Annotated in this window: 54 protein-coding genes (2 of these 54 only partly in view); 12 read left to right on the top strand and 42 right to left on the bottom strand. The window is 46.2% G+C overall.

Translation table 11 applies throughout. The features are described from left to right. From N7U64_RS08230 to N7U64_RS08160, 15 genes are all read right to left on the bottom strand, one after another. Positions 1–276: the 5' end (the start) of a DNA internalization-related competence protein ComEC/Rec2 gene (locus N7U64_RS08230; protein WP_413230431.1), read on the bottom strand. It extends 1,860 nt beyond the left edge of the window; the window shows 276 of its 2,136 coding nt (coding positions 1–276); the start codon lies at positions 274–276; the stop codon falls past the left edge of the window. Between the two features lie 23 nt (positions 277–299). After that, on the bottom strand, positions 300–917 hold the full coding sequence (locus N7U64_RS08225; RefSeq protein WP_214848170.1) for a helix-hairpin-helix domain-containing protein: 618 nt from the start codon (positions 915–917) through the stop codon (positions 300–302). Positions 918–1,107: 190 nt separating this feature from the next. Beyond that, the gene (locus N7U64_RS08220) at positions 1,108–1,836 is read right to left on the bottom strand and encodes a class I SAM-dependent methyltransferase (protein ID WP_318929292.1); all 729 of its coding nucleotides are present in this window, start codon (positions 1,834–1,836) and stop codon (positions 1,108–1,110) included. Next, entirely contained in the window at positions 1,836–2,183 is a 348-nt protein-coding gene (rsfS, locus tag N7U64_RS08215; RefSeq protein WP_012369674.1) for a ribosome silencing factor, read from the bottom strand. The genes N7U64_RS08220 and rsfS overlap by 1 nt, the downstream gene beginning before the upstream one ends. Then, positions 2,180–2,755 carry a bis(5'-nucleosyl)-tetraphosphatase (symmetrical) YqeK gene (yqeK, locus tag N7U64_RS08210; protein ID WP_318929289.1) on the bottom strand — a complete coding sequence of 192 codons (576 nt, stop codon included), beginning with the start codon at positions 2,753–2,755 and terminating at the stop codon, positions 2,180–2,182. The genes rsfS and yqeK overlap by 4 nt, the downstream gene beginning before the upstream one ends. Next, a complete protein-coding gene (gene nadD, locus N7U64_RS08205) occupies positions 2,745–3,314 on the bottom strand; it encodes a nicotinate-nucleotide adenylyltransferase (RefSeq protein ID WP_114596449.1) in 570 nt (189 codons plus the stop codon). Before nadD ends, yqeK begins: the two co-directional genes overlap by 11 nt. Continuing rightward, positions 3,311–3,604, bottom strand: coding sequence for a ribosome assembly RNA-binding protein YhbY (yhbY, locus tag N7U64_RS08200; RefSeq protein WP_012369671.1), 294 nt, complete (start codon positions 3,602–3,604; stop codon positions 3,311–3,313). Before yhbY ends, nadD begins: the two co-directional genes overlap by 4 nt. A gap of 1 nt (position 3,605) precedes the next feature. Further along, positions 3,606–4,391: a shikimate dehydrogenase gene (gene aroE, locus N7U64_RS08195; protein ID WP_318929287.1), complete on the bottom strand. Its 786-nt coding sequence runs from the start codon at positions 4,389–4,391 to the stop codon at positions 3,606–3,608. Continuing rightward, positions 4,391–5,497: a ribosome biogenesis GTPase YqeH gene (gene yqeH, locus N7U64_RS08190; protein ID WP_026829033.1), complete on the bottom strand. Its 1,107-nt coding sequence runs from the start codon at positions 5,495–5,497 to the stop codon at positions 4,391–4,393. The genes aroE and yqeH overlap by 1 nt, the downstream gene beginning before the upstream one ends. 140 nt (positions 5,498–5,637) lie before the next feature. After that, positions 5,638–6,222 (bottom strand): YqeG family HAD IIIA-type phosphatase, encoded by a 585-nt coding sequence (locus N7U64_RS08185; protein WP_026829034.1) that lies wholly within the window; start codon positions 6,220–6,222, stop codon positions 5,638–5,640. 151 nt (positions 6,223–6,373) lie between these two features. Beyond that, positions 6,374–7,723, bottom strand: a complete 1,350-nt coding sequence (locus N7U64_RS08180) for an ArsB/NhaD family transporter (RefSeq protein ID WP_214765564.1) — start codon at positions 7,721–7,723, stop codon at positions 6,374–6,376. Between the two features lie 56 nt (positions 7,724–7,779). After that, positions 7,780–8,559, bottom strand: coding sequence for a phosphatidylserine decarboxylase (locus tag N7U64_RS08175; protein WP_318929286.1), 780 nt, complete (start codon positions 8,557–8,559; stop codon positions 7,780–7,782). Then, a complete protein-coding gene (locus N7U64_RS08170) occupies positions 8,552–9,043 on the bottom strand; it encodes a thioredoxin family protein (RefSeq protein ID WP_318929285.1) in 492 nt (163 codons plus the stop codon). The genes N7U64_RS08175 and N7U64_RS08170 overlap by 8 nt, the downstream gene beginning before the upstream one ends. A 12-nt stretch (positions 9,044–9,055) precedes the next feature. Then, positions 9,056–10,189, bottom strand: a complete 1,134-nt coding sequence (gene iadA / locus N7U64_RS08165; RefSeq protein WP_318929283.1) for a beta-aspartyl-peptidase — start codon at positions 10,187–10,189, stop codon at positions 9,056–9,058. Positions 10,190–10,252: 63 nt separating this feature from the next. Continuing rightward, entirely contained in the window at positions 10,253–10,447 is a 195-nt protein-coding gene (locus N7U64_RS08160) for a YjzD family protein (RefSeq protein ID WP_318929282.1), read from the bottom strand. A gap of 193 nt (positions 10,448–10,640) precedes the next feature. Between N7U64_RS08160 and N7U64_RS08155 the strand changes: the two genes are divergently transcribed. Continuing rightward, positions 10,641–11,450, top strand: a complete 810-nt coding sequence (locus N7U64_RS08155; protein WP_012369662.1) for a Cof-type HAD-IIB family hydrolase — start codon at positions 10,641–10,643, stop codon at positions 11,448–11,450. 62 nt (positions 11,451–11,512) lie between these two features. Here the strand turns inward: N7U64_RS08155 and N7U64_RS08150 are convergent, their stop codons facing one another. The 7 genes from N7U64_RS08150 to N7U64_RS08120 all read right to left on the bottom strand — a co-directional run bounded on the left by N7U64_RS08150 (position 11,513) and on the right by N7U64_RS08120 (position 21,311). Beyond that, a complete protein-coding gene (locus N7U64_RS08150) occupies positions 11,513–12,364 on the bottom strand; it encodes a YitT family protein (RefSeq protein ID WP_012369661.1) in 852 nt (283 codons plus the stop codon). A gap of 223 nt (positions 12,365–12,587) precedes the next feature. After that, a complete protein-coding gene (locus N7U64_RS08145; RefSeq protein WP_318929278.1) occupies positions 12,588–14,888 on the bottom strand; it encodes a glycoside hydrolase family 65 protein in 2,301 nt (766 codons plus the stop codon). A 246-nt stretch (positions 14,889–15,134) separates the two neighbouring features. Beyond that, entirely contained in the window at positions 15,135–16,163 is a 1,029-nt protein-coding gene (locus N7U64_RS08140; protein ID WP_012369659.1) for a LacI family DNA-binding transcriptional regulator, read from the bottom strand. A gap of 34 nt (positions 16,164–16,197) precedes the next feature. Further along, positions 16,198–17,727, bottom strand: coding sequence for an alpha-amylase family glycosyl hydrolase (locus tag N7U64_RS08135; RefSeq protein ID WP_318929276.1), 1,530 nt, complete (start codon positions 17,725–17,727; stop codon positions 16,198–16,200). A gap of 23 nt (positions 17,728–17,750) precedes the next feature. Next, positions 17,751–18,584, bottom strand: a complete 834-nt coding sequence (locus N7U64_RS08130; RefSeq protein ID WP_012369657.1) for a sugar ABC transporter permease — start codon at positions 18,582–18,584, stop codon at positions 17,751–17,753. Continuing rightward, a complete protein-coding gene (locus N7U64_RS08125) occupies positions 18,584–19,936 on the bottom strand; it encodes a carbohydrate ABC transporter permease (RefSeq protein WP_290830004.1) in 1,353 nt (450 codons plus the stop codon). The genes N7U64_RS08130 and N7U64_RS08125 overlap by 1 nt, the downstream gene beginning before the upstream one ends. 115 nt (positions 19,937–20,051) lie before the next feature. Next, positions 20,052–21,311: an extracellular solute-binding protein gene (locus tag N7U64_RS08120; RefSeq protein ID WP_234944605.1), complete on the bottom strand. Its 1,260-nt coding sequence runs from the start codon at positions 21,309–21,311 to the stop codon at positions 20,052–20,054. A 458-nt stretch (positions 21,312–21,769) separates the two neighbouring features. Between N7U64_RS08120 and N7U64_RS08115 the strand changes: the two genes are divergently transcribed. Together N7U64_RS08115 and N7U64_RS08110 are read left to right on the top strand one after the other, a co-directional pair. Continuing rightward, positions 21,770–23,557, top strand: coding sequence for a glycoside hydrolase family 13 protein (locus N7U64_RS08115; protein ID WP_318929272.1), 1,788 nt, complete (start codon positions 21,770–21,772; stop codon positions 23,555–23,557). A gap of 116 nt (positions 23,558–23,673) precedes the next feature. Continuing rightward, complete coding sequence (locus N7U64_RS08110; protein ID WP_290830001.1) at positions 23,674–24,825, top strand: cation:proton antiporter; 1,152 nt, start codon at positions 23,674–23,676, stop codon at positions 24,823–24,825. Positions 24,826–24,884: 59 nt separating this feature from the next. Here N7U64_RS08110 and N7U64_RS08105 read toward each other — a convergent pair whose 3' ends face one another. Next, entirely contained in the window at positions 24,885–25,658 is a 774-nt protein-coding gene (locus N7U64_RS08105; protein ID WP_318929270.1) for an enoyl-CoA hydratase, read from the bottom strand. A gap of 197 nt (positions 25,659–25,855) precedes the next feature. Between N7U64_RS08105 and N7U64_RS08100 the strand changes: the two genes are divergently transcribed. The 7 genes from N7U64_RS08100 (at position 25,856) to N7U64_RS08070 (ending at position 32,539) form a co-directional block, all read left to right on the top strand. After that, positions 25,856–27,238, top strand: coding sequence for an MATE family efflux transporter (locus N7U64_RS08100; RefSeq protein WP_318929269.1), 1,383 nt, complete (start codon positions 25,856–25,858; stop codon positions 27,236–27,238). Continuing rightward, positions 27,198–27,665, top strand: coding sequence for a Cys-tRNA(Pro) deacylase (gene ybaK, locus N7U64_RS08095; protein ID WP_318929267.1), 468 nt, complete (start codon positions 27,198–27,200; stop codon positions 27,663–27,665). The genes N7U64_RS08100 and ybaK overlap by 41 nt, the downstream gene beginning before the upstream one ends. A gap of 21 nt (positions 27,666–27,686) precedes the next feature. Beyond that, entirely contained in the window at positions 27,687–28,433 is a 747-nt protein-coding gene (gene pssA, locus N7U64_RS08090) for a CDP-diacylglycerol--serine O-phosphatidyltransferase (protein WP_012369649.1), read from the top strand. Between the two features lie 119 nt (positions 28,434–28,552). Beyond that, the gene (locus N7U64_RS08085; RefSeq protein ID WP_318929265.1) at positions 28,553–29,311 is read left to right on the top strand and encodes a carotenoid biosynthesis protein; all 759 of its coding nucleotides are present in this window, start codon (positions 28,553–28,555) and stop codon (positions 29,309–29,311) included. Next, on the top strand, positions 29,280–29,978 hold the full coding sequence (locus N7U64_RS08080) for a lysophospholipid acyltransferase family protein (protein ID WP_318929263.1): 699 nt from the start codon (positions 29,280–29,282) through the stop codon (positions 29,976–29,978). The genes N7U64_RS08085 and N7U64_RS08080 overlap by 32 nt, the downstream gene beginning before the upstream one ends. Continuing rightward, on the top strand, positions 29,975–31,051 hold the full coding sequence (locus N7U64_RS08075; RefSeq protein ID WP_318929261.1) for a glycosyltransferase: 1,077 nt from the start codon (positions 29,975–29,977) through the stop codon (positions 31,049–31,051). Before N7U64_RS08080 ends, N7U64_RS08075 begins: the two co-directional genes overlap by 4 nt. Positions 31,052–31,066: 15 nt before the next feature. Then, positions 31,067–32,539 carry a phytoene desaturase family protein gene (locus tag N7U64_RS08070; RefSeq protein ID WP_012369643.1) on the top strand — a complete coding sequence of 491 codons (1,473 nt, stop codon included), beginning with the start codon at positions 31,067–31,069 and terminating at the stop codon, positions 32,537–32,539. A gap of 433 nt (positions 32,540–32,972) precedes the next feature. Here the strand turns inward: N7U64_RS08070 and N7U64_RS08065 are convergent, their stop codons facing one another. The 9 genes from N7U64_RS08065 to addB all read right to left on the bottom strand — a co-directional run bounded on the left by N7U64_RS08065 (position 32,973) and on the right by addB (position 48,473). Then, on the bottom strand, positions 32,973–33,800 hold the full coding sequence (locus N7U64_RS08065) for a phytoene/squalene synthase family protein (protein ID WP_290829988.1): 828 nt from the start codon (positions 33,798–33,800) through the stop codon (positions 32,973–32,975). Next, positions 33,766–35,238 carry a phytoene desaturase family protein gene (locus N7U64_RS08060; RefSeq protein WP_290829986.1) on the bottom strand — a complete coding sequence of 491 codons (1,473 nt, stop codon included), beginning with the start codon at positions 35,236–35,238 and terminating at the stop codon, positions 33,766–33,768. Before N7U64_RS08060 ends, N7U64_RS08065 begins: the two co-directional genes overlap by 35 nt. After that, positions 35,235–36,725 carry a phytoene desaturase family protein gene (locus N7U64_RS08055; protein WP_318929257.1) on the bottom strand — a complete coding sequence of 497 codons (1,491 nt, stop codon included), beginning with the start codon at positions 36,723–36,725 and terminating at the stop codon, positions 35,235–35,237. Before N7U64_RS08055 ends, N7U64_RS08060 begins: the two co-directional genes overlap by 4 nt. 105 nt (positions 36,726–36,830) lie before the next feature. Then, entirely contained in the window at positions 36,831–37,829 is a 999-nt protein-coding gene (locus N7U64_RS08050; RefSeq protein WP_012369639.1) for a class I SAM-dependent methyltransferase, read from the bottom strand. A gap of 151 nt (positions 37,830–37,980) precedes the next feature. Then, positions 37,981–38,361: a DUF1516 family protein gene (locus N7U64_RS08045; RefSeq protein WP_290829981.1), complete on the bottom strand. Its 381-nt coding sequence runs from the start codon at positions 38,359–38,361 to the stop codon at positions 37,981–37,983. Positions 38,362–38,423: 62 nt separating this feature from the next. Further along, positions 38,424–40,988: an ATP-binding protein gene (locus N7U64_RS08040; RefSeq protein ID WP_318929255.1), complete on the bottom strand. Its 2,565-nt coding sequence runs from the start codon at positions 40,986–40,988 to the stop codon at positions 38,424–38,426. Then, the gene (locus N7U64_RS08035; RefSeq protein WP_012369636.1) at positions 40,969–41,346 is read right to left on the bottom strand and encodes a response regulator; all 378 of its coding nucleotides are present in this window, start codon (positions 41,344–41,346) and stop codon (positions 40,969–40,971) included. The genes N7U64_RS08040 and N7U64_RS08035 overlap by 20 nt, the downstream gene beginning before the upstream one ends. 147 nt (positions 41,347–41,493) lie before the next feature. Next, positions 41,494–45,045, bottom strand: a complete 3,552-nt coding sequence (gene addA, locus N7U64_RS08030; protein WP_318929252.1) for a helicase-exonuclease AddAB subunit AddA — start codon at positions 45,043–45,045, stop codon at positions 41,494–41,496. Further along, the gene (gene addB, locus N7U64_RS08025) at positions 45,042–48,473 is read right to left on the bottom strand and encodes a helicase-exonuclease AddAB subunit AddB (RefSeq protein WP_318929250.1); all 3,432 of its coding nucleotides are present in this window, start codon (positions 48,471–48,473) and stop codon (positions 45,042–45,044) included. The genes addA and addB overlap by 4 nt, the downstream gene beginning before the upstream one ends. 329 nt (positions 48,474–48,802) lie before the next feature. Here addB and N7U64_RS08020 point away from each other — a divergent pair, with 329 nt between their 5' ends. Together N7U64_RS08020 and N7U64_RS08015 are read left to right on the top strand one after the other, a co-directional pair. Continuing rightward, the gene (locus N7U64_RS08020; protein ID WP_012369633.1) at positions 48,803–49,183 is read left to right on the top strand and encodes a truncated hemoglobin; all 381 of its coding nucleotides are present in this window, start codon (positions 48,803–48,805) and stop codon (positions 49,181–49,183) included. A 59-nt stretch (positions 49,184–49,242) separates the two neighbouring features. Beyond that, positions 49,243–49,584, top strand: a complete 342-nt coding sequence (locus N7U64_RS08015) for a hypothetical protein (RefSeq protein ID WP_012369632.1) — start codon at positions 49,243–49,245, stop codon at positions 49,582–49,584. A 100-nt stretch (positions 49,585–49,684) separates the two neighbouring features. Here N7U64_RS08015 and N7U64_RS08010 read toward each other — a convergent pair whose 3' ends face one another. The 10 genes from N7U64_RS08010 to N7U64_RS07965 all read right to left on the bottom strand — a co-directional run. Continuing rightward, a complete protein-coding gene (locus N7U64_RS08010) occupies positions 49,685–50,095 on the bottom strand; it encodes a hypothetical protein (RefSeq protein ID WP_318929247.1) in 411 nt (136 codons plus the stop codon). 103 nt (positions 50,096–50,198) lie between these two features. Next, positions 50,199–50,684: a competence protein ComK gene (locus tag N7U64_RS08005; protein WP_012369630.1), complete on the bottom strand. Its 486-nt coding sequence runs from the start codon at positions 50,682–50,684 to the stop codon at positions 50,199–50,201. 119 nt (positions 50,685–50,803) lie between these two features. Continuing rightward, positions 50,804–52,177 (bottom strand): sensor histidine kinase, encoded by a 1,374-nt coding sequence (locus N7U64_RS08000; protein WP_012369629.1) that lies wholly within the window; start codon positions 52,175–52,177, stop codon positions 50,804–50,806. After that, complete coding sequence (locus N7U64_RS07995; protein ID WP_012369628.1) at positions 52,174–52,839, bottom strand: response regulator transcription factor; 666 nt, start codon at positions 52,837–52,839, stop codon at positions 52,174–52,176. The genes N7U64_RS08000 and N7U64_RS07995 overlap by 4 nt, the downstream gene beginning before the upstream one ends. Before the next feature lie 125 nt (positions 52,840–52,964). Continuing rightward, the gene (locus tag N7U64_RS07990; protein ID WP_167315838.1) at positions 52,965–53,120 is read right to left on the bottom strand and encodes a hypothetical protein; all 156 of its coding nucleotides are present in this window, start codon (positions 53,118–53,120) and stop codon (positions 52,965–52,967) included. Between the two features lie 97 nt (positions 53,121–53,217). Then, a complete protein-coding gene (locus tag N7U64_RS07985) occupies positions 53,218–53,652 on the bottom strand; it encodes a methylglyoxal synthase (RefSeq protein WP_318929241.1) in 435 nt (144 codons plus the stop codon). Positions 53,653–53,727: 75 nt separating this feature from the next. After that, positions 53,728–55,272 carry a fatty acid--CoA ligase family protein gene (locus N7U64_RS07980; protein WP_318929667.1) on the bottom strand — a complete coding sequence of 515 codons (1,545 nt, stop codon included), beginning with the start codon at positions 55,270–55,272 and terminating at the stop codon, positions 53,728–53,730. 125 nt (positions 55,273–55,397) lie between these two features. Beyond that, positions 55,398–56,285 carry an SDR family oxidoreductase gene (locus tag N7U64_RS07975; RefSeq protein ID WP_012369624.1) on the bottom strand — a complete coding sequence of 296 codons (888 nt, stop codon included), beginning with the start codon at positions 56,283–56,285 and terminating at the stop codon, positions 55,398–55,400. Between the two features lie 51 nt (positions 56,286–56,336). Continuing rightward, positions 56,337–57,326, bottom strand: coding sequence for a lipoate--protein ligase (locus N7U64_RS07970; protein WP_318929239.1), 990 nt, complete (start codon positions 57,324–57,326; stop codon positions 56,337–56,339). A gap of 30 nt (positions 57,327–57,356) precedes the next feature. Beyond that, positions 57,357–57,671 carry the 3' portion of a DsbA family oxidoreductase gene (locus tag N7U64_RS07965; protein WP_318929237.1) on the bottom strand. 369 nt of this gene lie beyond the right edge of the window, so the window shows 315 of its 684 coding nt (coding positions 370–684); the start codon falls outside the window, past its right edge; its stop codon occupies positions 57,357–57,359.

The raw sequence follows: 57,671 nt of genomic DNA, 5'->3' as shown, positions 1-57,671 counted from the left end.
TGTTTTTTCATCCAATGTGGCGGCGACAACGATTTGTTGATTATGGGATTTTGCGAGATACCGGATTCGGTCCCCGTTCTGTTTCGCGTCCAGAATATCGATGACTGTGATTGGTGCAAGCGGCTGTTCTGTCGGCATACTCAGTAAAAACACGACCGTCAGTCCTAAAAGTGACAAAACAGAATACCTCGACATCGACCAGGACTTTAGTATAAGAATCATTGAACAGATTGCAACCAGCCACAGAGATTCCTTTAAGGCAATAAGTCCGATCATAAAAAACAACGGAAACAGCGGCATCAGTAGACAATGAGATATGCTTTCAGATTTTCAAGTGTCTTTGGTCCGAAACCTTTTACATCTCCAAGATTTTCATACGTTGCAAAACCGCCTTTTTCTTCCCGGTATTGTAGAATCGCACCGGCTTTAGCAGGACCGATTCCCGGCACTTCCAGCAGCTGTTCTTCTGTCGCTGCGTTTAAATCGAGCAGTCCTTTCGGAATTTCTGCCTGTTCAGAAGTTTCCGGTGCCGCCTTCTTGGATGACTTGGCCTTTTTTCTAGTCGGAACAATCACTTCCTGACCGTCAATTAAACGTGCTGCTAGATTAAGTTGTTTGATGTCCGCTTCCGCCGTCACTTCCGCTCGTTTAATGGCATCTTGAACGCGATCACCGAGTCGAAAACTGTATGGACCGGGCCGTTTGACCGCCCCTTTGATATCAACCATGATTTTTTTCTGGACGAGCGTCTGATCCGCCGAACGGTCTTCTGCCTGTGCTTCCTGTTCTCGTTCAACGACTGCCGGTTTTTCAACCAATGCTTCGTTCGAACATGAAGGCAGCGGAACAAATAAGACAACGAGCAGTAAGAGAACAACCGTGATCGTTGCTACTTGCTGTAAACGTGGAATCGTCATCCATATCCCTCCTGTCCCTTCGACTGTATCAATCTTTCCGTCGCTTCTGAACAGGACTAATCTTCATTATCCGGTGACGTGCCTCTCCTGACCGCCTTTATTCTTCCCTTTGATTCAATCATCCATCGGTTCACCCGAAAACAACGTCAAAAAAACCATCAACATGAGATTCGTTGATGGTTAGAGACCTTTATATTTTTTCAGCAACGAAAAAAATACGTTCGGCTGTTTCAGTTGGTGCATCGGATTTAAAATCACCGGTTACGGCACATACACGAAAACCTGCTTCGCGCAACCAAGTGATATATTGTTCCGGCGGATACGTCCGTTGATGATGTGTCTCGTCGACACGATCGTACCGGCCGTCCTCGCCTTCAATAAAGAAGGTCAGTTCATGGACAACCGATAACGGTTCTTCACCGGGATCTGCGAACCAGATATACGAACTTTGCTCGGCATGGGTGGCGTATGTTTTCCCGTTAAATAACGTCTCCATTTTATACGGGGAATGAACATCAAACAACAACTTTCCACCGTCCGTCAACAAACGTGCTGCACTATCGAACGTCTGTTTGACATCTGCTTCCGTCTGCAAGTAATTCAAGGAATCACATAAAATCGTTATCGAATCCACCGGTTCCGGCAATTCCAGTTCCCGCATGTCCTGTACCCAAAAATCAACGTGCCGATTGGTCTCCATTGCTTTTTCTTGGGCAATTTCAAGCATCTCTTCCGATAAGTCGACACCGGTGACTTCATAATGGTCAGCCAGTAACAAGGTTGCCGTTCCGGTTCCGCAACCGATATCCGCAATTCGCTTGCCGGGCTCGACCTGTTCAAGTACCCACGCGACCCATTCGGGATACGGGACGTCTTGCATCAGTTCGTCATAGACATACGCAAACTGTTCGTACGCCATTAGTCAATCTCGACTTCGACTTTAGGAGCATCTGCCCATAGCTTCTCAAGGTTGTAGTAATCACGGTCATCACGGTGGAAGACATGAACGACAACGTTCTCAAGATCTGCGAGGACCCAGCGTGCCGCGTCCATTCCTTCTAGTCGTTTGATCGGTAATTCATTTTTGTGCGCGACTTCTTTCACTTCACGCGCGATGGCTTGCACTTGTTTTTCCGAGTTCCCTTCACAAATTACGAAGTAATCCGCGATCGGTGAAATGCTCGACATGTCGAGTACGACGATGTCCTCGGCACGCTTATCATCAATTGCATTTACGATTAATTTTAATTCTTGTTCGACTGTCATAGGACGGTCCCCTTTCGTTTTTCCGGCACGAACGCATTATACGTCTCAATCGTCAACGGAAAAATCACTGTTTGTTTTTTGCATAAAAATGAAATCGTCTGAACAAGTGTCGCGATGACAGCTTGCGTCAAATCTTCCTGCGCGATTTGCCGAAGCTGTTCGACACCCGGATAATGACGATTCGGTTCAATCGCATCTGCTACAAAAATGACTTGATCGAGCAGCGGCATGTTCGGAGCACCCGTCGTATGGTTGGCGATGGCTTGATAAATATCAGCGTCTTCCACCCCGAGTTCCCGCTTGACGAGTTCTGCCCCGACCGGTGCATGCAATAATTCTTCATCATAATTGAGTAATTCATCCAGTCCAAGTTCCACTGCTACACGTTGCATCTCGGACACATTCCGATATTTCGCATAATCGTGCAGCATGGCTGCCAAAGCAGCCTTGTCTTCTTGAACTCCGTATTGTCGTGCCATTTGAATGGCGGTCTCGACGACACCGAGTGTATGGATGTAACGTTTTCCAGGCAATGTTTCCTTAATGATTCGTTTCGCTTCTTCAAGTCGCATAGAGGTTCCACTCCTCGATTAATTGTCGGACCGGTTCCGGAACGAGATAACGAATACTGCGTCCTCTCGCCACCCGTTGCCGGATATCGGTCGAAGAGACTTCAAGCAACGGCATATCGACTGCTGTGACACGCGCACCTTCCGGAATCAGATAACGACTGCCCGGACGTGCGACTGCCCCGAACTCGATTTCCTTGTACAACTCTTCCGACCGGTGCCATGTCCCTAAACTGACTAATGAATCCGCACCAATCAGGAAAAAGAATGCATGCTCGGGATAACGTCTCTTCAGTTCCCGGATTGTATCAAACGTGTACGATTTCGTTTCCCGTTCGAACTCAATCTCCGATACTGAAAAATCCTGATTGTCCCGGACGGCTGCTCGGACAAGTTCCAGCCGTTTCGCCGCACTCGTCACGGTCGATTGTTTGTGCGGAGGCAGTTTTGCCGGCAAAAACCAGACCGCATCCAGTTGAAGTTGCTCTTTTGCTTGTTCCGCAATCAGCAGATGACCGATATGGGGTGGATCAAACGTTCCGCCCATCAAACCGATCTTCATCGCGGTAATTGAAGTGTCTTATTCTCTTTCGATTCCTTGTAGAGAACGATGACTTTTCCGATGACTTGAACGAGTTCTGCATTCGTTCCGTCAACGAGCTCAGCCGCGACATCTTTCGGAGCGTCGGCACAGTTTTGAAGCACTTGTACTTTCAAAAGTTCACGTTTTTCGAGTGCATCCATCAAGTCTGCACACATCGCTTCACCAACACCGTTTTTTCCGACTTGGAAAATCGGGCTTAAGTCGTGAGCCGTTGCGCGTAAATAACGTTTTTGTTTACCTGTTAACATATTATGATTCCTCCAATTGCTTTCTAATCACCTGCTCGCCGAGAGCGATGTCAGGTTTATGACCGGTGAAGCGTTCAAATGCTTCAGCCGCTTGTAGTACAAACATTAAAACACCATCAAGTGTATCAAGCCCGTTTGCGGTCGCTTCCCGCAAAAGACGGGTCGGGGTCGGTCGATAAATAATATCACAAATCAAGGCTGTCGTCGCTGTCAATTCAATTGGTGTCTGATCGATGGCAGGAGCCATTCCGACAGAAGTCGTATTGATGATGACATCATATGGCGTCAAATCAAGCGTCCTTGACCACGGAACAGCAGATTGTCCGAATTCAGCAGCCACCTGTTCAGCCGTCTGATTCGTCCGGTTCATGACAGTAACATGACCGGGAAGCATCGGAATAATTCCGCGGGCTGCTCCGCCTGCTCCAATCACCAAACTGTTTTTTGCATTCGTCCGTGTCGCAAGGGCACGGGCAAACCCGGTGCCGTCTGTATTTGCACCGACCAGTTCCTCCCCGTCCCAGTAGACGGTATTGATGGCACCGGCGCGGGCTGCTGCCGGCTCCAGACGATCAAGAAAAGGAATGATGGCTGACTTATGTGGAATCGTCACATTGATTCCATCAAACTGCCGTTTTCTTACCTTCTGAACGAACGCTTCCAGCCCGTCCCCTTCGACATCTAACGTAGTATAACAACCGAAAAGCCCAGCCGCTTTCAGCCATGTTTCGTGCAACATGGGTGAAAGTGAATGGGCAATCGGATGACCGATGACAGCAAATTGCATCAGACAAGCGCCTCACGTAATGAGACAGCAACACCTTTTGGTGCATAGGCAGCAACTCGTCCGCCTTTTCCGTGAACTGCCACCCAACCGAGTCCACTGAAAACGATATCCGTTTTCATGTTGTCGCGTAGACTGAACTCGTGTCGAACGAGCGGCGGAAGCATCTCAAGCGTCTTTTCATTCGGCGGAGATAACAATTCTCCGTTATGATTCGCATACAGATCGTCTGCTTTGTCGAGCTTCGTCCGGTGTACTTTTAAGTCATTTGACATATAGATGACGAATGACCGTTTGTTGCCTTCCATGTAGTCAAGACGTGCCAGACCACCGAAGAACAATGTTTGTTGCGGATGAATTTGGAAGACTTGCGGCTTGATTTCTTTTTTCGGCGTAATCAATTTCAAGTCTCTTGCATCCACATAATGTGCCATTTGGTGATGATTGATGATTCCCGGTGTGTCGTACAGATTACAGTTATCATCGAGCGGGATATCAATCAAATCAAGTGTCGTTCCCGGGAAGTGGCTGACTGTGATGACAGCTTCTTCTTCTTCACCGAAACGTTTGATGACTTGGTTGATCAATGTCGATTTACCGACGTTCGTACAGCCAACGACGTAAACGTCGCGTCCTTTACGGTAATAATCGATTTTTTCCGCCAACTCATCCACACCGTGTCCTTTTTTCGCACTGATCAGATGGACATCGACCGGACGCAGACCAAGTTCTTTTGATGTTTGGCGCATCCAGTTCATCAGACGATTCGGATTAAGTGATTTCGGGAGCAGGTCGGCTTTATTTCCGACGAGCAACACATCATTTTTTCCGACAAACCGGTGTAATCCAGGTAACCAACTTCCGTTAAAATCAAAAATATCGACAATTTTAACGACTAATGCATCTTTTTGACCGATTCCATCTAAGATTTTGACAAAATCATCGTCCGTTAATGCGACGTCTTGAATTTGGTTGTAATGTTTTAGTTTAAAACAACGTTGGCAAATGACCATTTCACGGTCAAGTGCAGATTTAGGCGCATAACCAGGTGCTTTTGGATCCTCTGTTTGGATCGCGACACCACAGCCTGCGCAATTGATTTCTTCCATGTGTGTGTTGAGCCGCATCGGGACTTTCCCTTCTCTATTCAACGTAGCGCCCTGCACGCCACTCCAAGAGCGTAACTTCCGACCTTTCGCCGTACATGTTGCGACTGCTGCCTATCCTTTCATCTACCGGTATGACAGGGTCATTGCTGCTTATCTTGACGAAGCGTTTCAATCGGGTGTTTTAACGCTGCCGGATCTTCTTTGACACGTTGCGTCAATTTGTAGATGCCTTTGCGTTTCATCCGACGGAAAATCAACCGTTCCATCAAGCGATTAAATTTTGTGACGACACCGTCTGTCTTGACGACGGGTTGCACGTGGATGACTTCGATACCTACTGAATTTGCGCCTAACACGTCTGTAAACAGTTGATCTCCAAGGAAGACAACTTCCTTCGCGTGATAACCAAATTCCGTCAACGCGCGTTTAAAACCGATCGGTAACGGTTTACGTGCCGGTGCAATATAATGTAAGCCAAGTGGATCCGCGAATTTCTTGACTCGATCGCCGTTGTTATTCGAGACGATGATGACGTCAAATCCATATTGGTTATTCACCATATCGAGCCATGACACCAATTCGTCTGGAGCATCGGCAATATTCCAAGCAACAAGTGTATTATCAAGATCCGTCAAAATTGCTTTGACACCGTTTCGTTTTAACATCTCTAAGTCGATATCATAGATCGACGCCACAAAATGTTTTGGATAAAGTCGTTTAAACAAGAATAAAACCTCCAGATAATGGTCTAGCTCTATAGTTAAGTTTAAGAAACAGTTATGTTCTTATCGTTCGATTATAGCACAATCCATTTGATAGAGCGACGACCAAAAGAAAACGAAAGAGCACGTGTCTCTTCCGTTTCGTCATTTCTGTTCAATAATAGCGGATCCATAAATAGAGTTGCGAAATAATCAGCGTCACGATGGTGATCGGTGCTCCGTAAAGCAGGAATCGTCCATACGTAAACTTCTCCCCTTGCCGCGTCGCAAGCCCCGCGACAATCACATTGGCTGATGCTCCGATCAATGTCCCGTTTCCGCCAAGACATGCTCCGAGCGACAACGACCACCAGAGGACGTCGACTTGCTGGCTGTCCGGCGACAATCCGATTCCTGCCGCAACATCGTTGATTAAAGGAATCATCGTCGCCACGAACGGAATATTATCAATCGTTGCACTGGCAACACCCGATAACCAAAGAACAGCTGTTGCCGTCGTCTGGATGTCTCCGCCTGTCAACGTAATCGTTTTCTCCGCCAGGAAACGGATGATTCCGACTTCCTGAATGCCGCCTACGAGAATAAACAGTCCGGCGAAGAAAAAGATCGTTGTCCATTCGACCCGGGCGAATACTTCTTCCAGTTGATGGTTGTTTTCAATCGTCAGCAGCATCAAGACGGTTGCGCCGAGAATCGCAATCGCTGGTGCTTCGAGATGAAGACCGATTCGACTGAGCAACGGATGGATGACGAATAAGACGATCGTACTGACTAAGACAATACTGCTGCGCATGACCAGCTTCCGGCTGATGATGTAGCTGTTTTCGTCAATTTCCATTAATTTTTGCTGATCCTCCGGTTCCACGTGCAAATGTTTTCGAAAGACCAGGTACAAAATACCAATCGTCACGACGGTGATTAATACGATCACCGGTGCAAGATTCAACAAAAAAGCATTGAACGTCAAATGCGGATTGGCTGCTCCGATCATGATGTTCGGGGGATCACCAATTAATGTTGCCGTTCCGCCGATGTTGGCAAATAAAACTTCCGCGAGTAAAAACGGGAACGGTTTGATTTTTAAGACTTTCGTAATCGAAAACGTGATGGGAACAATCAACAGAACTGTCGTGACATTGTCTAAAAAGGCAGATCCGAGTGCCGTCAATCCGGACAGTAAAATCAGGATTTTCACGGGATCTCCCTTTGTTTTCTTCGCCGCCCGAATCGCGATGTATTCAAACAGGCCCGATTGGTTGGCAATCGTCACTAAAATCATCATCCCGATCAATAAGACGATTGTTCCCCATTCGACGTATTCAAACAAGGCAGATTCCAAACGGACGATCCCGAATATCACCATTGCTAGCGCACCTAACAGGGCGACGATCGCCCGGCTGATTTTTTCACTGATGATCAAAGCATAGGTCACTAAAAAAATGAATAAGGCCCCGTAAATTTGAAGCGACGAACCCGACGCTCCCGTAAATAATAAAACCTGCATGACAGATTCCTCCTAAGCATGACGAAACGCTCCCTTCGTGACGGGAGCGTCTTCATTCATGAATTCCAATAACCGATGCGGTTCCCCATTAAGACAGGACCCTGAATGTTCGATTCTAACGTCATCGCATCTTTCGGGCAAATCAAGACGACCGTCGAACCAAATGAGAAATAGCCGAACTCGTCACCTCGTTTGACTTCCCGGTTTTGATTCGTCCGGACGATGGTGTTCACGTTCAAAGCACCGACCATCACATGCTCCAGTGCGTGTTTCCCGTGCGTGATACGGGTGACCCGGCGATAGTTTCGTGTCAGCGGCCGTTTTCCATATTCAAGTCCCAGATCATTGACCGGTGCCGAATCACGTCCGAGTGTATAGCTCGTCCGGACGGTTCCGTCGATTGGTACATGTACCCGGTGATAATTTTGCGGACTGAGATAAAAGATCAATACCCGTCCACCGATGTAGTTCTGGGCCTCGTGATGCGAACCGAGCAACTCAGATACCGAATACGTCTGCCCTTTGACGGTAAAACGACTGTCTTCCGTCAAATCCTCGACAACGGATAAGACACCGTCACATGGGCTGACGACTGCCTGTGCCGACTCGTCAATCGGACGGACGGTTTCCTTTAAGTTCCGGACAAACAAATCATGCAGCGTCTTATACGACTCAAGCGGCTGATCCGCCTCCTGCATCTGTAAGTCATACATTTTAACAAACGGTCGAATCAGCGGGCGGCTGACCGGACTCATCGCAAAGCGCCGCAATTGTCTTGCGACGGACGGATGACCGTTCAATTCAAACAGTTGCGTAAAGAACCATTTTTTAATCATTTAAATCACCTGACGACTCTTCCTCGGAATTTTTCACGGCTTTCCCTGCGAAAAATTCTTTATACGCGTCTTCTGTCTGCTCTCCGGATACGCGGCTGATTTCTTTTCCATCTTTGAAATGAACGACAGTTGGTGTTCCTTCGATCCCAAACGTGTCCCAAGCCGACTGTTCGACGGCTAAGTCAATTTGTTCAAATGGAATATCCTGTTTTTCACCGAGTGGTACTAAGTACGGTTTTACTTTTTCACAGTGTACGCATCCCGTCTGATAAAAATACGTATAAAATTCATCACCGGACTTCAGCTTATCCGACACTTGACTCGCAGTTAGGTTTCCGTTTTTAGAGGCGGTATCCTCTCGATCCGTAAACAGTAACATCGTCGCCCCGATTAAGACGATCAGCGCAATCACACCAGCCGTAATCCAATTGGCTTTCGATTGCGGTTTTTTGGTTGGTTTCACACGGTTAGATTTCTTTGACACAGTATCCCTCCGTCATTTTGGCAACAGCCATTTTTTCTGAATCATTATAGCATGCCCCTCTGCAAGAATCGTATCGATTTGCAAAGCGTCATCAATCAGTAACAGATCGGCACGTTCACCTGGTTGGATGTTCCCTCCGGAAATACCATAGGCCTCGGCGACGTTTGACGTGACCGTCTGAATCGCGTCCTTGAAATGCACGCCATGCTTCACTGCTTCACGGACCGCATCCAACATCGAGGTCGGTTTTCCGGTTTCAAGACGAAGCAGTTTCCCGCTCTCGTCAAAGGCAGGCAGGCTTGCACCGGCGTCACTGGACATCGTAATCCGGGTCAAAGGAATACCGGCAGCAAGAGCACGGTGAAGCGCCTGTCCTGCTGGAATTTCCCCTTCTTTAATGAATGCTTCCGTCGTACAGGTCGTAAAATCAATACGCCCGCCTTGTTTCGCCCAACGTAAGCCGGCTTCAAAAATCCGTTCACTACGGTTGATGTGCGTTGGCAAAAATTGGGTAATCGGAATATCCGTCATTTCGACTACTTCTTCGAGCAGAGCAAGGGCGCGTTTCCCGTCGCCGATATGGACATTCATCGTTCCCCGCACTCCTTTTAAGAGACCGGCAATCCGTGCTTGCGAAGCAAGACGTGACAACTCATGGACCGTCGGTTGGGTGGAACGATGATCATTGATCGCAATCTCACCAATTCCGATGACTTCGTTAATCAACAGAATATCTTCAGCAATCGACGGCGTAATCGAAACCGGCGGGACGGCGTAACTGCCTGACAAGAGAAAAGAACGGATTCCTTGGCTCGTATAGCCCCGCAAGTGTGCGAGCAAATCGATTCCTGTTCGTGTCCAGCCATCTGTTCCAAGCAATCCGACGACGGTCGTAACACCTGCTTCGAGAAAATCAGTGGCCGAAAGCGGAGGTGTCCGTGTTGCAAAACCACCTTCCCCGCCCCCGCCGATTGGATGGACGTGTCCATCGAGCAGACCCGGGATCAGTTGTTTCCCCGTCCCGTCAATCGTCTGAGTAATCAGCCGTTCATCCACCGTATAGGAACCGATGGCAAGAATCTTCCCCGCACCAATCAGTACATCCGTCGCTTCACCGGCTACTGTTACATTTTTAAGTATTATCATCACTTGCCTCCCAAATCATAAAAAGCGAGCCTATCGTCCAAATGACGATATCTCGCTTTTACCTTATTCTGCCTTTGTCCCTTGAACAAGACCAAGATCTTCATTGACTGCATCAAGTGCGAAGACGACAAGTGAAGTCACGACTGACATAGCTGTCGCGAATCCGAAGTTATACGTGACTGCATCGACCGCTGATACGATGAACACGGCTGTGTTCACGAGTAAGAACGACCAGAAGAATGTAACGAGAAAACGCATTCTTCCCCCTCCATTTCTTAACTTACTTTTTAATGTCCTACGTTTCGTAGTATATCATTTTTTAAGGGAACGGACAGCTTTTCTCCGATTTTTTTAAACGCTTTCCCGAATTCAAAAAGCAGACAATTTTAGATATTTTTCGATGGATTATGCTACAGTAAGCGTAATGAATCCAGAGTGGAGTGAGTATCCCATGCAACGTCATCTGATCGCCGTCGATTTGGACGGCACATTATTACGCGACGACAAAACCATCAGTCAGGCCAACTTACACGCATTGAGAACGGCACGCGAGAACGGCCACGAAGTCGTCATCGCCACCGGACGTCCTTTCCGGCACGCGAAACGCTATTACGATGAACTCGGATTGACGACACCGATCGTCAATTTTAACGGCGGACTGGTTCACCATCCGCATGATCCACATTTTGAAGTCAGCCATCATCCGATTCCGCTGAAAACCGTCCAGCACATCCTGGAGTCGGTATCGGACTCGAAAACACAAAATATCGTGTGTGAGGTGACCGATCATGTTTACTTCCAAAATGATCCGGTCGGAATTTATGAATTCTATACAGATCATGCTTTATCCGTAACGACCGGCGATTTACGAAAGGTTCTGCAACACGAACCGACATCGCTCCTGATTCATGCGAAAGGTGAACATGTCCAGGACATCCGGTCCGAACTTTCGAGCATTCATGCGGAAACGGTCTTGAACCGTCAATGGGTCAAACCGGAATATATGGTCGAGGTCATGCGAAAAGGTACGAGTAAAGCAATCGGCTTACACCAAATTTCACGTCATCTCGGAATCGAACAAAAACAGATCATTGCTTTCGGAGATGAAGAAAACGACTTGGAAATGCTCGAGTACGTCGGGCATGGTGTCGCGATGAGCAACGCCATCGGAGCACTGAAACTGGTTGCCAACGGTACGACGAAATCGAACCAGGAAGACGGAATCGCTTATTACCTGAAACATGTGCTCGGCCTGATTTAATCTCATGAACAAAGCCGGCTTCTCTGTCCATCAGACAGAAAAACCGGCTTTGTTGTTTCACTTTACCCTTTACGGAAGTAACCGACGACAGAGTCTGTCGCGACGACGTTGATGAACACCGTTTCGTCTGCATCGCGGCAAATCCGTTCAATATCGCGCAACTCATGCCGTTCGATGACCATCATCAGCGTCGACTTCTCAGCCCGTGAGTACGTCCCGATGGCCGGCATCTGAGTAATTCCGCGAATGATGTGTTGATGAAGTGCCGTCGTGATATCGTCGGCATGATTCGTAATGATGAAAATCGTCAACCGTTGATTGCTTGTATGAATTTCATCGACGACTTTCGACGTGACATAAATGAAGACAATCGTATACAGTGCCGTCGACCAACCAAACAATGCTCCTGCAAGGATTGCAATCAAAAAGTTCAATACAAACAGGTATAATCCCACGCTCCGGTCGGAGAAACGGGCAAAAATCAATGCCACGATATCAAAACCACCCGTAGATGCCCCGAATTTAATCGTAATTCCGGTTCCGATTGCCAGTAAGACCCCACCAAATACGGCATTGAGCGTTTGATCACCCGGAATAACAGCATACTGAGGAATAAGTCCGATAAAAATCGTTGTCGCCAAAACCGATATCAATGTAATGATGGTAAAACTGCGTCCGAGCATGATCCATGCTAAAACAATCAATGGCAGATTCAAGACTAAGAACCAGACGTTTTCCCCGAAAGCAAACGCCGTCCCTTGTAACACCTGCGTTAAAATCTGGGCAAGTCCCGTAAATCCTGTCGAGTAAACACCACTTGGAATCAAGAACCAGTTCATCGCTACTGCGATGACGAACCCGCCAATCGAGGCGACAATCACTTTTAGCATACTTTCCTTTACAACCGCTGTCACACCTTGTTCTCCTCTCATTCGTAAACTATCTTGGAACACTTTAGCACATAACAAATGTGTCCGGATAGTCAAGATGATGAAAGAATTACATTTCTTTTTTTTGGTAACGCTCTCATTTTCAGAAGTTGAACACATTCTTCCTCAGACGAAAAAAGGGGGCAGATTTGACATCCGTCCCCCTTTGTTTCATATCCGGTAAAAATCCGTCTTTTTTCGGGTTTTCTTAAACAGTCATCGAAGCTGGAATGGTAACCGCACCTTCTGCCGGGACTTCAACCGGTTCACCGTGAAGCTGTAACGTAAAGGCTTCACCTACGTTTTGTTCAATGCACACTTCGTTCTGCTTGACCTGAACGAGAATGTGATGTCCACGCCATTGCATCCGGAACGAATAACTCGTCCAGCCCTTTGGCAACATCGGTTTGAAGGACAATGTCCCCTGCTCGACACGCAGTCCGGCAAATCCGTGAACGATTGACATCCAGGATCCGACCATCGACGTGATGTGGAGACCATCTTCCGTATCGTTGTTATAGTTATCAAGATCGAGCCGTGCCGAACGTTGATAGAGTTCCATCGCTTTTTCTTCATAACCGACTTCAGCCGCAATGATCGAATAGATACAAGGTGAAAGTGATGATTCATGGACCGTCCGTGGCTCATAAAAATCAAAGTTTTTCTTCTTCTCTTCGATCGAGAAACGATCCGTCAGGAAATAGAGTCCTTGCAGAACATCAGCCTGTTTGATGAAGACAGAACGCAGAACACGGTCCCACGACCAATTTTGGTTTAACGGTAGGTGTTTTGGATCAAGATCCGCGACCATAATCTGTTCCTTATCCATGAAACCGTCTTGCTGCATGAATACATCCGGAACAGAATCGTCTTTCGGATAATACATTTTCTGATCAATCTCGGCCCAGTGAGCTAATTCTTCTTCCGTGAGAGCCAATTGATGCATCAATTCTTCGAGGCGTGCCGGTTCTTCCTGCTCCAGGTGACGATAGACTGTCTGCGCATACTCGAGACACCAGGCAGCCATTAAGTTCGTATACCAGTTGTTATTGACGTTATTTTCGTATTCATTTGGTCCAGTGACACCAAGAATCATATAAACATCTTTATGCGGGACATAGTTGACGCGACTCGCCCAGTAACGTGCGATTTCAACGAGCACTTCAAAGCCGTATTGTCCGAGGTAAGAGGTATCTCCTGTGTAGTTCGTATAGTTATAAATCGCATGGGCAATCGCACCGTTCCGGTGAATTTCTTCATGCGTAATTTCCCACTCATTGTGGCACTCTTCCCCGTTCATCGTCACCATCGGATATAAAGCACCCTTCATTCCGACATTTTTATCCGCATTTTCTTTCGCTTGCGGGAGTTGGTTATGACGGTACTTCAACAAATTCCAGGCAACCTCCGGCTTCGATGTCGCAAGATAGAAGTTCAGGCAATACGCTTCTGTATCCCAGTAAGTCGCCCCACCGTATTTTTCTCCCGTAAACCCTTTTGGCCCAATGTTCAGGCGGGAATCTTCGCCTGTGTACGTCTGGAACATATGGAAAATGTTAAAACGAATTCCCTGTTGGGCTTCGATATCCCCTTCAATCTTCACGTCCGCTTCTTCCCAGTGCTTCAACCAGGCCGCTTCATGTGCTGCAAGCACATTGTCAAATCCGCTCTCAAAAGCGTCATTCACGTGTTTCATCGCCTGTGCCAGCAAGTCTTCAATCTCATAATCACGATTCGTGACGAGGGCCACTAACTTTTCAGCCGTCACTGCTTCACCGGCCGGTACCTGTTTCGTGAAACGATTGGCGACATATTGTAATGTACTTTCAAGCACTTCGCATCTCGCACCTTCGACATCGGTAATCATCGCCGCCGTGACATGCCAGTCCAACTTCTTCGTTTTTGACGTGACGTAAGCAAACCGTTCTTCCACGCCGTGCTCGACCGGAAGCCAGAATTTCTCGTCATAGTTAGAATCTTCGTTTTCGACGTCGGCGTCGAGATAGGATTCGATGACGACTTCCGCATCAAAGTTGACCGGTGTGACCGTGTAACGAAGTGCAGCTAATTCCTTATCAACGATCGAGAAGAAGCGTTTCGACTCAATTTTCGTTTCCTCGATTCCGTTTCGGATCAGCATCGTCCGTGTCAGAACACCGTGTTGCATGTCGAGTTCCCGTTTAAAATCGACGACTTCCCACTCGTTTAAATCGACATTCTTGCCATTGATCGAAACACGAAGTCCCATGATGTTGACGGCATTCAAGACTTTGGCGAAATATTCCGGATAGCCGTTTTTCCACCAGCCGACCCGTGTTTTATCCGGGTAGTAGACGCCCGCGACGTACATCCCTTGATGCGTGTCTCCCGAGTAGTCTTCTTCAAAATTTCCGCGCATTCCCATATGACCGTTTCCGATCGCTGTCATCGATTCAGCAAGCCGGTTGTCTTCCGGATGAAAACCCTGCTCCGTAATTTTCCATTCATTGATATCAAACAATCGTTTCATGATTAGTCGCTCCCTTATTCTTAATCACATCGATGCTTAGGCATCTTTTTGTAAGCGTTTTAATTTTCTCTACATTCTTTATTCTACACATAATCATCGTTAATGCAATCGTTTGCACGAAAATAAAAATCTTTTTCCATCCGTCCTGTCTTTTTGGATCACGGAGAGCTTTCGTGTCCTTTTCCGCACAAGAAAACACCACCTGCCGCGAACGGACAAGTGGTGTTTTCTTGAATAACATTCATTTTATTTTGCCGTGCCGCCGCAAGATTGACGAACAACTAGATAATGAGGAACGATGACACGTTTTCCATAAGGTGTCGCCTCTTCGTTCATTTGTTCGATCAGACAGTTTGTTGCTTCAAATCCTAAACCGAAGATGTTAATTTCAACGGAGGTCAACGGCGGACTGGAAAATTCCGCGATGAACAGATTGTTGAAACTGACGACAGCCATCTGATCGGGTACGCTGATTTCCATCTCATTTAACGTACTCATGACACCAAGCGCCATCATATCATCACTGACGACGACAGCCGTCGGCGGGTGCTCAAGCGACATCAATCGTTTGACGGCGTCTGCTCCTCCGGTCGTCATGAACGGTGCACTGACGATATATGATTCGTTGATCGGAAGACCTTCCTCCATCAAAGCTGTCTTGTATCCACCGACCCGTTCCTGAGTGACGGCTAAATCCTGGGATCCCCCGACAAACGCGATGCATTCATGTCCAAGTTGATGTAAATATTTCGTGACTTCGCGCCCCGCAAGATAGTTGTCGGTATCGACATAGGTGACATGCGAGGAGTCACTGAATGGTTTCCCGACAACGACGAACGGAAACTTCGAATCCTGTAAAAATTGAACGACCTTGTCATCCGTCCGAGAATACAAGACCACGACACCGTCGACCCGACGACCCTGAACCATCGAGACGACACCTTCGTAGACTTCTTCTTCCGAAACCCCTGTCGTCATATACAACGAATAACCGTTTTGATGTGCTTTTGTGCTGATTCCGCGAATTACTTCCGAGAAAAATGGATTTTGCAGTGTTTTTGTTGCTGCACTGGGCATGACAAGACCGATGGCCTGAGTCGTTCGATTAGCAAGACTCCGGGCATGGACGTTCGGATAGTAGCCGAGTTCCTCCATCGCCTGACGGACACGTTCTTTTGTTTTTTGACTGATGCGCGGACTGTTGGCAATTACACGTGAGACCGTAGACGGTGCAACGTTCGCTTCTCTTGCGACATCCTTGATTGTTACTTGCATCCCTTTCACCTCATCATTTCCCTACAAATGTATTTTAGTGTGTTTCCTTTGTCCGATTGATCCGTCGTCGATGGACGAATAAAATGATTAAGGCAAGGATCGGAGCGATTGAGCCGATCGCAACGAGCGACATCCAGTTGACCTGCGAATGTTCCACGACATATCCATTGGCACTGCCCGCATCAAGCGTTACTTCATAGGCATCTCCGTCTTGACGTACGACGTCAGAGAACAATAGCCCCCGCAGACGTTGATCGTCACCGATTTCTGATGCTTTCACGCGCAATGTCGTTTTCTTTTCCCCTAAATTGATGGCATATAGGACAGACTGATCTTTGACTTTTCGTTCGAAGACCGCCATATGGTCCGTTTTCGCCACCAACCGCTGTTTCCCAGTCTCAAAAGCAGGATAGTTCTTGCGCATCTTGTTTAATGTCTGCACATATTCCTGCATCTTATCGTTTTTATCGAATTCCATCATCATTCGGTTTCCCGGATCTTCTCCACCGGGCATCGCGACTTCTGTTCCCTGGTAGACGATCGGCATGCCGGGTGCTGCATATAAAGCGAATAACGCTAAACGCAATTGTCGTTCCTCATCCGCGGCTCCACCGATTTTCGCTTCCGTAATAAAGCGTTTTAAATCATGATTATCAATAAAGTTCGCTAAGGACATCGCTTTCGGATTAAACGTAGTATCTCGATTATAAACCGAATCTAATTCTTCCGCCGAACCATTTTTCCGGGCAAACTGATCCTTGATTCCGTAGTAAAACGGGAAGTTCGTCACAGAATCAAATCCCAGTTTCGAATAGATCGCAATCTTACGCGGATCACCGTCAAATACTTCGCCTAATAAAAAGAGATCCGAATGCTCTTTTTTGACGGCCGGGATGAATTTTTTCCAAAAAGCCGGCGGAACATGACGGACCGTATCGAGTCGGTAGCCGTCGATTCCGGTCTCATCCACCCAGTAGTTCGCAACGTCAATCAAATACTTGACGACCTCTTTATTTTCCGTATTGAAATCCGGTAAATCAAACAGCCAATTGTTCTCGACTTCCGCCTGATTGTTCCAGTTCATGATGGTCTGTTCTTTATGGAACCAGTCCGGTTTTTCTTTTACGAGTGGATGGTTCGGTCCGAGGTGATTGACGACTAAATCGAGCACCACTTTCAGATCACGTTTGTGTGCCTCTTTGACTAACGTTTTAAATTCTTCTTTTGTTCCGAAATGCGGATCGATCTCATAATAATCATCCGTCCAATATCCGTGATAGCCGTTTGGCCGGTTCTTGAAAATCGGCGTCAGCCAGATTGATGTAAATCCTTGATCCTTGATATAATCCAGACGCTTTGTGACACCTGCTAAGTCCCCGCCTTGAAACGCTTTTGGATCATCGGGATTTGCTTCTAAGTCATTACTTTTGTCACCGTTCTCAAACCGGTCAACCATGATGAAATACATTCGTTCTTTTTCCCATCCTGCAGCTTCGCTTGTCTGTGGAAACGTTCCGATAGACAAGAGAAGCGGCAAGAGGAGAAGCATCACGCCTCGTCTCATGCCGCTGATTCCCCCTTGATTGATTAACCTTTCGTTCCGCCTGCCGTCAGTCCAGATACGAAGAAACGCTGGAATGCGAAGAACAGAAGAACGATTGGTACTGCTGATAATACGGCACCTGCCGCAAACAATGTGAAGTTATTATCGAATTGCTCTGAAACCATGTTGTACAGTCCAACAGCGAGTGTCTGTTTCTCCGGCGAGCGGAGAACAAGTGACGCCAGGATGAAATCGTTGAACGGTGCCATGAAGTTGAACAAAGCGATAACAGCTACCATTGGTTTTGCAAGTGGAAGAATGATCTGCCAGAAAATCCGAAGATGTCCTGCCCCATCCATCCGCGCCGCTTCATCCAGTTCTTTTGGTATTGTATCAAAATATCCTTTTGCAAGATACGTGTTCATTGGAATCGCTCCCCCTGCATACAGAAGAATCAATGCCAAATGCGTATCAAACAATTGCAACATGTTCAACAGAACGTAAATTGCGATAATGGCAACGAATTGCGGAACCATCTGCAAGACGAGGAACAAGATCAGTGAATTCTTACGTCCGACGAACCGGTAACGTGAGAAAATGTAACCTGTCAACGTAATCAGTGCGACGGAAACGACCATCGTAATGACAGCGATTTTGATAGTATTCAGATACCACATGCCATAATCCGTTTGTGTCGCATCAAATAAATCAAAGTAATGGATCAATGTCGGATTGCTCGGGAAGATGTCCGAAGTGATGCTTTTCCCCGGGTTGAGCGATGTGCCGACAACCCAAAGGAGCGGATACACGATAATTATCGAGGCGATCGTCAAAATGAGGTATGACAACGCCATATTGATTCGGTTTTGTTTTCTCATTAGATCATATCCTCATCTTTGAATGATTTTGAACGTTTAAACTGAATGACGGCAATCGTCATGATGAAGAACGACAGCACCAGTGTAATCGCGGCAGCAAATCCGTACTGCGGATTCGAACCAAGTGACAGTTTGTAAATCCAGGAGATCAGGATGTCTGTTCCACCGGCCGATTGACCCGGAACAGCCGGTCCCCCGTTGTTAAAGAGATAGATGATGTTGAAGTTATTGAAGTTGAACGTATATTGCGTAATCAAGATCGGTGCTGTTGCAAACAAGATCATCGGCAATGTGATCAGGCGGAATTTTTCACCTGACGTCGCACCGTCAATCGTTGCCGCTTCATACAAATCTTCTGGAATCGACTGCAGAATCCCTGTCGTCAATGTCATGATATACGGGAAACCGAGCCACCACTGAATACCAATCAGGGCTAAACGCGTGTACGTCGGATCTGTCATCCACTCGACACCGCTGTCGAGTCCGATTGCCGGTAGCAGTGTCGTATTAAAGACACCAAACGTCTCATTGAACATGGAGCGGAAGATGAGGATTGTGATGAATGCCGGTACAGCCCAAGATAAAATCAAAATCGAACGGAAGAAACGTTTTCCTTTTAGTCCTTTTTGATTCAACAAGACCGCAAGACCAATCCCGATTGCGATGACACCTGTTGTCGAAGCGACCGTCCAAACGAGTGTCCATCCGAGTACGCTGACAAACGTGTCGCGGAAGATGTCGACCGTAAAGATGTTCAGGAAGTTTTGAATCCCAATCCAGTCAACGAGTTTCGCCGGTGGTGAATTATTGAATTTATAGTTCGTAAAGGCAATTAAAAACGTGAAAATCAAAGGTAAGACGACTGTGAAGACAAGGAGAACCAACGATGGAATCAGCATCGCGTACGGGAAACCGTTATCTCGGAAGTTCCGTAGCTGCATTTTCAAAGAAGGAACTTCTAATTCCAAGTCACGGAGCTTACCGATTCGATACGCATCGATAAAGTTCCAGACGTAAATGGCGATACCAAACACAAGCAGAATCAATGCAATGATTCCCTCGACCATCAAGAAGATCGAGTGATCCCCCCTTACGCCTGCTACCTCACCGAGTGTAATCAATCCCCAGATCGCTCCGCGATCTCCGGGACCGTTCCCAGCACCTTTAAAAAACAGTTCGAAGTTAACTAAAAAATACGATAGGACGACGATAAAAAATGTCGCACCCTTTAAAAATTGTTTATTGTACAGTTGCCCCATTCCTGGAACAATCGATATCGCTGCTGCAATCGTCCGGTGATTCGTTTTTGGCTTTGGTGTTTTCGTGGGTTGTGGTGTCGCAATGGCCGCCATCGTCTGTTCTCCTTTCCAAAGGTCATGTCTGACCTCAGGCTTCTCTTCCAACCATAAAGATAAGGGGGAATCCAAGATCCCCCTTTCTTTAATTCTGTGTCAGTCATTCAGTTGATTATTGATTGTTTGCTTCGATTTGTTGCTTGATTTGTTTCACAGCGTCATCAGCTGATTTTTGTGCATCTTGTTTGTTTGTTGCAACAAGTTGAAGTGCTGCTGCCATCGGCTCCCAAACTTGACCCATTTCAGCGATGTTCGGCATTGGTACACCGTCTTTAGACTGTGCGAAGACGGCTGCTGCCACTTCGTTGTCTTTGATCGTTGCATCTTCTTGAAGCGAAGTGACCGGTGGGATCTCGTTGTATTTCTCAAACATCGCTTTCGCGTTTTCTTCACCCGTTAACGATTTGAGGAATTTTTCTGCCCATTCTTGGTTTTCCGAGTAAGCTGAAACAGCATACGTCTTCACGCCTACGAATGTTTTGATTGCTTCACCGTTTGGAAGCTTCGGAAGTGCTGAAGCACCTAAGTTAATCCCTTTTTCTTTATAGCTTGCGACTGCCCATGGTCCGTTCATGACTGCGACTGCTTTCTTGTCGCCGAACAATTGGTCCATTGCTTGACCACCGCCACCGCCGATCAAACCTTTCGGGAAGAGCCCCTCTTTATACCATTTACCGATGTAATCCATTCCTTCAACTGCACCTTTGTTGTTGAGACCGATGTCAGCAGGATCAAGTTTTCCACCGTTATCTTTAAAGACGTATCCACCGTATCCACCGATTGGACCGTGTGCGAAGTAGAAGTTATCCCAAAGTGCGAGGAAACCGTATTTACCATCTTTTTTCTGCTCTGTTGAGATTTTGTACAGGTCATCCATTGAAGCCGGTGCTTCTTTTAACTCATCTTTGTTGAAAAGAAGGATTGGTGTTTCAACTGCTTTAGGATAACCGTAAACTTTACCGTCGAACGTAACAGCTGATTTAGCTGTATCGATGAAAGGTTCGAGTGCTTTTTCGCCGTCTTTGAGTTCAGCAATCAACCCTTGGTCAACAACTGTTCCGATTTGGTCATGTGGAAGAAGAATGATATCCGGACCTTTTCCTGCAGGACCGTCAAGAGCGACTTTCTTTTGTTGATCTGTCATTTTAACTTCTTTGACTTCAACTTTGACGCCTTCTTTTTCCTCAAATGCTTTAGCAGCGGCTTTAGTTGTTTCCGCTTTTTCTGTATCTTCCCAGATAACGATTTTCGTTGGTTTTTTACCGCCTTCTGAACTTGTATCAGAAGAACCTGAATCTGTTCCGCCGCCACATGCTGCAAGAGCACCGATTGCCATGACAGATACTGAAAGACCTGCTACTAATTTTTTGATTTCCATGTTCGAAAATTCCTCCCCAAGTTAACGTACGAATGATAAGTTCTGATGCACAACGTTTGCATAAAGGCACAACCATTTTCTCATGATAACAACCGAGCGGTTGTAAGCGTTTTATGAAAACGTTTGCATCACCTTTACATTTTTATTATACAATCTAAAATCCTTTTGACAAGTCCTTTTCTTTAAATATTTCCTTACATTCAAAAAAGATTTTTGAAAAGTATTCTTAAAAATCGTTCGGGCGCATTAGTTAAATGATTTTAAAAAGAAAACGTTTACATTTATCTCATTTGCACAACTAAGTGCAATCGATTGCGCTAATGTAGAAGGATTCCCTGTCTCCTCTTGTTTTTTTCTGGAATTCCAATTGACTTTAAGAAAGCGCTTCACTATTCTTAGGTCGAGGACAATTATATTAGAATGCAAGCGATTGCACATAGGGAGTGACCAAAATGCTGAAAGAAGCTGTTTTCCACCGCGCGATGTCACCGTTCGTCTATAAGTATGATGACAAAACCATTCACGTTCGACTGCAGACGAAAAAAAATGATGTCGACCATGTTGATCTTATCTGGGGAGATCCGTACGACTGGCATACCGAAAATCCGGATGATGCCGATTGGAACTTTGATCCGTCCAAATCAAACTATTGGAATACTTTCGAAACCCCTATGAAACGGAGCGGGTCAGATGAGTTATTCGATTATTGGTTCATCGATGTAGTCCCTCCTTTTCGCCGACTTCGTTACGGATTCCGGCTTCATGATGGACATTCGAGTCAAGTCTTTACCGAACGTGGCTGGTTTGATGAAAAGCCGCTAGATGATACCGGGTACTACTTCTGTGTTCCTTTTTTAAACAAAGTTGACGTGTTCCACGCTCCGGACTGGGTGAAGGATACAGTATGGTATCAAATCTTCCCTGACCGCTTTGCCAATGGAGATTCGACGAATGATCCGGCCGGTACCCTTCCATGGAACAGTACGGCACCTACAACGACAAATCTGTTCGGCGGTGATTTCCAAGGCGTCATTGATAAAATCGATTACTTAGTGGATCTCGGCATCACAGGCATTTACTTCTGTCCAATTTTTGAAGCCAAGTCGAATCATAAATACGACACGATTGATTATTTGGAAATCGATCCACAGTTCGGAACTAAAGAAAAATTTAAGGAAATGGTTGATTTACTGCATGCAAATGGAATTCGCATCATGCTGGATGCTGTCTTCAATCATGCCGGTTTCCACCATAAAGCATTCGCCGATATTCGGGAACACGGCAGCAATTCTTCTTACCGGGATTGGTTCCACCTCCGCAACTTCCCGCTCGTAACCGAGCCGATGCCGAACTATGACACGTTTGCGTTTGTTCCGGAAATGCCGAAGTTCAATACGGAAAATCCGGAAGTAAAAGCATACTTACTTCATGTCGCCCGTTACTGGGTCGAAGAATTCGGAATCGACGGCTGGCGGCTTGATGTTGCCAACGAAGTCGATCATGCCTTCTGGCGTGACTTCCGTTCTGTCGTCAAGGAAGCGGATCCGGAGACGTATATTCTCGGTGAAATTTGGCACGATTCACAGGAATGGTTGCTCGGTGACCAATTTGATGCCGTTATGAACTATCCGTTCACGAATGCTGCACTTAATTTCTTTGCACTCGATAAGACATCTGCTTCCACCTATGCCAATGACATGTCGCATGTCTTATTCTCAAACACGGTCAACGTCAACGAAGTATCGTTTAACTTAATCGGTTCACACGATACGCCACGTGCTTTGACCCGTGCCGGGAACGACAAAAACAAGATGCGCCTGTTGCTGTTATCCATGCTGACCTTCTCCGGAAGTCCGGTCATCTATTACGGAGATGAAATCGGACTCGACGGTGATCAGGATCCGGGTTGCCGAAAATGTATGCCGTGGAATCCGGAAGAGCAGGATTTGAATCTGTTGATGTACACGAAACATCTGCTTCAGTTACGAAAGCAGCACAGGACACTTGCCAATCACGGACAGATTTCATTCGTCCATGCCGACGATGAAGCCAATACCATCGTCATGCGTCGTATGAGTCAGGATGGGACGTATTACGTCTATTTCAATAACTCGAATCATCAGGCGACAATCCCGGCTCCTCAGTCCGGCCAAGGAATGGATCTCTTTTCGAACACACCACTTCCTTCATTAGAAGTGACGCTCGCTCCGTATACAGGAACTATCATTCAAGTGATTTGATTTTCAGACAGACTTTTTGCCCCTCAGCAAAAGTCTGTCTTTTTTCATTTCTGTGACAAACCCGTTAAGGTATTTGATTTAGGGTAAAGGAAAAAGAAAGGAGGGAAAACTCTCTCATGGAAATATTTCTTTATGCGGGATTGATTCTGATCGGCTTGTTCGTCGTCAGTTATCTCAGCGAACGGTTTCACCTCCCGAGCATTCTTGCCTTTATCCTGATCGGAATCATACTTGGTCTTTATTATGATTTGCCGGAAGAATTAAAACTCGGCGGAGAAGCAGGCATCATCGTCTTGTTTTTCCTGCTCGGTCTGAAGTTTTCGGTCGCTGATTTATTAATCCAGTTTCGCAACATCTGGAAAGCGGGACTGATTGATCTTCTGTTATCGTTTGGCGGTACCTTCCTTTTGACTTTGGCCTTCGGATTTTCGGTACCCGAGGCATTTTTAATTGGCTGTGTTCTGTATGCAACAAGTTCGTCGATTTCTGCCCGCCTGCTCGACCGCGAACCGGATAAACACAAAGACGTGAATCGGTTTGTTCTCTCGTTACTTATCTTCGAAGATTTAGCGGCGCCTCTCTTATTAACAAGTGCCCCCTTTGTTCTCGGAACACAAGAGTTCACCTTCGTAAAAGTCGGAACGATTTTTCTTGGATTTATTTTCTTATTCAGTGCTCTGATTTTTTTAACGGTCTTCATCCGTCAAAAATCGAGAGTCGTCGATTCTCTTTACCGTCACCCGGATGCCGGCATCGGAATCATCGGCTTAATTTTGACTTTTTCAGGAATCGGGATCATGTTTGGTTTATCCGAAGTCCTGGGTGCGTTTATCGTCGGGATTTTATTAACGGAAATTAAAGAGACACGTTATTTAAAAAGACTGGTAACGCCTTTCCAAGATTTACTTTTACCCTTGTTTTTCATCTCGTTCGGCATGTCGTTTGAATTGACGGAAGGGCTCCCCTTGGATTGGTTTTTCGTTGCCCTCGTCGTTTGGGGACTTCTTTCTAAATTCCTGGTCGGTTTTTTAGGGGGACGAGCGTTTGGTCTTTCCAACTACCATGCGATTGAGTCCGGATTCTGTTTAGGACCACGCGGAGAATTCTCTATTTTATTCATCACGCTTGCGAGCGGAGCTTTTGTCACATTGACCGGATTGTATATTTTTGTTTCCGCTTTTCTTGGAATCATGCTATTTCGAATCTCAACCGGCCTGACGGATCGTACTCATGCGACTGCTCAAAAAATCAAACAAAAAATCAAGTGAATCATAATAGGACCTTCCGGCAGATTTCCGGAAAGTCCTATTAGTCGTTCACTCTGTCATCAGCGACCGCTGAAAACGGGCGCTTTTTTTTCTAGAAATGCTTGAACCGCTTGCTGGTGATCTTCTGTCTTTCCGGCACGGGATTGATAAATAATTTCCTGAGCCAGCATATCCTCGAGTGTCGATTCGGAACTTGCTGATTGCAACTGTTTGATATATCCGATGACTTTCGTCGGTCGGCTGGCAAGAAGTTTAGCAAAAGAAGCTACTTCCTGTTCGTACTGTCCGGCGTCCACACTTTTTGTCACTAAATGATAGTCGTAGGCTTGTTGCGCGGTAATTGTTTCACCTAATAAGGCAAGCTCGAGTGCTTTAGCTGACCCGATCAACCGGGGTAAGAAGTACGGAGCACCGGCATCCGGAACCAGTCCGATATTGATGAAGCCAAGTGATAATTTCGCGTCATCGCGTACGATCCTGAAATCACAGGCTAATGTAAGAGAAAGTCCCGCCCCTGCAGCCACTCCATTAATGGCAGCGATAGTCGGCTTTTTCGTCGTTGCCAATGCCCGAATGACAGGATGATAATATTGTTTTAAGTAGTCCCCGTGGTCCATACCGGGTTGTACGGTTTTTAAATCCTGGCCCGCACAAAATCCGCGCCCGGCCCCCGTCAAAACGATGACCCGAACAGTATCATCTTGATTCGCCTCTTCGATCGACTCCGCTAATTCGGTTAAAAGTGTTGATGTGAGCGCATTCAGCCGTTCCGGACGTGATAACCTGATGGTCGCAACCTGCTCTTCAACGGCATAAGTGATTTCAGTTTTCATTCCATTCCCCTCCATTTCAAAAATGAACATCCATTCATTATGATGTATTCGTGATGTTTTATGAAAATCCTTTTAAATACTCTCTTTTTTTATGAAAGCTCACCTTTTGCTCTTTCATTATGAAAATCGAAGGCGTATAGTTTCCAAAAGATACAGAAAGACAATACGTTTTAAGGACTTAAAGGGGAATTAAATTTATGAAAACAGTTAAACAACAATCATTATTCCAAATTACATGGCCGCTATTCATTGAAATCGCGCTTCATATGAGCCTCGGGATCATCGCTACATTGATTCTCAGTTATTATTCTGACAGTGCAGCTGCCGCTGTCGGTGTTTCCAATCAGGTGCTGAACATTTTCATCATCCTGTTTAACATCACATCCGTTGGAGCAACCATCATCATTGGTCAATATTTAGGGGCGAAACGGGTTCAGGATGCCCGCCAGACGGCACGATCTGCTTTTTCCATCAATTTATATATCGGTTTAGTCATTTCCGTTCTTGTTGCCTTGTTCGGAAAACAATTACTCGGATTCTTCTCTTTAGAAGGAGAAACACTCGTATATGGCGAAACGTTCTTAAAGATTGTTGGTCTCTTCTTATTCTTGGAAGCCATCTCTCTTACACTCGGTGCCATCTTACGCAGTCACGGTTTTACAAAAAATGCTATGTACGTCACGTTACTGATGAACTTCGTCAGTGCCTTTGGTAATGTCATTGCCGTCCTCGGATTATTCGGTATTCCTGTCCTTGGAGTCGCCGGAGTCGCTTGGTCGATCGTCATTGCCCGGTCTGTCGCCGTCGCTTTACTCTTTTTCGTTGTTTACCGGAAACTTTCTTTACGATTTAAGTTAAAAGATTTGGTACAAATCAATCGACGCGATATTAAAAGTATCATGAACATCGGAATCCCTTCTGCCGGAGAAGGTGTATCGTATCAGTTTTCTCAACTGATCATTACCGGTTTCATCGCAACCATCGGAGAGTCTGCTCTCTCTGCACGCGTTTATGTCTCAAACATCACAATGCTTTGTTTCTTATTCACATTAGCCATCGCACAAGGGACACAATTATTAGTCGCCCGCCAAGTCGGGGCTCAGCAATTCGAAGCAGCACATGCACGTGCTGTAAAAACGCTGAAAATCGCTGTTTTTGCCAGTTTTGCCTCTGCTGTTGCACTGGCATCTGTCGGAACATCCATTCTGTCTATGTTCACATCAAGTCCGGAAATCATCGCCATCGGTATTCCGTTGTTATGGGCAAGTGTCATTCTTGAACCGGGCCGTGCCATGAATATCGTTCTGATGGGAACACTAAAATCAGCCGGGGACGTCCGTTTCCCTGTCGCAATCGGTATTCTCTCGATGTGGGGAATCGCTGTTGTGCTCAGTTATACACTCGGCTTGCAATATGGACTCGGTTTACTCGGTATCTGGATTGCCTTCTCTGCCGACGAGTGGTTCCGCGGTATCTTTGCCTTAAAACGTTGGAACAGTCGGAAGTGGGCTCAATATGCTGTCGTCAAAGGAGAACAACATGACCACAACGAACGTCGCGAGACTTCTAAAGCAGTCTGACATCCCGTTCGACTTGCTTTCCTATCCTGTTGATGAACAGGATTTATCCGCTCAAAATGTCGCTAGAAAGATTAATTACCCGCTTTCGTCTATTTTTAAAACATTAGTTTTAGAAACAGACGCCCATCAATATGTGTTTGCTGTCATTTCCGGCGAAGAGGAAGTCAGTTTAAAAGCAGTTGCCCGGACGGTGTCTGCCAAGAAAACACATTTGGTGCCAATGAAAGATTTAAAGCAGCTGACGGGGTACATCCGAGGAGGTGTCGCCCCGATTGGTGCGAAAAAACCTTTCCCGGTCCTTTTATCGGATTCGGCTCTGAATCAAGAATTCATCATCATTTCGGCTGGCAAACGCGGTCTGCAGGTCAAACTCGCACCTGATGATTTTCTCCGCTTTACGAACGGAATTGTCTTCATGAACCGCTGATATCGATCAGTTGTTTATGATATGATGGATAGTATCGAAGAAGTGGCAGGAGGAATCATTTTGTGGAAAGAACGTGTGCGTAACTCTATTCCGAACCTCTTTACGTTCGGAAATTTATACTGTGGTTTTCTTGCCATCGTCATGGCGGCGCGGGGAGATTTTCAAAATGCGACCTTACTGATCGTCATCGCGATGATGCTCGACAGTCTGGATGGTCGGATCGCCCGTATGCTTGGTGTCGCTGGTGATTTCGGAAAAGAACTGGACTCACTCGCCGATGTCGTGACCTTTGGTGTCGCTCCAGCTATGATGGCTTATTACACTTATTTTTATGACTTTGGAGAAATCGGTTTGCTGATCGCGGCATTGTTCCCTCTGTTTGGTGCATTCCGCCTGGCCCGTTTCAATCTGTCGGCCACTAATGTAGCTTCCGCCTATTTTTCCGGCGTGCCGATTACAGCGGCCGGAGGTATCTTAGCCGTCGTCACCCTCTTCAGCGGGCGTATGAATGATTTAATGGTGCCGCTCGTCTTTACGGCTCTTGCTTTCTTAATGGTAAGCCGAGTCAAAATTCCGAGCTTCAAGGATATTCCGGTACCACGACATACATTTGTCATCACCTTTACATTGCTGTACGTAACCTATGTCATGATTGCCCGCAGCAACGAGTGGTCGACTTTCTGGTTCGTCGCCGTTCCGCTCTACATCGCCTTTTTACTGTTTTCCTTCATCAAAAAGAAAAAACAAAAAAATCATCAAATCGATTAAACAGACCGGTTCGTCCGGTCTGTTTTTTTTAATCCCTTGAATTCCACCTCCATTCTGGCTCGACGCCCTTCGCTACAGGTATACTAATATCAGAATAGAAAGAGACGGAGGGCATACTCATGATGGATCGGTTTCAAAAGAAACTTTGGTTATTTTTTACGGTCTGGTTTTTGATTGGACTGATTTTAGTCGGTTTTTCCTTGCTTCCGCCTTGGCTGGAATGGGCAAACGCTGTTTTTTTATTTGCATCGGGTTTATATGCTGCGCTTTATCTGTGGGATGTCGTACCGAAAGGACGTTTTATCATTCCTGTCATTTTCTTCGGGTCCATCATCATCGAATCGATCGGTGTCCATACCGGCTGGCCGTTCGGTACATATGCCTATGAGGCTGATTTTGGCGTCCAGCTGTTTGGTGTACCAATCACGATTGGTGCTGCCTGGTTGTCTGTCATGGGAGCCAGCCTTGCCTTCTCACGACGATTTCCGATTCGTTTCAATACCGTCATCTTAGTCCCGGTGTTTGCAGTTTGGCTGGATATGGCCATCGACCCGGTGGCTGCCAACGTCAAATCCTATTGGCTCTGGCAGGACGGCGGTTTCTATTATGACATTCCGACACAAAACTTTTTTGGTTGGTATGGAACTGCACTCATTTTCTCGCTCCTGATCGCCCGGCTTGAACAACAGTCTACCATCACAGCTCTTGAACGGAACAACCAGTATCTTTTTCTGATGCTTCATGCGCTGTTCGGTCTGACAGCAGGTGTCGCAGGACTTTACGGTGTCACATTAATCAGTCTCCTCGCTGGTATCACCTATTGGCTCACAAAAGGAGGCGTGCGTTTTGCAAAAAGCAAACAAAAGCAAATGGGCTGAACACACTTTTCATTTATACGTAAAAGAACGCTTAATCCGAAAACAGTTTCACCGTGTCCTGTACCGGGCAGATGATTTACCGACACCCGGCTTGATGCTCGCGACACACGGATCATGGTGGGATGGAATGATTTTATTTCATTTGGATCAAACAGTCCTGCGTCACGACCCTTACGTCATGATTGATCAGCAAGGACTGGAACGGTTTCCTTTTTTCACCCGTCTGGGAGGATTCTCGATCGATCGGAGTTCATTTGGAGAAATCAAGCAAAGTCTCCAGTATGCAAAAGAGCGGTTGGCGGACGGAAGCAGTGTCTGGATGTTTCCTCAAGGGGAGGAACGGCATCAAGAAGAGCGTCCGCTCCAGCTCAGCAGCGGGGCGACACATCTTGCCAAAACAGCCCGGTCGATTTCCCTGTTTTCGTTTTATTATTCGTTTGGTCACGAACAACAGCCGGACGTCTACATACGGACCCGGACCATTACACTGCCTGCTGCGCGTGCTTCGGAACAGTTGCGTTATCTGACGGATGCGATGACCCGGCTGTACGACGATGTCCGGACGGATGCCGTTGAAGAACGCGTTGAATCGTACCGTGTATTGACTACAAGAAAGGAGCCGCTTCCTGTGAAGACGGAACAGTGGTTACGGGCGATCCGTTCATGATCATCGTACTGTTTGCCGTTGCAGCACTTGTTTGTCTCTACACGTTCATCAATCTGTCGTTTTTACCGAAACTAAGCGAACCTGTTCTTCCGCCGAGTCTTGCAATCTGTATTCCGCTTCGGAACGAAGAACGGAATGTCGAGAAACTGATTCATTCCCTCCGACAAGCGCTTCATCCGAATATGCACGTCTATTTATACGAAGACCGCTCGACTGACCGGACCCGCGAGCTATTAGTCCGGCTGGTCGGCAACGAAAATCAGTTCACAATCATTGACGGTCTTGACCTACCATCCGGATGGGCCGGGAAAGTCCACGCCTGTCATCAATTGGCACAGGCGACCCATGAAGAATACCTATTGTTCTTAGACGCTGACATCACACTGGCAGCAGACACGGTTCCCCGGCTCTACGCAACGCTTCAAAAAGAACAGGCGGTCTTCTTATCAGGCTTTCCGTCGTTCCCTGTTCCGACTTTTCTCGGAAAGTGTCTCATTCCGATGCAACATGTCTTGATCGCCCAACACCTTCCGATTGCTTTTCGGAAGGTCAAGCATCCCGCCTTTGCAGCAGCAAACGGGATGGTCGTCCTTGTTGAACGGCATGCTTATGAACAAGTCGGCGGACATCACGCGATTCAAATGGCGCTCGTCGACGATTTGGAACTCTGCCGGACGTTCAAACAAAACGGCTTTACGACAACGCTCGTCGACGTGGCTCCTTATGTCAGCTGTGACATGTATGCGACCAACCGTGACGTTTGGCAAGGTTTCCTGAAAAACGTCTTTCGCGGTATGAATGATTCCTATATCGCCGGCAGCTATTTCCTGCTGTTTTACTTGATCCAAGCGGCCGCTTTACCGCTTGTCTTCTTTTTCCCGTCCTTTTGGACGCTCGGAGCCTTTCTTTTGATGATGATTGCCCGTTACCGCATCGATCGGAAGGCCATGATTTCTCGTGCTTGGTTTTGGCATCCTGTTGCGTCCATTCTTTATGTCGTATTACTCGCGACAGCGATGATTCGAAGACTGAAGAAAAGGGAAATCAGTTGGAAGGGTCGGACATATTCTTAAGGAGGTTTCATTGTTATGAAACATATCGCAGTCATCGGAGCGGGACTCGGCGGTTTGAGTGCCGCCATCTCACTTGCTTCAAAAGGATTTAAAGTCACCGTCATTGAACGTAATGAACACATTGGTGGAAAGATGATGCCTATCACATCAGAGGGACACCGTTTTGATTTCGGTCCCAATACGATCACAATGCCTGAAATCTTTCAATCCGTCATTTTGGAATCGGGAGCAGATCCTGATGACTATTTTACTTTTGAAAAATTGACGCGTCATACGGTCAATCATTTTCCGGACGGTCGTTCATTGACATTTGCCAGCGGCCGTGAAGCGATGCGGACTGAAGTTGACCGTTTCACGAAGGGGCAACTTGCCAAAAATGATATTACGGGTTATCAAGATGAAGTTCGGGAACTGTACAATATCGCCAAACAACAATTTTTCATCAATATCGACTCTTATTTTAATTTTTCTTTATTGCGTGACATGACGAAGGTCCATCCCTTTAAGACACTTCATGGGCTACACAAAAAATATTTTAAAGATCCCCAGCTGATCCAAGCACTCGATCGGTATGCGACTTACATTGGAAGCAGTCCGTTTCAAGCGCCGGCAACATTCGGTTTAATTGCCCATCTCGAGCTGAATGATGGTGTTTATTTCACACGCGGCGGAAATACCGCCATTGCCGAAGGATTTGCCCGTCGCGCCCGTGAACTCGGTGTGACGTTTCGGTTAGGTGACGAAGTGACACAGATTGAAGTGACCAATCAGTTGGCAACGGAAATCGAACTCAATCATGTCGATTACCTGTCTGTTGATTTCATCGTGTTAAATGGTGACCTGCTCACCCAATATCCGCGGTTGATTTCAGAAACGGTCCGGCCTGACTTCAAAAATCCGACTCCTGCGCAAATGGAGCCGTCGATTTCTGCTTATGTCCGGTGCATCGGACTCGGACGCCGTATTGCCGGACTTGCCCATCATAACGTCTTTTTCTCTTCCGACTATGAAGCCGAATTCGAAGCGTTATTTAATCAACATCGCTATGCAGAAGAGCCGACCATCTACATCTCGAATTCCTCGGTCACGGCACCGGAAATGGGAGAAGCCGGTGACAACCTGTTTGTCCTTGTCAATGCTCCGGCTACCCACAAAGGATCTGCCGTTGATTTTGACACGTACGATAAAATCATCGATCAACGCCTTCAACAGTTTGGAATCGATATTACGTCTGATGTTTTATTCGAACAACGGATCACACCACAGGATATTGAACAGAAATTTTCAGCGTATCATGGTTCGCTGTATGGTCTTTCTTCGAACGGTACACGTGGTGCTTTCATGCGTCCAAGCAACCGTTCAAAGAATGTTCACAATTTGTTTTTTGCCGGCGGATCGACGCATCCCGGTGGCGGTAGTCCAATGGTGACGCTTTCAGGAAAACTGGCAAGCGAACGAATCGTGTCTGCAGTCGCTGCCACCCTGTGAACGTTATGTGAATTGCATATCAATTACTTGTACGGACAACTTAGATTTGATACGATTACTTCGAGTTCAAGAGGTAGTGATTGACCCCACATCCTCAATCAAGCGCATGGTGACTTCCCCGAGTCAAACGCGTTTAGGAACTTAACATATCTGTTTCGTCTGAATCATTTGTTCAAGACCCACTTGTTCAATCGATACACCACTGTAAACGGTTCGGCATGACTTACGACGTTCCCCCTTAGATCGTCTCATCCCGATTCGTTTACGGACAGCTCAATCATCATCAGATCCATCCCCGTGGATCGCGACCTGTCTTGTTGGAACTCTGTATCTGATTTTGTACAAACAGATTTTAGTTTAGACTCCCCGGTCTAAACTCCATAAAAAAAAGACCTTGGTCCCCGCCGAGGTCTTTTTTTTATGGAGTTTTTCGTCAAATCGTAGCGAGCAACTTCATCTTTTGCCATCGGCTGACATAAGCACGTTTCGTGAACACATCGTATTGATTGTCACGTGCTGCGTCAAGGATTCCCCGGTACAGTAAAGCCGCCACTTTCAGTGCACGACGGCTTTCTTTCGGATAGCGGTCAAACGAAGGCGTTGCTGCATCGTATAAATGCTCGGCTCTTAATGCCAATGCTTCCCACAATCCGGCAAAGTCGCCGGAAGGAGTTCCCGCCAACAACGATTCCGTTGTCACACCATACTGGTCCATCCAATCTTTCGGTAAATAGATACGTCCCCGCTTTGCATCTTCTCCGACATCCCGAAGAATGTTGGTTAATTGCATCGCGATTCCGAGTTGAATGGCGGACTCCCGTAAATCATTTTGTTTCGGTGCAAGAATCGGCAACAGCATCAAGCCAACCGTACTCGCGACATAATAACTATATTTCTCCGTCTCTTCCAGCGAGTGGTACCGATTTTTTTCGATGTCCCACCGCATACCTTCTGCCAGTTCTAAAAACGGCGTCTCATCCATCTCATACCGTTTAAAGACATCTGCGAGTGCAATCCATAAGGGTTTATTGATCGAGTGACCCGACCGGAATAAACGAAACTCTTCCAGGAATTCCGCTAAGCTTTCTTTTGGTGTCGCTGATTCATCCACCGTATCATCGAGATGACGACAAAACGTATAGATGGCGTAGACTGCCATCCGATCTTGCTTCGGCAGTAAAGAGAAGGCTTTATAAAAGGTTTTTGATCCACCTTGAATCGTTTGTTCACATACTAGATATGCGTTCGTCACTGTATCCATTTTTCCACCTCATCTCTTGTTCCATTCGATTGACAAGTAATGTCGCTCCCATCATAACGATCGGAACGCCTCCACACGGATGGACAGATGCGCCTACTGCATACAACCGTTCAATATCAGCATAAGGTTTAGCTTGTGTTTTTAAAGCAGCCGATTGGCGAATTGTCGGTGCGATGCCAAAACTTCCGCCTTCATACAATCCAAAATCTTGAGCATCTTGAGGTGTACGTATTTTCATTTCGGTAACTTGACTTTGGAATCCAGGAAGATGTTGCTCAATTTTGTCTAAAATCTGATCAATAAATCCGTGCGCTTCATAGTTAGCCTGATCAAATCCACGTGGTGACGGAACCAACGCATAGACGACACTAGTACCGGATGCCGTCAATGCGTCATCAATCTTACTCGGATTAAATAAATAGACGGCAGGATTTTCCGGCAACTCATTTTTCTTGAAGATGGACGTCATCAACGGTTTTAAATCACTTGGCATTAAAAAACGATGGACAGGTAAATCAACTTTTCCGTCAATCTTAAAGTACAGCAGTAATGTTCCGCCGGACGGCACATACTTTTTCGGTTGCTTGCCTTCAACCAAATATTCCATCAATGGAAACTCTCCGTTCAGGACAACCGTATCATATACGTACTCCTGTCCTGCAGCAACAAGTCCCTTCGCCTGACCTTGCTGGATCAAGACGCGGTCGACCGGTTGATTGAACTTAAACGTAACGCCACGCTCAACTAACGCTTCATACATCCGCTCGGCTAAAGAGAAGTATCCGCCTTTAACGTACCAGACACCCTCTTCCTGTTCCCGGTAAGGAATCAATCCATAGATGGAAGGCGTCGTGTAAGGGTTACCCCCGATGTAAAAGGTCGGAAAACTGTAAGCCATTCGCAGGTGTTTACTTTTAAAGAAACGTTTTAAGTGATCATGTGCCGTTTCCATCGCATGCATCTTCACTAAGGGCGCTAACATATCCGGGTGCAACAAATCCCGTTTACGTGAATATGTCCGCTCTAAAAATTTCGATACGCTGACGTCATAATCCTTTGCTTTTTGTTGCATAAATTCTTGGAACCCGCGACCTTCTCCGAATTGACGTTCAATCGCAATCGTTTGATCAACTACATCTGCCTGTTTTGTCACAATCGTTCCGTCGTCGAAATGAAGGTCGTATAAAGGATCAATCCGTTCCAACTCAACACCTTCAAGCCCCGCTTCTCTTAATTGTTCCTGCAGTTTTCCGGGCATCAAGACAATCGTCGGCCCCTGATCAATTCTTCCGCCTGTCTCGAAATCAACGGAGGCGAGTCGACCGCCTGCACGTGACTCTTTTTCAAAAATCGTGATTTCGACTTCCGGATATCGTTTCGTTAGTAATAAAGCGGCGTGGAGTGTTCCGACACCTGCTCCGACAAATCCAATTTTCATTTTCCGACACCCACTTCACTTGTCAATAAGTCCGCCGTGATCCGAGCTGATTCAAAGATGGTCGGAAGGCCGCTTCCAGGATGCGTTCCGCCTCCAACCAGATAGACATGCTCCAATTCTTCAAACCGGTTATGCGGTCTAAAATACATCATTTGTGTTAACTGATGTCCCAAATTAAAAGTTGCTCCCTGGTGTACTCCCATCGCTTCCCAATCATCCGGTGTGAACATCTCTTCCACTTCAATCGCTGCTTCGACACCTGTATAAGGCGAACGATGTTCCAATGCATCGAGGACACAACGGCGCAATTTCGGTCCTTCAATCGCCCAGTCGAGTTCAGAGTAATTATTCGGAACCGGTACTAACACGTACAACGATGATTTCCCTTCAGGTGCCAATGTACTGTCGATGATTGATGGATTTTGGACATAAAATGAAAAATCATCGGATAATTCCAATGTCTGGGTCATCTCACGAACATTTTTTTCATAATCATCGGCAAAATAAATCGTATGGTGCGGAGCATCAAATGATTTATTGACACCTAAGTACAGCATAAAGGTCGAACAAGAAAACTTCTTCCGGTCAATTTTCGGACGCGACCATTTTTTCAGGACACCTTCGGGAACAAGATGATTCATCGCATGGGCAAAATCTGCTCCGACGACAACATCATCGTATAAAACATGTTCACCAGACTCGAGAATGACGCCGGTCGCAGTTGTTCCATCTAAAATCAATTGACTGATTCCTGTATTGAGATGGACCGTCCCCCCGAGCTCTTCCACTGCCCGTTTCATCGCTTCCGGAATTTGATTCATTCCGCCGATCGGATGATGGACACCATATGCATGTTCCATATAGGACAGGATAGAAAAACCGCCCGGACATTCCCATGCTGACATCCCTAAATACTTCGCTTGGAAAGTAAAAGCGTACTTTAATTCTTCACTCGTAAAATAATCGGACAGGACATCGTATAACGAACGCCCGAGAGATAGACGCGGGAGCGCCGTAATGACGCGTGGAGACAGATAGTCCGTTAATTTATCGTGTTTCGTCTGCAAAATCGGCATCAGTTTTGCCAGCTTCAAGGCTTGTTCTGCCATGAAACGATCATATCCTTCCCCGTTTCCTGGGAAATGTTGCTCAATCGTCTGTTTCATCCGATCACGATCCGTTGTCATCGTAAAATGATCTTTCCCGCCGTTGAAATACAGTGTGTACATGGGATCAAGTGCTTTTAAGTCCAAATAATCCTTCATATCCAAACCGATACTTGTAAATAAGTTTTCTAGGATATGCGGCATATTTAAAAAGGTAGGACCCCGGTCAAACTGGTAATCCCCGACCTGCACGCGAGAAGTTCGCCCCCCGACAATCGGTTGTTTTTCATATACGGTGACATCTATTCCTCTGCCTGCAAGCAACATCGCACAAGCGAGCCCTCCAGGTCCTGCTCCAATAACGGCTACACGCTGCTTCACACGAATCTCTCCCTTTTTCTCTACTCGTTTTAACTATTATACTAATCACATACTACTCCCCACAAATTTGAACTGCCCTAAAACTGTAAAAACGCCAAGCTTCCCTTAGGAAGTGGCGTTTGCAGTCACAATATACCAGGCTCCTTCTTTTAAAAATGGTGAAATCGACACATTTTTAAAACCTGCAGCATGAAGTTGTTCTGTTAGTTCTTCTTTACCCGGCAACGGATAAAGATTTTCATGTAACGTCATGAACGCATTGAATGCGGCAGAGAATGGCGCACCGTGTTCACTGCCACGTAATGGCGTGACTAAAATGACCGTCCCGTCATCCTTAACAAAACGCCGGACCCCCTCGAGAAGACGAAGACGTTCTTCCTTCGGGAAATAATACAAGATGTTATTCATCATGACGCCGTCATATGTTTCTTTGACATCAAAAGTTTTAATGTCACCGACAGTAAAGTCGATTTCACCGGTCGTATCCCGCCGTTTCGCTTCCGCGATGACCGATTCCTCAATATCAATTCCTGCCAGTCGCAGTTCAGGCAAAGCTTCGTGAATTTTACGTAAGTAACCGCCGTAAGCACAGCCGATGTCTAGCAATGATGTCACGTTTTGACTGCGGATGATATGACGGACGGCAGGAAACGCAACGGTCTCCACTAATGCGGATGTTTCTGCCACAATATCGCCGTGTTCTTCCCCATCGAACTTTTTCTGCTGGCCATGTTCCAAAAATTGTGGATAAGAGAACAACGCAGGCAGATGCAGTTCCATCAATTCGGATAACATAAAACCGATACTTCTTTCATCTGTTTTCGATAATTCCGGCAATACGTGACGTGTCGCTGTATATCGTAAGTCTTTCTTTTTCAGATGTCCTACCGCCAATCCGACTTCAAACCAACGGGATAAGGCTTCTGTAGTCAATGGTTGCTTGAGACGAACCTGAGCCTCAGCTTGCGTCGCCCCTGATCCTAATACATCAAAGAGACCGTATTTATACCCGATGTAACCATGCCATAAAGGTAAAACAGGTTCAGCTCGTTTCATCCACTTTCTTGCCCGGAAAACTTTCGTCCATTCTTTCAACTGTGCCACAAGCGTTCCCCTCTCGACTGCGTAATATATCCCTTTTCCCAAATAACAACAGTTTGTAAACACAAAAAAACACACGTTCCTCTTTATGACGAGTAACGTGTGTGTAATCCGACCAAACGGATTGTCTGATTGATGATTGACCTGGGTCGGATTAAAAGAATTGCATACCGTACGGTAACGAATATCCAAGGAAAATCGTTACGAGGACGAGTACCGCAAATCCAAGCAGGAAACCGGAATAGGATTTCCCTTTCTTAAGACGAACAAGTGTCAGTTCTCCAAAAATCAGGACAAGCAGACCGGCTGTGATTTTCGCATGGTACAAGCCATCCGGATTAGCAGACTGTCCCATGATCGTGATGTAGAGATAAAGACCCGTCCCAAACGTCAAGAGCAATAAGAGACGGAATGCCATGTGAACGCCTTTGGCAGCACTTTTTCCGTTCTTATACATCGAGAACGCAACAAAAAATGTAACAAGCAGTAAAACCCATAATAAAACGTGTGTGTGTACAAATGCAGTAATCGGCATTTGATTTCCCCCTTTGTTCATTCTTCATTCATCGTATCTGATTTTTCACTTCAGACATAGTATTATTTTTCCGACATATCAAGTCCGTCAGGAACAACCATGTATTCCTGAACACTCTGCGGCAGCTTGACAGTAAACGTGCTTCCCTGCTTTTCGACCGACTCGACTGTAATCTCTCCATCATGTCCTTCGACGATTTCTTTACAGATAGCAAGACCAAGACCGGTTCCGCCAATTTTCCGGCTGTCCGAATTATCGACCCGGTAAAATTTATCGAATAGCTTCGCCAAGGCAGACTTCGGAATCCCGATTCCTTCATCCCGTACTGCAAACTGGACATGATGATGGTCCGCTTCCAACACGACCTCGATGTTACCCCCGAACGGAGAGTACTTGACAGCATTGTTCAACAGATTATTCATCAGTTGCTTCATTTTTTCCTCATCCGCTTCAATCAGAGGACAAGCATCGGTCAGGGAACGGAACGTGATCGTATGATTCGTTGTTGATGCCGCGTAGAATTGCGTCGTTTCTTCTAAAAGCGGTTGTAGATTCAGTAGTCCTTTTTGATAGGATTGAATTCTCGCTTCCATCCGTTGGACATCCAAAAAATCATTGACGAGATTCGATAAACGTTCCGTTTCCGAGTGAATGGTTTTTAAATACTTATCTTGTTTCGAAAGATCCATCTTCCGATTCAACATCAGTTCCGTAAAACCGTAGATCGAGGATAACGGTGTCCGCAGTTCATGCGAAACGGTCGAAACCAGTTCCGATTTCAGACGGTCCATCTCGGTTTCCTTCGTCACATCACGCAAGACAAGCATTGTCCCTTTCCGGATCCCTTCCACTTCAATCGTTTCCACATAAAATTGAATGAATACGACTTGCTGATGGATCGAAAATTGCAGACTGTCCTTCGGAACTTCCCCTCGTAAAATACCTTCCATGTACCGGGCAAAGATTTCAGGTTCATCGACAACCGCACGAATCGTATTAAGGCATCCTTGCAGCGTTTCGTTTTTGGCCGCGCCATATTGAAGCTCCGGAAATAGATCGTACAGCGGACGATTGACGAACACTTCGTCTTTTCCCGGTTCAATATAGATGACCGCTTCGCGGATTGAATCCAAAATGCGTTCGGTTTTTGTTTTTTCACGGTTCATCTCATCAAATAATCGCATTCGCAACAAGGAAAGAGACAACTGGCGTGAAAACGACATGATATCGCGCATCTGTTCATTCGTAAACTGATCCCGGTAACGGACAAGATAAATGAATGCAATGGCTTCTTCCGATGCCGGATCAAAAATTGGAACTGCCGTCTCATACATATAGTACGGATACGGCAACGGATGATCGCTCGCGACTTGCTTCGAGGAATGAACGGCTTTTTTTAATGACTCCGCACGTTTCAACAAAGACAGATCACTTCCGAGCAATCGTTCTGACAGTTCTTCCGTCATCCCGTGCGTTACGATCGAATACGCAGATCCTTCATCGACAAACACAAGGGCTCCGATTTCGGAATCCGTAATGGCAATCAGCTTTTCAATAATTTCCGGATATGCTGTCAAGGCTTCCCGAGCTGCCAACGTTTCCGTCAAATCATTGCGATATTGCAGATGTTGTTCATTCCGCATCGTTAACTCAAGCGCTTCCTCAAGTTCCTGTTGTTGCGCCTGCAGTTCTTCCTGCTGTGCCTGCAATTCTTCCTGTTGCGCCTGCAGTTCTTCATTTTTAGCCAAGAGATGCTGTTTATTATCTGAGATGGAACTTGCCATTTGATTGAATGACAAAGCCAGAATTCCGATTTCATCTTTCCGTCCGGATACTTTGACATGTTTGATATCTTCGCCGCCGGCTAGACGCTGGCTGTTTTTAACGAGTGACAACAGTTCTGCCGTAATTTTCCGGATGAACGGATAGACGAAGAAAATCAAGACCCCGACTAATACGATGATGTTCGACAGCCAAATTAGTTGGGTCGTCTGAATTTCCTGTTCCAACTGACGGCTCGTTTTTTCCGACCAGTCTTCGAGGAAGTCGCGATACCCGCCAAGCGCCAACTCGCTTTTGTTGATTTCCGATAACACATCAATGTTTCCGGAAGCGTCTAATTTGATTTGTCCATTTGCCAGCAATTCTTTACCGAGCGGCAACGATGTTAATGTCTTCCCTTCCAAAAAGGATTCCGTGACTGTTCCGGATGACTTCGCTTCCACATACGATTGAATCAACGGCAAAATCGCTTCGAAGTAATAAGCATAGAGTTCACGTGAAGAACGCGCATAATCTTTTCCTTGCTGATAAATCGCATTTTCTTCAAACCAACGTGTCTGCTCATCAATCGTTTTGCGTTGGTTGATCATCTTCTGGTAAATATCCTGATCACCAATCAGCGCATAACCCCGCATGTTGAACTGCAAATCCTGCCATTCTTCCCATAGTGCACCCGCACGGGCGCTGCGCTCTCTGATGTCTTCCAGTTTCAATCGGGTTTCCTGCAATTTTGTATCCGTATACGTATAGACAACCAGCGAAGAAATCATAAGTGTCGTTAACACGATATAAAAGGAAGCCATTAACTGGCGTCCGATTTTTCGATTAATCCACTGGATGATCACTCAATATTCCTCCTACGACATCAATCAATTCGAGTGGACTGAATGGTTTCGAGAAGAAATAATTGGCTCCGATTTCTTCCGCCCGTTCCCGGTCAGATTGTTGACTTTTTGCTGTCAACATCATGATTTTTAAATTTTGTTTATCTGGATGACGTCGTACTTTTTCGATGACTTCGATTCCGGTCATTCCAGGCATCATATAATCCAGTAAGACAAGATCGTAATGCTGACTCATGATTTTCTGATACGCTTCATCACCATCTGTCGCTTCGTCAATCGTATACCCTTCGTCTTCTAACGTATCGAGCACCAGCATACGTAATACATCTTCATCTTCCGCTAATAAAATCCGTGCCATCTATAAAACCTCCTATGGTATCCGGTTATTCTTTTACATACCTTTTCATTTTACACAGTTCTTTCATATTTAGAAATGAAAATCGTCTGACGAATCGGTTCTGCTCACTGAATATGTGACAGAATCGATTCTTCAGACGAAAGATCATCAGTAAATTTCAATCACTTCATGAAGAGCAAACGCATAAATCAGTTTCCGGCTGATCCGGATGTGCAGGATGGCTTCCAGTGCCTCTTGATATAAATTTAACTGGGTCGCATAACGTGTCCGCAACACTTCAGCTTGATTTTGATTGTCGGTCGTTTCAAAGACCTGGTCCGATTTATAATCCAGCAGAATATATGTGTCTCCGTCTCGAATCAGGCAGTCGACAATCCCTTGCATGACGGCTTGATCACTCGGACCGTGCCAATCGGACCGGAATCGGGCTGAATCGATCTTATAGGTGAAGGGGAGTTCCCGGTAAACTTCCCCTGCCAGAAGACGTTGCTCAAATAACTGTCCGGTATCAGAGGCAAGGAACGTCGTTAGTTCAGGAATAGCTTCCCGCATCGTCTGTGCCTCGAGACTCGAAATACGTTCCGCCTGTTCCCAGTCGAGAATCTGTTCCTCAAACGAACGACCGGATTCGTAAAGCTGCATCGCTAAATGCAGAACCGTTCCACGTTCGGCACCGGTCAAGGTCGGACCTAAAAATTGCGGAGTCCGGTAATAGGTCGACTGACGATGTGTCGACTCAAAGGCAGCTCGTTCTAACTGTTCTGTCCGTTTCAACTCTGTCACGGTTTGTTTCGCCGCGGTATCTGTTGCGACTTGATACGGATATTGATATGCAAAAGCAGCTTCAATTTGAGTATTCAGCGTCTCGTCACCGGCATGATCAATTTTTTCAAGAACACGGACATGTTCAAGTTGTTCGACCATCTTGGTCAGTTCTTGATACGGGGCAATCTCATCGAGCGCGATGATCCGAAATGACCAGCGCGGCCCCTCTTCGCTCAATAAGAAATTGCGCAGGACGGCTGGTGCTACCCAGTCCGCATATGTCTTGGCATTCCGCCGATCCATTTCCGGCAACAAAAGTTCATCCAGCGGTTGATCCTGCCATTTGATCAATTGATCTTCCAGACCTTTAATCGCTCCGACAAGAATCAGCTTTTCCTTCGCCCGTGTCATCGCGACGTAGAGAACACGCATCTCTTCCGCCTTCATTTCCCGATCCATTTCCCGACGGATGACTTCTTTGAGAAGCGTACCGGAACGCAGGCGTTTGACAGGATCAATGGCATCAAGGGCAATACCATACGTCTTGTGGAGCTGGATTGCCTGAATTTGATCTTGTTTATTAAACTGCTTGCCTAACTGGCTGACAATCGTTACCGGGAACTCCAGTCCTTTCGATTGATGGATCGTCATGATCCGGACGACATCTTCGTCCTCACCTAACGACCGGGCTTCCGAAAAATCTTCCCCGCGTTCGACTAAACGATGAATCAGACGCAAGAAACGGTATAATCCCCGGTAGCCGGACGCCTCATACTGATGGGCGCGTTCATACAAAGCATTTAAATTCGCCTGTCGGCTCCGTCCGCCGTTCAGACAACCGACGTATTCGAAGTAGCCAGTCTGATCAAACAAGGAACGGATCAGACTTGCGAGCGACTTTCCGCGTGCTTCCGTCCGCCAGTGGTGCAGTTGATTAAGCGCTTCATCGACACGCAAACCGAGCGGTGTCTGTTCTTTCGCCACAAGTATAGCGGCTTCGTAAAACGACCCGTCTTTTGATTTAGCACGAATTCGACCTAGATCCCGATCCGTCAAACCGAAAATCGGTGACCGCAAGACACTCGCGAACGGGATGTCTTGCAACGGATTATCGATTGTCTTGAGCAGCGACATCATGATTTGAATCTCAGTTGCTTGGAAATAGCCGCCCGTTGTATCCGCATAAACCGGAAGTTCATATTGTTCAAAAACGTCAACGAGTGCCTGAACCCGTTTTCCCCTCGATCGGACGAGGACGACGATATCACGGTATTCGCACTTCCGGAATCGTTTTTGTTTCGCATCAAAGACGAGATACGGATTCTCATCGTTTACCATCTCGATGATCCGTGTCGCTATGACTTGCGCTTCGAGTTCCTCTTTGTTTGTATCGGTCTGATCGACTAACAGTAGTTCGGGATCAACTTGAGTCGAATCAACATACCCAAGATTCCCTAACCGCAAGTAAGCCGCTTCATCATAATCAATTTCTCCGACGGCTTCGTCCATGACTTGACGGAAAATATGATTGGTTCCATTCAAGACTTCCAAACGGCTCCGGAAATTTTTCGTCAAATCAATGCGTGTCCCGACTTCGGTTTGTTGGAATCGTTTAAACTTATTCAAAAATAATCCCGGTTCGGCATGACGGAATTTATAAATCGATTGTTTGACGTCGCCAACCATAAACAGATTGCCGGTGGCTTCATCTGATTTGGAGACAAGTCGCAGGATTCGTTCCTGTACTTCGTTTGTATCCTGATACTCATCGACTAACACTTCGATGAAACGTTCTTGAAGAAGACGGGCGACATCCGTCGGCTCGCCGTTTTCTTCCAGGATTGCTAATGCAAAATGTTCAAGATCGGAAAAATCTACGATTCCCCGCTGTTGCTTCGCTTCGAGATAAGCTGTCGAGAAACTGCGAACAAGCGTGACAATCATCTCGACATGTCCCAGTTGCGAACGTAAATCTTCCAGATAATCAACCCCGTCTTTCTCAACAAACAAGTCCCGCATTTTTTTGAGGTCACTGACAAGACGCGTGCGCTCTGTCTGAAATTTTTTCATCTCCTCGTCTCCACGTATTCCTTTCCAACGGCCGAATTCGACAGCTTGAAAAGCCAGGGCAACGGTAGTCCAACGATCCTGTTCCGGATTAATCCGTCGGACCGGGTCGACATCCTGCATTAACATATCTGCCATCTCGTCGTATCCGGACTGCCGCAGGCGATACGATAATTCCATATACCGATTAATGACCGGGCCGACCCGTTCCCATTCCAGTTCAAATAATCGTGTCAACAAACTGGATTCATCCGGGTCAATCGGTTGATCGTATTGAGCAATCAAATGGTCATAAAATGCTTCCGGATCCGGAAGTGATCGAGAAAAACGGTATAAATTTGAAATAAGTGTCAACATCGCCTGATCGTCCCGATCCGACGTATAGCTATCAATCAGTTCATAAAATGCCGGATCTGCCGAAGCATAGAAGCTCTCAAACACTTCCTCCAACACGTCATCCTGCAACAACAACAACTCTGCTTCCTCGGCAATCCGAAACGCCGGATCAAGACCAATCCGGTAATAGTTTTCACGTAAAATCGATAAACAAAAAGAATGAATGGTCGTAATTTGAGCACGATTCATCATTTGCCGTTGTTTCTTTAAATAAAGATCATCCGGGGACACTTTGATTTTCGCTTCGATGGCTTCGATGACACGCGTCTTCATCTCTTTTGCTGCCGCGTTCGTAAACGTCGCGACCAGAATTCGGTCCGCTGTCAATGGATCCTCCTGATTGATGACACGTTGCGTCAACCGTTCCACTAATACTGCTGTTTTTCCGGAACCGGCGGCGGCGGATACTAAAATATGCCCGCCTCTCGCATCGATTGCCCGTTGCTGTTCATCCGTCCAATGCACACTCATTCCGTCTCCTCCTTCAACCGTTCCAAGACTTCTTTTTCCGACAACGGATTTAATTGCCGGTAGTCGTTTCCGAGAGATTGATCAAACTGGCAGACGGAACGATACTCGCAGAATGTACAAGGCGTCCGCTCCTGGTAATCAAACGGATCAATCGCAATGTCTCCTGCATACATCGATTGACTGCTCGTCTTCAACTCATCCCAGGCATGATCCATTAACGCCGTCAATTCTTCCTCTTTGACGACACCTTTCGTATGTGACTTATGAAGACCGGTTTTGGTGAATGTTACTTTGACGAGCGGCGATTTTTTACGTTCATCGTACGCAATCTGATCCATCGCCCGTAATACTTCATCATTTTCAACGATAACCCCTTGCATTTGGTACGACTCGAGCAATAACCGGTTCCGTTCGATTTCGTCCGCCGACAAATCTCCGCGCATCATCGGATTTTTGACGTGGAAGTACAGCGCCCCGGCCGGTTTAGCCTGCTGATTAAATAAAACTTCCGACTGTTCAACGACCGTTTTTAGATATAGCAGCATTTGAATCGCCAGTCCATAATAGATTTCGGCAAAATCCAGCTCTTTGGCGCTCGATTTATAATCGACGACCCGAACGTATAATTGATCGCCGATCGTCGCCTGATCGACACGGTCAATCCGGCCTGTAAATTCAATTTCGGTGCCGTCCGGTAAGGTAAATCGAAGCGGCGGGAACATGGCGTTCCCAAAACTGATTTCAAACAAATCAGGTTCGAACTCGGAACGTTCCGCTTGTTTAACAAGCATTTTGGCTGTCTGCTCGACGACATCCGTTAATTTTTTCTTGATGTAACCAAAACGATTCGAACTCATCAAAATCGCATTTTGAATTTCCGGTGTCACTTTCTCGACAGCTTCTTTCGCGAGATTGCTGCACGATTGGTCATCCAGTTCACGCCAACGTTTCCCCGAGGCTTTGATGTTCATCGATAAATCATTGAGCGCTCCGTGGAACAAGTTGCCGATATCCGGTGCTTCAAATTTGTATAATTTCCGTTCTTTTAACCGCAGTCCGTACCGGGCAAAGTGTTTATAAGAACAGGCGTTGTAGGTCTCAAAGCGGGAGACGCTGGCTTTGATCGTGTCACCGTACAGATTGCGTGCCAGATCCTCTGGCAACGGTTCTGCCTGGTTTTGATAAAACAAGGCATTGGAGAACAGGGCCATCCGTTCGCGGCCCCGTCCGTTTTCTAGCAACCGATTATACACATCAAACCAGGACGGTTGAATCGGATAACGACGTTGCAGCCGTCTCAACTCGATTGCCGCAGCCGCTGCCGCCCGTTCCGGACTCGTCACGAACTGAAGCTGATCATCCGGCGCATGATCCCCTGCTTCTGCAAAATATGTTTTTACCGGACGATCCTGCAACAGTTGATGTTTGATCTGCTTAACGATTGATGCCGGCTGAAGCGCCTTTCCGTCCTCATCCACAAGTGCATAACTGATATGCAAAGCCTCACTTGGTGCCGTCACCCCTTGATAGAGGTAATACAATTCGTCGTCAAATACATCCAACGATGCTTTGCCTACCGGAATGCCCTGATCATGCAGAAAGTCATGATCTCCTTCTGACAATAGTTTAGACTGGTCTTCCACAAGTGGAATCAATCCGTCATTGGCACCGAGTAAAAAGACCACTTTGACCTGTTGTAAACGCCCCCGGACGTAATCCGTTGCAATCACTTGATCGAGCGAAGGGGGAACTAGTGAGAAGCGGAGACTTTCAAGCCCGGTCTCGACCATTTGGACAAACAGTTCCGTTGTCAACGTAGCTTCAGGTGCCGCAGCTTCCAGCTGTTCAAAGAGATGCAGTACAGCTTCATACACTTGATCATGCTCACGTGCCTGATTGAGTTCGTTGACTTCAAGCGCTTGTTGCTTCCACGCCGTCAACCGGTCTGTCACATGATGTTCTTCCAGGAAGCGGTACAAAGCGCGTGTATATTCACTCATGGTCTTAGAGGATTTAAATCGTTTTTCAAGTGGTTTGATTGCCTCGACCAGGAATTGACGCCATTCGTTCAGTTCGAGTTCCTCTTGTAATTCCGCATCCGTCAAACTGATTTCATCGGCTAAACGCCGCTTCAGTTGCCATGGTTTTTTCCACATCGAACCCTTGATTCCGCGCTCCAGCACAAATGTCTCTAGGCGATCAAGTGCTAACCGCGGATCTTCTGCCGGAAGTGGAATCAGTTCTGTTTTCAGCAGACGAAAAACAGACTCTTCCCGGTAACCCGTCATCACGATTTCGAGGACAGCATGGACTAATTCGACGATCGGGTGATGCACCATCGATTCCCGTTGATCCAAAAAGTACGGAATATCATACAGTTGAAAAGCGCGTTCCAAGTGATCGGCGTATGGCTCCAGGTGCCGGACAAGAAAAGCGATATCATTAAAACGATATCCGTCCTGACGCACGAGTTGAATGGCCTTTCTGACGGCGGCTTCCGTCTCGACTTGACGGTTGACGGCAGCAGAAACCGTCACTCCGGTCACCTCTTCATCCGTTGCCGGATAGCCGGGCGACAAAAGTGCTTGTTCGAGCATCCGCAAGCCTGTGCTCTGAAATTTAACGGTCTGTCCGTAATAAATGTCTTCATGCGCAATCTGCCGCTCTTTCATCTGTTCAATCAACTGCATGTAACAGCGTTGTGAAACTCCAAACTCAGACTGTTTTGTATAAACGTCTTCGACATCGAGTGTAAAGCTCAGGTGCATGTCTTTCGTCAATTCCATCAATCGGAGCAAAACTTGCTGTTCCTGCAACGAAAATTCATAAAAACCGTCCACGAATACAGAAACGTCGCTTAAATCAGCTTTTGGCAACAGCTCAATCAAGGTCGTAAAATAATCATCGGCATGAAGCGCCTTGTTTGAAATACGCTCGGTAAAACGTTCATAAATCAGGGCTAAATCATTTAATTTCGGTGAGCGTTCCGGTGACGCTCCACTGATTTGACGTAGCATATCCGGATTCACTAAAGAACGTTTAAACGAGGCAATCAATTCGTCTAATCCTTTGTAAAAGCCGGGCATATTTTTCGTCCGTTTAAAGATTTTCAACTCTTCTTCCGCCTCTTCAACAACTTGGCGTAATAGTAGTTGTGTCCCCGTTTCATCTAAAAACGGAATCGCCTGGTTTCCGTAATCCCGGATCATGTGGAACGCAAACCGGCGTAAACTCATGACTTCCATCCGGACAAGACCGGACAGCCGGGGATCCGTCGCAATACGCCGTTCCATCTCAAAAGACATCTGATCCGGTACGATGAAATAGATCGATGGACCAAGCGGTTGTTCGGTCAGTTGATCGATGACCCGTTCAATTAATTGTGTTGTCTTACCGGTACCGGCACGACCTAAATGCATGTAATTCATTCTGCCAGATCAGCCTACACCCATGGTTGTAAACTGATCTCCACCTCCTTTAAATTAGTATTGAGGCGTTTTATTCTGTTTTTTTCTCCCCATATCAAATGAGTGTTGAAAGTAGCAGAAAAGCCCCCGCGTGCAAGACGTAGCATATGTATGATTATCTCACAAATACGAACAAACGTCCGTTTTAAATTGAGATTACATTTTTTCTTTCTGTGCTCGTTTTATTCAGTTTGAATCATTTGTCAATTGCTTTGTATGGAGTTGCAAAAATCGGGTAAAGATTGAGATAATGGTTGTCTTCATCAGACTGAACAGAAAGAGGGACAGACATGCTTTATGAAGACCTTGGTCAAAAACAAGCAATCGAACAGCTCGTCGCACGCTTTTACGAGCGTGTGTATGCAGATCATCTTCTCCGTCCTTTATTCCCATCCGACCGCCGGCAGGTTGAACAGGCGCAAACCCGGTTTTTAATTCAACTTACAGGTGGTCCGAAACAATATGAATCATATGATGAACGAATGAATCTTGCCATGATTCATCGTCTATTGCCTATCACGGAAGTACATGCCATCCGGTGGATTGAACTGATGACGATGACCATCGAAGAGACCATTTCTGATTCAGAGGCCGCGACGCGTTTAATCGAACGTTTACGAATCGGTGCACTCAATGTTCTCCGGATTTGTGATGCTCATCAGAATCGATAAGGGATTTTTCTTTCTCATCGGTACATTTCAAGGTAAAATAAAAACTGGAGGCGATAACCATGACTGAAGAACAAGATAAAAAGAGTGAATTAGTAAAAAGCGCACTCGAACAGGCTGAAGCAGCCAAAGCGACAGAAGAACCGGTCGAAGAAGAAAAGTCTGACGAACAAAAACGCTTAGAACACATTCGGGCACTCGTAACGCTCGAACGTGGATCTGATTATTACCGGGTTGTCTTCTACGACGATCATAAACATTTGATTTTCAAAGAACTGGACTATGACCGGGTTGAATTTGTCGGCCGATTCTACAATGACAGTTTTGATCCGACGAACCAAACAGAACTGGAAGAAATTTCAGAGAAGGCGCTTGCGACATCGATTCGCAAACGTTTCTTGTAAGAGCTGCCGTCTTCCTCATATAAAAGCCGTGTCATCCTCATGTATTCATGGGGAGAGCACGGCTTTTGCTGTAGGCGGACAACGTGTCGTCCGCTTCAGATTATAGTTGTTCTTTTATATTTCGTTTTTTACGGCGCATGACGTAAGCAAGCACTCCGCCGGCAACTGCCAGTCCTGTTGCTGCCAAAACAGGTAAAAGGACTTTTTTCGACGTCAATTTTTGTTTTACTTGTTCCAGGCGGGATTCCGTGACTTCTTTTTGGGTAACTGATGCGCGACGATTGATTGTCATGTGTTTTGCAGCATCCGTTACGACGATTCGTTTTGTCACCCAACGTCGATTTCCTGACTCATCGACGACAAGCTGACGGGCACGTTTAATGCCTTTGATGCGTTTCCCCGGTGTATTTTCCGGTCGGACGATACGTGAACTGATGAAACGACGGCCGCCGTTCACACCAAATCCGGGTTGTAGTTTTCTTCGGTTTAACCATTCGTATGATTCATTCATTGTGCAGCGGTCTTTCGACCGCTTCACCTCCCTTTAATTCTCTCTCTCGCACCTTACTGTTTATTCGCTGTGTTACGTAGTGATTCCTGTTAGAATGTTCCACTTATCGCGCTTTATTAAACGTCATCGGCCGTTCTTCCTGAAATCTCCGTTGCATTTCATACGCCAGTTCCAACGTCTTGATCCGTTGTCGTTCGATACTGTAGGCCGAGGCATCCGTATCAATCCGTTGTCCTGTTTGAAACTCCACTTGAACAGTATTCCCCTTTTTTTGAACAGTCTTCATCTGTTTAAAATTGATCCAAATACATTCCGCCTTCTCTTTTGCGGTCGTCGGGAAGAAAATCGTTTGCGCCTTCCAATCAATCAAAACCGGTGTCTTTCGATTCGGTCCCAGGATATGTCGAGCCGCTTCGATTCTTCCGCGCATAGATGAACCAAAATATAAACAGGATTCTTCAATCAGCTTAATCGGATGGCCTTCTAACACGACTTCCGACTGTTCTTGAATAAGTAAGGTTTGCGGTTCCCCGTATGGACCATATTTCGGTACGAGGGCCAATGTTTCTTCTGTAATTTTATGTCGCATCCTGATTTCTCCCTTCTTGTATTAGTATCGTTATATCAAATTCCACATGACTTCGTTTGGACATTCTCATTATTTCCCAAAATAAAAAACGAGATATGACTATCTCGTTTTTTAAGATCTTATTTTTTTCCGGACGATTCTTCCTGAAAATGTCGTGGAAAATTAAATTTCACACAAACTTTATTTTGTTCATTTCCCGCAATGAGATTTTCAATCGTCACTTCTCCTTCATGCCGTTCGACAATCCGTTTGACGATATATAATCCAAGCCCAAACTTACCTTCTTTTCCGCGTGAAAATTGATGGAATAGCGGAGAAGACGCTTCTAACGGCGGACCGTCATTCAAAATTTCAACAGTAGCCGTCTGCCGGGTACCGGAAAGGCGAATTTCAATGGTCGACTCCGCATAACGAATCGCATTATCCAGCACATTTTCCAGAGCCACACGCAATTGTTCCCCTTCCCCTAACACGATGCCCGCTTCGCCAGTGATTTTCCACGTCAGTGCTTTTGTTCCGACAAACCGTTTTTGAAGCAAATGAACCATCCGGTCCAGATCGACATGATCCCATGTTGAACGATCCAGTTCAAAATAATCGAGTTTCGTTACATACAACAAGGCCGCGACTTTTTTCTCCAAGCGTTCTGCTTCCTCTTCGATGACGGAAACAGAACCTGTCAAATCACCGTCCGGATAAATTCCGTCCGAAATCGACTGGGCGTAACTGCGAATGACCATGATCGGCGTTTTCAGATCATGTGAGATATTTTGAAGCAGGGATTTTTGCGCTTTATCCTGTTTTTCCAAATCCATTCGCATTGCGTCGACTGACCGGGCCAATCGTCCGATTTCATCACCGCGATCAAGAGGAAGAGGCGTATCCCACTTCTGTGCCGCTATCTTGCCGACCGCCCGCTCAATCTCGATTAAAGGATGGGTCAATCGTCTGGCAAGCCAAAAGGCGATAAACAAGGTCAGGATGCTGACAATTGCGACCACCCAACCGATTTTCGAAAATAACTGCGTGATCAGTTCCTGGCGATATGCATCCCAGACGTACGAAACACGGTAATAGGTCTCGCCTTTAATCTCCATCTTTAAGATGCTGTAGTAAACATCCTCTTTATCCAGACGGGTCGTATATTTTTGCATTTCTTTTTCCTGGTCAATCGCATCACGATACATTTGATTGACCAGCTGTTGCGGTGCCCCGCCATAATACAACTTTCCATTTTTCGATAACAATAAGACATTGACAGAGCGTGATTCCTGTTTCCGTCGATCGAATTCAATCGGATTGTCTTGTAACATCTCGATGACAGAGGCATCTTCCGAGAAAAAGACTTCACTGTTTTCTAACGTCGCATAAACTTGCTCATCAATGAAATTACCAATCGATGAGCGCATGACGATTAATATGACAATGGAGAGTGTTGCAATGACGAGCAGGAACATCGCCCAGATTTGAAAACCCAGACTCCGATTTTTCATGCAGCCACCAGACGGTATCCAATCCCGTAAATGGTTTCAAGTTCCAATTTGGAAAGTTTTTTTCGGACCCGTCGGACAAGGTCATCGACGACACGATCCGATCCAAAGTAATCGTCTCCCCAGACGCTCACTAAAATTTGTTCCCGCGACATCGGTGTTCCGATTTGCGTAGCAAACAGAATCAATAAATCATATTCTTTTGAGGTCAAATCAATTTCCTGACCATTTTCTTCGATGATTCGTTTTTCCGGATAAATCGTGTAGTCTCCATACCGGATGAGACCAGTTTTAGGAGTCGCATATGCCCGTGCTAAAATTTTCTTTACACGAATGACGAGTTCACGCGGCAAAAACGGTTTTGCGATGTAATCATCCGATCCCATCTCAAGACCGATGATTTTATCGATGTCTTCATCCCGGGCTGAGATAAAGATGACCGGTGTGGTTTCGTCGTGGGCTTTAATCCGTTTGATCAATTGAAACCCGTCGAGGTCCGGTAACATGATATCAAGGATCCATAAATCAGGTTTTTCAATGATGGCGGATGCTGCCGCTTCCCCGGACGTAAACGATTTTACTTGCCAGCCTTCCTGTTCCAAATACTTGACCAAGACGCGGTTCAAGTTCACTTCATCGTCAACTAAATAAATCGTATGCATCATCATCACTCCTGCTTAAGTTCTTTTTTTCAGTGTAACAAAGGATTTCCGCAGAATTATGGGAGAATCTAAAATTATACAAAAAAACGCTCTTTTCTAAAGAAAAGAGCGGCGTACGTTAGACTTAATTATTTTACAAGGCGCAACGATGGATATGTCGCACGTTCTACCTGTGTTTTTGTATTTGCTGATACATGACGACGTTCCGTTTTCACGATGTGTGTCAGGAACGTGACACCGCCACCAAGCAAGACGGTCACACCAGTCATTAAAATAATCTCCATTGTTTTCGCCACCCTTTTCTATCGCAATTGATAATCAGTATCATCCTCAAGATGACTATATCACGCCTGATAGAAAATGAGAAGCATTCTCAGAGAATTAATCGTTTAAAAATTTCCGCTGTTCTTCTTCATGACGTTTCCGAATGATTTCCCGCCATTGAAACTCTCCCTGTTCCAATCCGTTTATCAAAATTTCGGCGGTTCCGACATTTGTCGCAAGCGGCAAATCGTAAACATCACACAAACGAATTAACGCCGATACGTCCGGTTCGTGGGGTTGGGCGGTCAGTGGGTCCCGCAAAAAAATGACGATATCAATTTCTCCACGGGCAACCATCGCCCCGATTTCCTGATCGCCGCCGAGCGGTCCCGACTTACAGCGGTGGACCGTCAATGCGGTCGCCTCCATGATCCGTTGCCCTGTCGTACCCGTGGCATATAAGGTATTTTTGGCAAAGTAGGCTTCATATGCCCGTGTAAACATCATCATCTCGTCTTTTTTCTCATCGTGTGCAATTAAGGCAATATTCATTTGCTCTCCCCCTCTTTACCTATATGCACACAAAAAGAACTTCAGAAACCTGAAGTTCTTTTTTCTACAGTAGATTTACGAATTGGTCGGTTGTTTTTTCAAAACTGTCCGTAAAATCTTACCGGTCGTATTTCGCGGCAGTTGATCAATGAATTCAATCCGCGTTGGACATTTATACTTGGCAAGTGAAACGGCACAGAAGTCCATGATTTCCGATTCGGTCAATGGTTGACGAACGACAACAAACGCTTTGACTGCTTCTCCCATTTCTTCGTCCGGTACACCGATGACGGCTGCTTCGACGACTTTCGGATGCTGGTACAATACTTCCTCGACTTCACGCGGATAGACATTATAGCCGCCGACGATAATCATGTCTTTTTTCCGGTCGACGATATAGAAGTAACCGTCCTCGTCCTGTCTCGCCAAGTCACCGGTATAGAGCCAGCCTTCTTTTAACGTCGCTTGTGTTTCTTCCGGCATTTTGTAATAACCCGTCATGATGTTTGGTCCACGGACAATCAATTCACCGACTTGTCCGACCGGAACTTCCTGCCCGAGTTCGTCCACAACTTTATTTTCAACATTCACGATCGAAGGGCCGATCGAGCCCGGCTTTTGCACGCCGTCGAGCGGATTAAAACAGGTGACGGGAGAAGCTTCTGACAGACCATATCCTTCAAGGATATGACAGTTAAAGGTTTCGTCAAAGGCTTGCAATAACGGAACCGGCAGACTTGCTCCACCCGATACGAATAAGCGGATGGATTCAAATGCACTCGTATATTCTAGATGCGCCTTAACCGTCTGCAACAGGAAATTATACATGGTCGGTACACCGGCAAAAATCGTCACCTGTTCCTTTTTCGCCAGTTCAAATGTCTCCTGAGGTGAAAAACGTGAAGCGATGATAATGGCTGCGCCGTGTGCAAGCGATGCATTGACGACGACCGTCAGACAAAAAACATGGAACATCGGTAATACAGCGAGTGTCCGATCCTGTTCCGAAACATTTAAGTACTCGCCGATGGAACGGGCATTCGAAGTCAGGTTCCGATGTGATAACATCGCTCCTTTTGGTTTCCCTGTCGTCCCGCTCGTATAAAGAATGACGGCTGTCTCATCCATTTCATACGTTACTTCCTCGATCGGATGTTCAATCTCCAACCAACGTTCAAGCGTCGTAAATTGAATAGTTCCAAGCTGTTCTTCCGGACCGACTTGACCGTTAAACGGAACGGACACGACGACGGCAAGATGCGGTAAATGAATCAATCGCTCTTTTGCCGCTTCGACAAGCGGTGCAATTCCGAGAATCCCTTTGACATCCCCGTTCATCAAAATATAACCGAGCTCATCCGGTGTATACGTTGGATTGATCGGTATCGCAATTGCCCCTTGCTTCATCACGGCATAATATCCGATTAAAAAAGCCGGACTGTTTCCAAGGATTAGAGCAACGTGATCTCCTTTTCGAATTCCATGTGATTCGAGTGCTCCGGCTGCCCGGTGAAACTTCTCAACAAATTCACGATAACTGACTGCGACATCTTCAAATACGTAGGCGATGCTGTCCGGACGTTGCCGAGCCGTTTCTTCCACCGAATGAATCAATCCCATCATAACTAGCTTCCCCCTTCGAATGAATAACCGTTCATTTTTAGCGTAAAAAAAATCCATACATGACGTGTCCGCCTGTATGGATAGTGTAGCATTTTATGGAAACGTTTTCACGTTCTTTCTTTTTAACCGTTAACGATGACGCCGCCGTTTAGATGCAAGACTTGACCCGTCATATAACTCGAGTCGTTACAAGCCAAGAAGACGTAAGCGGAAGCCATTTCTGCCGGTTGTCCGGGACGATCCATCGGCGTGTTTTTACCAAACGTTTTGACCGATTCATCCGGGAATGTATCTGTGATCAATGGTGTCCAGATTGGACCTGGGGCCACTGCATTGACGCGGATCCCCTGTTTCGCCAGGTTCATCGACAGACTGCGTGTGAAACTGACGATGGCTCCTTTCGTCGACGAATAATCAATTAAGAGGGAGTTTCCTTCATATGCTGTCGAAGACGTCGTATTGATGATAGCTGAGCCGAGCGTCAAGTGAGGCAAGGCTGCCCGTGCTAGACGCATCATTCCGAAAATATTTGTTTTGAATGTTTTTTCCATCGATTCATCTGTGATGTCGAGCAACGAATCTTCCGGTTTTTGCATACTCGCATTGTTGACGACAATATCAAGACGACCAAAACGGTCGATCGTTTTTTTGACAAGTTCTTCACAATAGGCACCGTCTCCGATGTCTCCTTGAGACAGCAACACTTCTCCACCGAGCTCTTCAAGACGGGCTTTTGTTTCCTCTGCGCCTTCCTGATCGCCGTAGAATGCAATGACGATTTTAGCACCTTCCAATGTATAGGCGATTGAGATCGCACGTCCGATTCCTGAATTACCACCCGTTACGATCGCGACTTTTCCTTTTAATTTCCCGGCAGCGCGGTAATCATCCCGTTCATAATACGGCAACGGCTGTTGATCTTCCGTTTTCGGCAGACCTTCCGAAACTTTTTCAAAATTGATGAAGTCGTTTAATGTACCCTCTAAAAAGTTATCTTTATTGTAGCCCATGAAAAAAGCTCCCCCTATGCAAGTTGATAGAGAGAGTTTTCCCAAAAAAGCTTATGCTAAAACGTCAAGCACTTCGTCCAGCTCAACAGCTCCGAAATATTTCTTCAATTCGTACTGACTCAGAACTTCACGTAATGAAGAGCGGTCATACCGCTTTCCTTCCAACGCCCGAGCAATTTCCGAAGCATCCTCGACTCCGAAGAAGTCGCCGTAAATTTTCGCTTCTTCGATGATTCCCTTTTTTACATTCAGGCGGAAATCAATCGTTCCGATCGGGAAACGTTTTTTATGAATCACATCAAACTTCGGTGATTTACCGAAATTCCAATCCCAGTTTCCGTACCGTTCGGCGGAAATCGCGTGGACTTTTACCCAGTCTTCATCGGTTAAGACGTACCGTTCCATCTCTTTTCCTTCATAAATCGATCCCAGGAGATGCTCGACGAATTGATTCATCGTCAACGGTTCCGTCAAAAATTCAGAAATATTCGCGACCCGGCTCCGGACCGATTTAATCCCTTTGGAACGCATTTTTTCTTCACTGACGACCAACGCATTGACGACTTCCTCGATGTTGGAATCAAGCATCAGTGTTCCGTGGCTGAACATCCGGCCTTTAGTCGTAAATTGGGCGTTCCCGCTGATTTTCCGGGTTCCGACATGGATATCATTGCGACCTGACAACTCTGCTTCGACTCCGAGTTTGTGTAAGGCTTGCACAACCGGTTCCGTGAACTTTTTATAGTTGTTAAATGAATCACCGTCATCTTTCGTCAGGAAGCTGAAGTTTAAGTTCCCGTGATCATGATAAACGGCACCGCCACCGGACAAACGACGAACGACATGAATTCCGTTTTCCTCAATGTATTTCAAGTTGACTTCTTCACTCGTGTTTTGATTTTTACCGACGATGATCGATGGACCGTTAATATAAAACAGGAAATAATCTTCTTCGTTGACGTTCAGATTATTTAGGATGAAGTCCTCGACAGCAAGATTGATCCGTGCATCGTGAATATCGGGATGGAAAATGAATTTCATAAGTTTCTTGTACTCCTTTAGCAATCAAATTTAGTTACAGCCGTCGACTCCACACGCGTCACCTTCAGCTACGATTTCCACTTTTTGTTCTTGCTGGATCCGTTCCAGCACTTGACTGAATGCTTCAACAGGTTGTGCGCCTGAAATGGCATATTTCCGGTCAAATACGAAAAATGGCACACCCGTCACACCAAGTTCACGGGCCATTTCTTCTTCTTGACGTACTTCATTGGAAGACTCCTCTGATGCGAGAAAAGCTTCCACAGTTGCAGGATCCAGTCCGACAGCAGTCGCGATTCTTGTCAAAATCGAGTCATCATTTAAGTTCTCACCGTTCATGAAATA

Origin of the sequence: Exiguobacterium sp. K1 (genome assembly GCF_033721435.1) — a bacterium.
Lineage (GTDB): Bacteria > Bacillota > Bacilli > Exiguobacteriales > Exiguobacteriaceae > Exiguobacterium_A > Exiguobacterium_A artemiae.
Note: the sequence above shows the minus strand (reverse complement) of the source record. Positions and strands in the feature narration are given on the sequence as shown.

Excerpts from the sequence above, each read along its gene's own strand:
- N7U64_RS08225 (WP_214848170.1), bottom strand. The coding sequence starts at position 917 with ATGACGATTCCACGTTTACAGCAAGTAGCAACGATCACGGTTGTTCTC.
- N7U64_RS08220 (WP_318929292.1), bottom strand. The coding sequence starts at position 1,836 with ATGGCGTACGAACAGTTTGCGTATGTCTATGACGAACTGATGCAAGAC.
- rsfS (WP_012369674.1), bottom strand. The coding sequence starts at position 2,183 with ATGACAGTCGAACAAGAATTAAAATTAATCGTAAATGCAATTGATGAT.
- yqeK (WP_318929289.1), bottom strand. The coding sequence starts at position 2,755 with ATGCGACTTGAAGAAGCGAAACGAATCATTAAGGAAACATTGCCTGGA.
- nadD (WP_114596449.1), bottom strand. The coding sequence starts at position 3,314 with ATGAAGATCGGTTTGATGGGCGGAACGTTTGATCCACCCCATATCGGT.
- yhbY (WP_012369671.1), bottom strand. The coding sequence starts at position 3,604 with ATGTTAACAGGTAAACAAAAACGTTATTTACGCGCAACGGCTCACGAC.
- aroE (WP_318929287.1), bottom strand. The coding sequence starts at position 4,391 with ATGCAATTTGCTGTCATCGGTCATCCGATTGCCCATTCACTTTCACCC.
- yqeH (WP_026829033.1), bottom strand. The coding sequence starts at position 5,497 with ATGGAAGAAATCAATTGCGCAGGCTGTGGTGTCGCGATCCAAACAGAG.
- N7U64_RS08180 (WP_214765564.1), bottom strand. The coding sequence starts at position 7,723 with ATGCAGGTTTTATTATTTACGGGAGCGTCGGGTTCGTCGCTTCAAATT.
- N7U64_RS08175 (WP_318929286.1), bottom strand. The coding sequence starts at position 8,559 with ATGATTAAAAAATGGTTCTTTACGCAACTGTTTGAATTGAACGGTCAT.
- iadA (WP_318929283.1), bottom strand. The coding sequence starts at position 10,189 with ATGATAATACTTAAAAATGTAACAGTAGCCGGTGAAGCGACGGATGTA.
- N7U64_RS08160 (WP_318929282.1), bottom strand. The coding sequence starts at position 10,447 with ATGCGTTTTCTCGTTACATTCTTCTGGTCGTTCTTACTCGTGAACACA.
- N7U64_RS08155 (WP_012369662.1), top strand. The coding sequence starts at position 10,641 with ATGCAACGTCATCTGATCGCCGTCGATTTGGACGGCACATTATTACGC.
- N7U64_RS08145 (WP_318929278.1), bottom strand. The coding sequence starts at position 14,888 with ATGAAACGATTGTTTGATATCAATGAATGGAAAATTACGGAGCAGGGT.
- N7U64_RS08140 (WP_012369659.1), bottom strand. The coding sequence starts at position 16,163 with ATGCAAGTAACAATCAAGGATGTCGCAAGAGAAGCGAACGTTGCACCG.
- N7U64_RS08135 (WP_318929276.1), bottom strand. The coding sequence starts at position 17,727 with ATGAGACGAGGCGTGATGCTTCTCCTCTTGCCGCTTCTCTTGTCTATC.
- N7U64_RS08130 (WP_012369657.1), bottom strand. The coding sequence starts at position 18,584 with ATGAGAAAACAAAACCGAATCAATATGGCGTTGTCATACCTCATTTTG.
- N7U64_RS08125 (WP_290830004.1), bottom strand. The coding sequence starts at position 19,936 with ATGGCGGCCATTGCGACACCACAACCCACGAAAACACCAAAGCCAAAA.
- N7U64_RS08115 (WP_318929272.1), top strand. The coding sequence starts at position 21,770 with ATGCTGAAAGAAGCTGTTTTCCACCGCGCGATGTCACCGTTCGTCTAT.
- N7U64_RS08110 (WP_290830001.1), top strand. The coding sequence starts at position 23,674 with ATGGAAATATTTCTTTATGCGGGATTGATTCTGATCGGCTTGTTCGTC.
- N7U64_RS08105 (WP_318929270.1), bottom strand. The coding sequence starts at position 25,658 with ATGAAAACTGAAATCACTTATGCCGTTGAAGAGCAGGTTGCGACCATC.
- N7U64_RS08100 (WP_318929269.1), top strand. The coding sequence starts at position 25,856 with ATGAAAACAGTTAAACAACAATCATTATTCCAAATTACATGGCCGCTA.
- ybaK (WP_318929267.1), top strand. The coding sequence starts at position 27,198 with ATGACCACAACGAACGTCGCGAGACTTCTAAAGCAGTCTGACATCCCG.
- pssA (WP_012369649.1), top strand. The coding sequence starts at position 27,687 with ATGATGGATAGTATCGAAGAAGTGGCAGGAGGAATCATTTTGTGGAAA.
- N7U64_RS08085 (WP_318929265.1), top strand. The coding sequence starts at position 28,553 with ATGATGGATCGGTTTCAAAAGAAACTTTGGTTATTTTTTACGGTCTGG.
- N7U64_RS08075 (WP_318929261.1), top strand. The coding sequence starts at position 29,975 with ATGATCATCGTACTGTTTGCCGTTGCAGCACTTGTTTGTCTCTACACG.
- N7U64_RS08070 (WP_012369643.1), top strand. The coding sequence starts at position 31,067 with ATGAAACATATCGCAGTCATCGGAGCGGGACTCGGCGGTTTGAGTGCC.
- N7U64_RS08065 (WP_290829988.1), bottom strand. The coding sequence starts at position 33,800 with ATGGATACAGTGACGAACGCATATCTAGTATGTGAACAAACGATTCAA.
- N7U64_RS08060 (WP_290829986.1), bottom strand. The coding sequence starts at position 35,238 with ATGAAAATTGGATTTGTCGGAGCAGGTGTCGGAACACTCCACGCCGCT.
- N7U64_RS08045 (WP_290829981.1), bottom strand. The coding sequence starts at position 38,361 with ATGCCGATTACTGCATTTGTACACACACACGTTTTATTATGGGTTTTA.
- N7U64_RS08035 (WP_012369636.1), bottom strand. The coding sequence starts at position 41,346 with ATGGCACGGATTTTATTAGCGGAAGATGAAGATGTATTACGTATGCTG.
- addA (WP_318929252.1), bottom strand. The coding sequence starts at position 45,045 with ATGAGTGTGCATTGGACGGATGAACAGCAACGGGCAATCGATGCGAGA.
- addB (WP_318929250.1), bottom strand. The coding sequence starts at position 48,473 with ATGAATTACATGCATTTAGGTCGTGCCGGTACCGGTAAGACAACACAA.
- N7U64_RS08020 (WP_012369633.1), top strand. The coding sequence starts at position 48,803 with ATGCTTTATGAAGACCTTGGTCAAAAACAAGCAATCGAACAGCTCGTC.
- N7U64_RS08015 (WP_012369632.1), top strand. The coding sequence starts at position 49,243 with ATGACTGAAGAACAAGATAAAAAGAGTGAATTAGTAAAAAGCGCACTC.
- N7U64_RS08010 (WP_318929247.1), bottom strand. The coding sequence starts at position 50,095 with ATGAATGAATCATACGAATGGTTAAACCGAAGAAAACTACAACCCGGA.
- N7U64_RS08005 (WP_012369630.1), bottom strand. The coding sequence starts at position 50,684 with ATGCGACATAAAATTACAGAAGAAACATTGGCCCTCGTACCGAAATAT.
- N7U64_RS08000 (WP_012369629.1), bottom strand. The coding sequence starts at position 52,177 with ATGAAAAATCGGAGTCTGGGTTTTCAAATCTGGGCGATGTTCCTGCTC.
- N7U64_RS07995 (WP_012369628.1), bottom strand. The coding sequence starts at position 52,839 with ATGATGCATACGATTTATTTAGTTGACGATGAAGTGAACTTGAACCGC.
- N7U64_RS07990 (WP_167315838.1), bottom strand. The coding sequence starts at position 53,120 with ATGGAGATTATTTTAATGACTGGTGTGACCGTCTTGCTTGGTGGCGGT.
- N7U64_RS07985 (WP_318929241.1), bottom strand. The coding sequence starts at position 53,652 with ATGAATATTGCCTTAATTGCACACGATGAGAAAAAAGACGAGATGATG.
- N7U64_RS07980 (WP_318929667.1), bottom strand. The coding sequence starts at position 55,272 with ATGGGATTGATTCATTCGGTGGAAGAAACGGCTCGGCAACGTCCGGAC.
- N7U64_RS07975 (WP_012369624.1), bottom strand. The coding sequence starts at position 56,285 with ATGGGCTACAATAAAGATAACTTTTTAGAGGGTACATTAAACGACTTC.
- N7U64_RS07970 (WP_318929239.1), bottom strand. The coding sequence starts at position 57,326 with ATGAAATTCATTTTCCATCCCGATATTCACGATGCACGGATCAATCTT.